A 42,776-nucleotide genomic window follows, 5' to 3' on the forward strand; every position below is an offset into this window, starting at 1 on the left:
AACGAGCCATTCCAGGTGTCTGAAAAGAAATCGGCGCGAGTGATTCCTGAAAACTGACTAAACGTCTTGCTATATCCCACTTCGATAACGGGCCACTTTTTGTTTGAAGTGCGTATCGACAGACCGAGTATTTGATTGTTTCTTTGATTTTCGGTTTCAATAGCGTTGAGTTCTTGCAAATAATCAAACCAAGAGAACGCCGCATTGGCTTTTACCGTGAATTTGTATATTTTTTTGGAAATCGAGCCCGATAATCGGTAGTTTGTTTCAGGGTTATCGGTGAGAACAGGTGTTGTAAACTGATTGATTCCTTGCAGTTGTACTTCGTTTCGGAGCGTTCGAACTTTTTTATTAAAAGACGCAACTGCATTTAGAAACAAACCGCGATACATACTCATTTTGGTATAGATAACCGTTGCGTTATGAAAGCGCTCGTTATTAAGAAGTGCGTTACCTTTAAATACTGCGTTGTAATTTTGGAGCACAAATCTATCGGCAAATTGCGTTACATCGGCAAACGTATTTCGTAGGCTATAATTACCACTAAGCGATTCGGCTGTATTGAAATCGTAGGTTAGGTTTAGTTGTGGCTGCGGCAGCGCTTTGGTTAGCTGTTGTTTCCCGCTTTCTTGTTCGGTTTGCAGCGTAAAATGATGCCAAAACAAGGCAGGCCTTCCTGTTAGTTTCCCGATTTTGAATTTGTATTCGAGTCCAACTTTTGCCTCGTTAAGTTGGTAGGTAATGTTATTTCCAAAATTAGCGGTCGAGAAATCGTTTATACTTCCGTTGGGTAACAGTTGTTTTTCGGCTGTGGTAAATGAAGCGTTTGTATAGGTGTTTCCGAAAATGGTATATAAATGATTGAAGTTATTGAAAATGTGATATTGCTTGAACAACACATCGACGGTGTTGTTGGTTTGTTGTTTTATTTGATTGATCTGGTAAGCAGTGTCGGTTTGCAGCGGAATGAGTCCTTGTAGAAATTGGTTGTTCGTAAACCAGGTGGTTTGGGGTGTTGTTTTTTCGTAGGTATGGTTGATAACGAGCGTACTGGTATTTTTATCGCTGTGGTTTTTGTGCCATTCAACAAATTGTTTGACAGAGGCGTTATCGGCATCGGCCAATGTCAAAAAGTTCGTGTTTGCTAAATTGGTTTGCGAATTGAGGGTATTTTGGTTGTTGTTTTGCGAGGCATCAGCGTGGATGTTATAGTACCATTTTTCTTTTTTGGAAGGCGAATAATCCAATTTTGCATTAAGTAAACCTAAGGTGTTGGTTGTACTATTTTTTTGCAGCAGATTTTCAAAAGTTAAAGAGTCGTTTTTTAGATATTGGTTGTTTGTTGTTGATTGTGCGGCTAAAAATGTTTTAGAGAATATTCCGAAACCAATGATATCCAATTTGTCGGTTGCTTGAAGACTATAATTTAGAGCAGCGAATTGCGATTTATTTTCAATGACATCGGTGTTTTCGTTTGTGAAGTCGTATAGATTTGTGAGTGTTGGTTTGTTACTGAGAAAGGTACTTACGCCGCCTTGAAATCGCATTAAATCTTCGAAACTGAATGTGCTTTTGCCGATGTTGTTATTATCGCCAATAAAGCTAAGGTTCATTTTCGGGCTGTAATAAAAGAGTCCGGCGTGAAGCAAGTTGTAGTTGGTTTTACTGCCAACGGAAGAAGCAGCTTCGAGGTCGCCAAAAACGAATTTTTTCTTGTCTTCTTTGAGTTTTACGTTCATAGCGAGTTCGTCGCTGTCGGAAACTTGTTTGAGTGCACCAACTTGGTTGAAGTGATCGATAACTTCAATTTTATCGAGTGCGTCGGCGGGTATGTTTTCCACGGCGAGTTTGCTTCCGCCACCGAAGAAAGATTTGTTTTCAACGAGCATTTGCGTCACGCGTTTTCCTTGCACGGTTACGTTTCCGTTTTTATCGACTTCAACGCCGGGTAGTTTTTCGAGAACTTCGCGCATTTTACGTTCGTTACCATTGGCAAAGGCTTTAACGTCGTAGATAAGTGTATCTTTCTTAACAACTATGGGCTTGTAGTCGTAGTTTATGACTACTTCTTTGAGAGTTTCGCCAGTTCCTTGGAGTTTAAAATTCAGGCTTTCAGGATAGGAAATGCCATCGAGTTTTATGATTTGTTCTTTGTAACCCATGTAGGAAACGGAGACATCGTAAGGAACGCCGGTTTCTAATTCGATTTTAAAACGTCCTTTATTATCGGCAATGGCGAATTTAATGGCAGGTTTCTCGGTTAGCGATTTAGCTAAGACGTTGGCGTTTTCGAGGGGTGTATTTAGGGTATCGGAAACTATGCCTGAAATAATCTTGGTTTGGGCGAAGGATAGTTGGATTGATAAAAGAAAAAGGAAGAAGACAACTTTTGACATTAAATAATATTTTCGAGCATAGAAATGAAAACTCACATCTGACTTCTTCCCTTTTTTGTGAATCAACTCTTACCGACCTTCCTCTAAAGATTTCGAAGTACTTTTTGAAGCTGATTTCATTAGTGTTTATAGAAGACTCCAGTTTTTCTGTTGTAACAATAACGTCTTTTGAAATTATTTATTTTAGAAAGACACTAATTAAATGCGGTACAAAAGTATCGATAAAAAATTCGGCTAATAAAGGAAAAGTTAGATCTTTTTGTTGTTTGGGTAGTGAAAGAGAAACGGTTTAATATTGTAGTTTGTTGGTAGTACATTTCTAAACATCTGGCAGTGTTTAATTCGTTAGCTCAAATCAGTGCGGTAGGCAATAACTAATTTTAAGTCTTTTTTTATTTTAAATAAGCATGAGGCTATTAAGTTCCAAATAAATAATCTGTAGTATTATTTACCTTCCATTTCCTCTCGGATGGATTTTATAAATTCCTCGTAAGTCATGAAAGTTGCCTTATCGAAATTCTTTGGTTTCACACTTTTATGTTCTTTCGCAATTATTGATGTTGCACCGAAAACCGCATTTCGAACATGAAGTTCAAGAATAAGACCAGGTAACTTGCCATATCCATTTGGTCCGTGTTGAAAGGGCAGGTCAGGACAAAACCATGCAATAATTGGGAAATCGTATTTCTGGCTCCCATTATCTAAGCTCAAAGTGCTAGTTGCTTTGTAGCAAAGGTAGTTTTCAATCTTTTTTGTCTCTGTCGTTACAGTCCAATTTGTGTCCATTACCTTAGAAACGTAAACATTGTTCCCTGCAAGCGGTGAAGAGCGATAAACTTTTTCGTTAATGCAATAAACAGGACCGCTGTAACGTAAAAAAGGGTAAATACTTTGTCTCTCGGAGTCGGCCATTCCCTTTTGATCTGTTGGATTTATATAAAAATATGATTCATTGTTTACGATCTCCAAAGTGAAAGTCAAAAATTTTGCATTTTCGAGCGCATTATCATACATGCGAGCTAGTTCTGTGTGAGAAGTAGACATAGTTTTGTCGGAAAATATATTTGCGCTATAGATAACGCTTACATTACCGCTTTGCGAGAAAACTGCGAAACTAAAAAATATACTAAGGATAATTGCTTTGAACATAGTAAAAACCCGCCATATGATAGGCGGGAGTGTTTTGAGTTCTTTTATAATTTTCTAATCGGCTGTATTGTCTTCGACCCTAAGCAGTTAAAGTATACTGAATAGCTTGCCTGTCTTGCAAACTCAGGGTCGCCAAACATCGAAAGAGCTGCGCTGTAAGCTAAAAAACGTTCTAATTCGCAATCTCGTTCTGGGGGAGTTAGTTTCACAATTTTTTTATCGGATTTAACTTCTTCAATTCTTTTATCATCGGAAGCAAATCCAAAAACACCAGAGAGTAGCAATAAAATGCTTAAAAATAGTTTTTTCATAATTATCAGTTAAAAATATTAAATAAAATAAAAAGTTGGTTAACCGATAGCAAATAAAATAAAAAAAATAAGCGAGGCAAATAAAAAAAGTAACTTTAACAAAAATAACAGTAACTTTATTGAAAGTTAGTCTATGAACTCTTTGTTGGGCTGGAAGCGTTTTAACAGAAAATTCACTCACGGTTAAGTAGGAAATTGCAATTTAAATTCACCTAAAAACACACTAAAAATGTCTAATGAGTTTCATACAAGATTTTTCAAAAGGCAAAGTAATTCATTTATTGCTATTTTATTATAACTTTTTTGACCGTTTCGCATGTTCCGTGCTGCTATAGATCCAAGCTATCAGTTTAAGAAATGCCATCCAGTTTAATAATTTGTTCTTTATAACCAATGTAAGAAACGGAGATTTCATAAGGTACGCCTTTTTGGAGTTCGATTTTAAAACGCCCATTATTATCGGCAATAGCGAATTTAATCTCCGGTTTTTCGGTTAGCGATTTTGCAAGTACGTTGGCGTTTTCGAGAGGTGTATTTAGGGAATCCGAAATAGTGCCAGAAAGCGCTTTTGTTTTGGCACAGAGTCTTTTGTGAAAGACAAAAAAACACGAGAACAAAAAGATTCGCCCCAGTTAAAAAGGAAAACAATTTTATCTTCTGACTATTTAATTGTTCAAATTTCAAAACACTTCAGAATTTTCTGTTGGGATAAGCGTTGTATAACTTCCAATTTAACAAAAAGTAATACTAAAATTCGGAGCTAATACCTGTCGCAGAGGGAAGCTATCTTTTTTATTTACTGTTTGCTCAATTCTTTGAGTGTTTCAAACCGCTTCTTAACTACTTCTAAATATTGATTACGCGATAATACAGATTTACCTTTAGGAATAATGAATTCTGTTTCGGCGACTTCTTGAAAACGGATTTCTTCGAGGACAAAGGCGGCGTTTTTTTCTTGTAACTCAATAATAAGGCCAGGTAAGCCACCGTATAAGCTGGGTCCGTAGGGAACAGGTATTTCTGGGCAAAAATAAGCGGTTACCTTTTCAGTTACTGTTCGATCACCCATATTAACTTCTTGGGTAGTGGTGGCTTTATAGCATTTGTAATTTCCAATTTGTTTAAACTCGTCTGAAATACTCCAGTTGTAAGCAAGCGCTTCCTCAATGACAAATTCATTTTTATCAAAGAGTAGTTTGTTTTCTTTAACTTCAATGAGCACCCTTTTCTTGTGAGCATCAATGGCAATCAACTTATCCGCTCCCGCGAGGCTTCGAATGGTATTCAAAGTTACTTGGTCAATACCAGGATTTGGGATTTCATTAAAATTGGCAATATCGTTTCTGTATTTGAGCTCAAAGCGAACGTCTTTAGCAGCGTCAACAGCATTTCTTAAAAGAAGAAATTTTTTGTCTGCTTCCAAAGCTTCAGGTGGCAAGTTTAAATAAATTTTATACACGGCCACTCCCGAACTTTGTGCGTTTGCGACAGCAGCAAAGAATGCAAATAACAGTGAATATACAGTTTTTGGTATTTTCATTAGTAAGTGTGAACTTATTAAATGCGTTTTTTCTTTAAGAGCTTAATTTATTTGTAATTTATGGTTGCTGAAAAAAGCAGCTGTCAAAAACGTGATTTTATTCAACTAATCTTTAAAGCAGGATATTTTTAAGCTTAATCCGCGCTCAAAATCATAAAAATCAGCGGATATAACGTTTTATTTGTAACGATAATCTACTAAGTATTTTTCTTTTTTCCGTCCTTTTTTAATTCATCCGAGTAATTACTCATATTACGCCAAAAGAAGGTTCGTACTTGAAAGAATTTTTTCAACCGAAATTATATTAATTAACGTTTGATAGAAATTTTTTTTGCGTTTTAATTTATCCTTAAAACGGATAATTAATCCCTATGTTTATAACCATATTGGCAAGATTATAGTCGCGGAACCAGCGATTGTTGTACGCTTCTGCGGGATTGTATGTTTTGAAACCAAAGTCGGTTCGAAAAACAAAAAAACTAAAGTCGTAACGCAAGCCGAAACCAGAGCCTACAGCAATGTCTTTTAGCGATTGTAATCCTTCGAATTTGCTTTCGGCTAACGTAGCGTCGTCCAAAACATTCCATATATTTCCTGCATCTACGAAAACGGCGCCTTTAAATTTATTCACAATTTTAAAACGCAATTCGGCATTAGCCAGTATTTTCATATTTGCTTCGTTGAAGTCGTTGCGAGCGCCGCTGCTCCCCGGACCTAAACGGTAGGGTTGCCAAGCTCGTATGTCGTTTGAACCTCCGGCAAAGTAGCTTCGCGAAAACGGAATATTAGTTGAATTTCCGTACGGAACGGCCATCCCGAAAAAGGTGCGAATGGCAAATACTTTTTCGCGTCTTAAATCCCAATGCTTAATAAATTCAAATTCACCTTTTGCGTACTGCGAAAATTCGACACCAAAAATTTGCCTTCCTGTAGATTGTGCATTGAGCTGATTTGCCGTTCCCGCAAATAGCGAAAGTACATTTCCAGCAGATTCAGCTTTAAAGCGTATCGTAAAAAAGTTGTTGTCAACTAAATTGGATTGTGTAGTGCGACTGTAACTGTAGCTTGATGCAAGGATAAGGTTGTTTTCTGTTAATCGACGCCGACGCTCTTCAATACTTCTTACCTCTCTGTAATCGCGATCCGTAGGCAGTAAGCTGGTTTGGTTATTGAGTACGTCGTTTGTAAACCCTGTGGTACCGATCGGAATGAGTAAATCGCCACTCGACGGAGAGAAATAACTGTCGTTTGTACTCGTGTTTTGCGCAATTCTGTTAAGCGCTGCATAGCTCGAACGATATACGTTGAAATAATTACCAATGTTTACATTGTTTACATACTGAACGTTGAAAAGGTCGAATCGCGCTGTTTTGTTTCGATTCGGAATCCAATTATAGGTCATAGATCCAGTAAAGTTTTCTTTGTCTAGACCAATATTTCTCTGTTTGGCAAAACCCAAATTAATGCTCGTAGTTGGCAGCATGCTTTTGGGGATAATTTTTTCTGTTTTGAAAGGAAATAAGATGCGTGGAAATGAAAGTCGGCTATCGATACCGTATTCCGAAATATTAAAAAAGGTGTTATCTGGATTTGCTAAATCCGTAGAAGAGCCAATGTTTCCGCGCATGGCAATCAACAAAGTTTCTGCGCCATTAAACACATTTCGAATGGTAACTGAAGTTGAGGCGGCGATACCAAAATCTTGTACGTTAGAGTGTGTTACGTCAAGCGACGCAAGAAAGTGGAACTTATCTTCAGGTGTAAGGAAAACATTCGCAATCAATTTGTTTTCTGATTTTGGATCAGCTTTAAATTGAAGGGTAGGTTGTTTGAAAATTTTGAGATTGGTTAATGATCGTGTCGTTAAATTTGCTCTGAAATCGGCATATTCAGATCCTGGATTTAAGAATATGGCATCAGTGATTGCTTTCGGGCGGTATTTCAATTTATTAAAACTGAAAATCGTAAAACCTTTGTATTTGATGCTGTCTTTTATTTTGGAAGATTCTTTGTCTTTCGGACGATCTGTATAAACATTCACCTCACTAATGGTATACAGTTTAAACGGACGCGTACTCGTTGAGTCGCCTTCCCGAATAGATTGGTCGTTAATAATCAGTTTTACGTAGGTTTTGCCTCCGGTGTTTATCGTATCAATATCGTAAATGATATTGCTTTGTTGAAATTCGAGTGCTCCATGATTTCTGAAGTAGGTAGTGATGCGGTTTCGTTCGGCATCAAAAATCTCGGCGTCGAACGGCTCACCGACTTTTAATAATGCTTGATTGGATATTTGACGATACAGCGAATCGAGTGCAGGAGTTGAAATTTTGTGCGTTAAACTATCAATGGTCGCTCGTTTTCCTCGATTTATCGTATAGGTTACGCTACCTTTTTTCTTGCCAACTGTATCGATTTTGGTAGTAATCTTATTTCTGAAATAGCCTTTGTTACTCAAGTAAATTTGCAATCGCTGAACGGATTTTTCGGTTCGTTCCTTTTTAATGATAACGGGAGCTTCGCCGGTTCTTTTCAAAAATTTATCTAAGCCGCTATATAAAAACGATTTTCCGCGTCGGGTCACCTGTTTTGCAGAGAAAATTTTTGCTTGTCGCTTAAATTTCGCTGGATTGTTGAGATATTTTGCACGATACGAGGAATCAGGATTTTTTTTAGCGACGTTATACATCTGTAAACGAAGTTTGTAGCCAAGGAAATTGCTGTTTGGTTTTTGGTAAAGCAATTCTTCCAGTAACTCGTCTTTGGATTTTTTACCATCCACGATTATGGTGTTTTTTGTGAGCAACAAATCGCCTTCTTTTACGCGTTTCGTGCTGTTGCAACCGCTAAAGATTGCAAGCGCTAAGAGAAATACCGTTATTTTTGCGATGCCTGCTTTCAAAAGTGCCAATTAACTAACCAAAAGTACATTATTTCAATGTTAAGCAAAACAATAACCAAGCGAATCACGTCTTTACATCTTAAAAAATTTAGACAGCAGGAGCAATTATTTATTGCTGAGGGAATTAAGGTAGTTTCTGAATTACTTGCCGCTGGTTATTTTGCAGAATACTTGTTCACCACAGCCGGTACCAAGCAGCAGTTTTCGGTAGCAACGCTTATCGACGAAGCGGAAATGAAGCGTATTAGTGCCTTGGCCGATGCATCGCCTGTTTTAGCGGTTTTTCGTATTCCAAAAGCAACTAATTTCAAATTAGATGAAATTACGGTTGTTGCCGACGGCATTCGGGATCCGGGAAATTTTGGTGCTTTGATTCGTTTGTGCGATTGGTTTGGCGTTTCTCAATTACTTTGTGCGCCCGACACCGTCGACTTATACAATCCGAAAGTTGTTCAAGCATCAATGGGCTCTATGGCGCGTGTTCGCGTTACGTATCAAGATATTTCAAACACAATTCGCACACAACCCGCTCCGGTTTACGGCGCGTTCATGGAAGGCGAGTCTGTTTACAACCAAGTTTTGGAAACGCCCTGCTATCTCATTTTAGGGAATGAGGCAAACGGCATTCGTTCGGAAACGGAAGAAAGTATTACAAAAAAAATATCGATTCCGCGCTACGGCAAATTGCAACAAACCGAGAGTTTAAATGTTACAACGGCAGCAGCGATTATTTTAGCTGAAATGCGAAGAACTACTAGTGGAAGGTGAAGTTGATAAAAATGGCTCGCGTTGACATCGATTGGATGTTTGAGGTCCACGGACTATTCGGGTCGTTATCGCGAATTAACTCATCGTTAAAGCTAAAGACGCCTCGAATCGAAGGAGAGAATTTAAAATATTGAAGGTATAAATCGATTCCAAAACCCAATTCATAAAAATTGGTGTTTTTTATCATTCGAAAACGATTGTTGGCATTGTCGTCTTTAGCATCTGCGTTCGAAGCTAAATTCAGTGCAGTTCCCACGCCGGCCACAACGTATGGTTTGATGTTTCCGGTTCGAACCGACGATAACTTCACCAACAATGGAAAGTGAAGATAAGTCGATTTTACTTCGCGTAAAGCATCGACAGGATTGGCAATCCCCGGGAAAGTCAGATTTCGTTGGTTGAAATACAAACCGGGTTCAAAACGCAAATCTATATGTTTGTGCAGGCGCAAATTTCCGACCAGACCAACGTTAAATCCGATTGTTGAATTTACCAAGACATCCGGACCTACATTCTTGTATTCGAATTTAAAATCGTATGAATTAAATCCAAGAAAATAACCCCAATGTACACGTTGATTGTCAAAGTTCTCCAAATTGATAATTGGATCTTTACTAAACATGTGGAATTGCGCTTTCGCGAGAAGCGGCATAAATAAGACGATAATGAGAAGGCTTTTTCGCATGTTAAGATTTCCCTGCTGTATAAATAGTGGCTACTCCAAACGTCTGCGGATGTGCAACCACATTAGTAAACCCAACTTTTCGCAAAATATTGTTTAGAGCTTCTCCGTAAGGAAAAACCGCAGCCGAATCGGATAAATATTGATACGCTACTTTGTCTTTTGAAAAGATACGTCCGATGGTAGGGAGGAGGGTTTGTGTGTAAATCTTGTAGCCTTGTTTGTATGGAAACTTTGTCGGTACCGATGTTTCTAAGATGACGAAAATGCCGCCCGGTCTTAATACCCGGCGAATCTCGCTAAGTCCGAGTTCCAAATCTTCGAAGTTTCGAATTCCGAAAGAAACGGTTATCGCGTCAAAAGTGCTGTCTTCAAACGGAAGTTGCTCCGAATCGCCCACAACCATATCAATCAAACTAGTAAGTCCTTCCGAAATAACTTTTTTTCGACCAATTTCTAGCATGCCTGGCGAAAGATCGAGACCAACGATTTTCTCTGCGCCCGAATTTTTGAACATCAGCGCCAGATCGCCTGTTCCGGTTGCCACATCGAGAATGGATTTCGGATTTGTTCTACTGACCCATTCAATTACTTTTTTTCTCCACGCGTTGTCGATACCGAAAGAAATCACTCGATTCAATTGATCGTAATCGCAAGAGATGTTGTCAAACATTCTTCTGATTTGGTCTTTCTTAGACTGTTCAGAATTCTTGTAAGGCTTAATTGATGCTGCCATTTATAAAATTTGCGTCAAAGTTACAAAACCAAAGGCTTTTTGTAGGTTGGTTTAACGGGAAGTTCTGATATATGTTTCGTAAGTGAAGGAATAGGCATGCTTATCATCTTTGGGATGAAACTCACTTTTTACGAGTTCGAATTCATTTTTTGGAATTTCGGGAAAGAACACCTCTGCATCAAAACTACCGTGAACGCGCGTCAGCTCTAGTTTATCGGCTATAGCAAGACTTAAACTGTAAATCTGTCCGCCGCCAATTACAAAAGTCGGATTCGTTTTTGAATAGTTCAAAGCTTCTTCCAAACTGCCGCAATAAACCAATTGATCTGTATCAGATGTTAATTTTTTACTGCTAATCACAATATGTTTTCGATTGGGAAGTAATTTAGGCAAACTTCGAAAAGTTCTGTAACCCATAATCATGTCGTGTTCTTGGGTTAAAGTTTTAAAACGCTTGAAATCGTCTGGTAAGTGCCAAAGCAAATCATTATTTTTTCCGAGTTCTCTGTTTTCGCCAATTGCTGCAATGAGTATGATTTGCTTCATTATTGTTTATCTAAATCGATTTTGTTTTTTAATTGTTCAATTCGCTGTTCTTGTTTTTTTACGAGTCGCTCAATTTGTTGGCGTTCCCAGTTTTTGTTGAGAAATCGCTTCGTGATATACACATCCACAAAGTGGAGAACAAACAGAAACACCCAAGCGGCTAAAACCCAGGTCCACCATTTTGTAGGTGCACCTACTTCGAAAAACGAATTGGCAACAAAGGAAAAAAGATTTCCGATACAGAAAAAAACAAAATGATAGTACAGAAACCGCTTTTGCCGAAGTCGCTTTCGGGCATTTTCATACAATTCTTGTTGTTCAGTGTTCATTTTCAGCAGATTTTCAGTCAGAAATATAGAATTTTTTAAAATATCCAACAAATACAATTTGCCAAAACGATAATTTGAAAACGTTTTCTACAGAAAGTCGGAATAGGAAAACGTTTGAGAAATACGACATTCGTTTTTTTATAACAGTTTTTGTAGCAGAGTCTCAAAAATGCAAGTTCGTGTTTTTTTATGCTTTGTATTTATTTTCTTTGCTCTATAATATTAACTATTAATAAGTTATGGCAATCAAGAAACAATTTATAAAGAGTAAACCAGTTTGTAAAGTAACCTTTACTGTCGATGCAAAAGAGGCGCAAACTGTTGCAGTAGTAGGCGATTTCAACAGCTGGAATCCTGAAGCAGGCGCTCTTGCAAAACAAAAAAACGGTACGTTTAAAGCAACTTTTGAAGTAGCAAAAGACGCTAACTACGAATTCAAATACTTCGTAGACGGTACGTATCAAAACGAACCAGAAGCAGATGCTTTTCAATGGAATGCGTTTGCTAACGCTGAGAACAGCGTTTTAGCAGTATAAAAAAAGCCTCCAATTGGAGGCTTAATTACTTTATCTTTCTCTTAATGCCAAAAAGTACCTGCTAAACCAGCGACCATTCCTACCCACAGGAGACCGAAAAATGTTGCCAAGCCAATTAGTTTTCCTAAAATGCTCCATAACATAGTGCGGTATGGATACGACATAAGAATGTAAAGTATTGTGCCAGCTACAAATCCAGAAAGAGCACACGAGAGCACTGGCCGTAAAGTCCAATACGAACCCCAAAGTGGATTCGGATTACGAACCGTATACAAAAACGCGCCGATAATACTTAAACCAATCGCCGCACCCACTACACCGTAAGTAAATAGCAAACTCCCGCGCAATTTTGTTTCAGATTCCATTCGTACAATGCTTTTCTTTCTGAACGCAAAGTAGCAGCAAAAATTGTTTGCTCTAGCAGGTTTCGGTAAAATTTTAACAAAAAAATTATCGCATCAATAATTTTGTAGAATAAAAACTACAAAATGTAGTTAAAATTTTACTTTGTAAGATTTTCCTCCACAAACCAGGACATAAATTCCCGCTGCAACCGATTTGCGATGTAAACCATTCTCTAATGTAAATGTCGCCACTTTTCGGCCCGCCAAATCATACAAAACCGCTTCTTGAGGCGAAGGCAAGTTACTAACTAGTAAGGCGCCATCAGCAGAAGATTGAATCCGTACTTGCTTGTTGTCTAAATCGGTCACGCCTAAATTTTCATTAGCAAACAACCAAGTGTATAAAGCGCCAAATTCGCCACGCCAATAGCTTTCCGTATGTGTTCCATAACTATCGAATTTAAGCAGCGTGTTGCTTTGCGCTGTTCCCGATTCCACAATCTTATTTCGAACCGTTGTAACGTGTGTGACCATATTGCCATATTCGTTATTTCCCGCCACGAAATACAATTTTAAATCGTTTGTATCATTTGCTAAATCATCGATATACGAAGTAAAATTGCTGTACGAAAACCAATACGCCGGACTCAAAGCACCTACTTTTCCGAACGATTCCGGATGCGCCAATGCACCGTACGTCGAAATTAGCGCACCCATCGAACTGCCAATAATCGCGGTGGTTTCTGGACTCTCAAGCGTACGGTAATTCGCATCGATATACGGTTTCAGTGTTTCTGCAATAAAATCGATATACAAAGCACCCTGACCTCCGCCGTACTGCGGATTGTTCCAAGGTGAATATTCGTTCAATCGTTCTCCACCGCCGTTGTCAATTCCCACAACTATAGCTCCGTAATCGCCGCCGGCAAAAAGCGAATTCAAGGTTTCATCTACTTGCCATTCGCCAGAAAACGACGTTGCCGCGTCAAACAAATTTTGCCCGTCTTGCATGTACAATACCGGGTATTCTTTCGTTGAAGTTTGGTAATCGGGCGGCAAATACAACCAAATGCGTCGGTTGCGATTGAGTTGCGGCATGAAAAAGTTCGTACTCAAAATACTCACATTCGCAGCTGCCGTACTGTTGTTGCCGCCAGCACCTAAATCTTCCCAAGACAGTATCGTTAAATTAAGTGTACTGCCCACCGTAGCCCAAGAAAAGGTGCGGTCGGGTAAAAAATTGCCCGTTGCATTGCCTTCAACCGTTGCCCACGAACCGCGCGTAAACTTAAAAGCCGCAGTTCCGGTGCCTTGCGGAATTGTTATTTGTAGATTCCCCAAATTATCGGGTGTTAGTATGTAATTCGGATCAGCCGGATTCCATCCGTTAAAATTTCCTGCCACATAAATTGTGGCGCCCGCAGGTGTGTTTGCGGGCGTTGCCGTTACTTTAAGCGTGACTTGCGCCCAGAGTGGAAGAGCAACGAAAAGCAAAAAAAGGGTCGTGTAATTTTTTATCATAGATAATCCTAAAGGTTAGCTTTTACCAGCAATGCGCTTTATCATGCCGTCAAAAATAAAGAAATGAAAGGGCAACATCGCATACCAATACAATCTTCCCCACAATCCGCGCGGGCGAAATGTGGCTATTTGATGCAAAACCCGATTTTCGTCGATCGAAAACTCCAGCCAAGCCTCGCCCGGAAGCTTCATTTCTGCGAAAAGCAACAAGCGTTTTTGCTCTTTATCGGCTAAAAGTACGCGCCAAAAATCGAGCGCATCACCGTTGTCTAAATGTGTAAGATGGGTGCGCCCTCGACGCAAACCAACGCCGCCAACTAACTTATCGATGTGTCCGCGCGTTTTCCACAACCAATTGCCGTAGTACCAACCGCGCATGCCGCCAATCGACCAAATATTTTTCAATACCGCTTCCTCATCGGAAATTTCTATTTTCTGGTGATCTTTCAAACAACCGTACCGCGGAACTTGAACAAATTCCTTCAAACTCCCTTGCAATCGGCCACTCACGCGACTGTCTTTCCAGCTCGAAATCACCAAATTTTGTTCAATTTTCACGAAGGCTAATTTTATGGCATCGGTGTACGAAATGGGTTTTATTCCCAGTAAACGCTGCAATTTGGTGTCTTTTGCTACCACTTCCACGGTCATACTATCCACCAAATTAGCCGCCAATTTATAAGTAGTTGAGGTTACAAAATGCAGCCAATAACTCGACAGTTTCGGCGTCATTACCGGGACGGTGAAAATCCACACTCTAAAACCACGCGTCTTGGCGTACAGCTGCAACATTTGTTTGTAGGTGAGGATGTTAGGACCGCCTATGTCGAACGATTGTCCCATGCAATCTTCGCGCAGCAATACTCCGAGTAGGTACTTTATCACGTCGCGGATGGCAATGGGTTGCGTTTTGGTTAAAACCCATTTTGGCGTAATCATCACGGGCAATTTCTCGCACAAGTCGCGAATTATTTCAAACGACGAGCTGCCCGAACCCACAATAATTCCAGCGCGCAGAACGGTAACAGCTGCTGGTCCGCGATAAAGTTCGTCTTCCACACTTTTGCGCGATTGCAGGTGCTTCGATAAAACGCTGTCGTTTACAATGCCGCTCAAATACACCATTTGTTTAATACCGCTAAAACGCATGTATTGGTTGAAGTTTTGCGCCGATTTCAATTCCAACGCATCAAAATCGTTGGTAGAATTCGACATGGAATGTATCAGATAATACGCGACATCGGCCTCCGGAACTTGCGGGCTTTCGGGAACGTTTTCTAGAAAATCGACTTCCCAAATGCTCACTTTATCAAGCGTTTCGAGGTCTAAACCAATCCTACTTCGGTCGCGAACGCAACAAATAACTTCGTGTCCGGCCGCCAGCAATTCCGGCAATAGCCGCCGACCCACATATCCATTCGCCCCTGTTAAAAGAATTCTCACTTTTTAGTTTTTCGTACACAAACGCCTGATGCTAAGGAGTTTTGTGTAAATTCTTCTAAAGGTAACAGATTCTCAAAAAACGATTGTTAATGTCGGACTAATTTTTTGGGCAATCCGCTGCGGCAGTACTGGAAATTCCTTGCACCGCAGCGTCGCGCTTTTTGCTGAAAGGGTTCGCAAACAGCTGCGGCGCACCGTCGGTTTTGCGTGCTTCCGCTGGTCGCCCTTAAAATTCGCGGTGCGCACGCGCTGTTTTTTGTCCCCTTTTCGCGTCAATCGCTATTGCAACGTGTCGTTTCCAGAGAAAAGTATGCACTGAAAAAGGCCTGCAAAAAACTAAACTACTACCACTTCCCGTAATTAATATGAGTTGCTAAAGCGATAAAACGAATAGGTTTGAGCCTCGTTATCGTAGCCACCAAAGAACAACTCCTTGTTGATTTGAAAAATGCTTCGAGCCGTGAGTTTCTCATTTTCGAAAGCAAATTTGCGTAACCTGTCGAACGGAAGTCTTATAATATCTCCTTCAATGTGGTTGAAATTTTTGTCGAATACACAATTGATGTACATGATTTTTCGGTTCGCGTACGAATCAAGGTTATCTAGCGAATAATTACTCGAAAGAGCAGCTGCAATTAAACCGCCCGCTATGCCGCCAATTAAAACGCCTGTTCCGATACCATTGTTCGCCGTATTCATTGAAACACCTCCTAAAGTCAGGTATATTTTGTCATTAAAACTATAGCAACTTATCGATGGGTTGGTGTTGTATATTTTGCGAAGCAGTTGGTTTGAAGTTTCTAAAACTCGCGAATTTTTGATACTGCCATTTTCTTGAATTATAGGCGAGTTTTTGAAGCTAATTTCTTGCTCGTCGGTTAGTTCAATAAGTTTTAGTTCTGTCTTATCCATATTTTTAACCGAAATCATCATTTTTTCCGAGTTAATTTTCATTTGAATGAGTTTATCGTCGACCAAAAATGAATTGGAATCGTTGTAGCCATATTCGGTTTCAAGCAAAAACGGCTGCTGAAAAGCAGTTTGCGAAGCAGAGAAATTGGTTAAATCGATACGCAGCATTTGCGAAAAACTCTGGTTGGTGTCGAAAACAAAAATCAGCGTGTTATCTTTCACATATACTTTTCTTTTACTTGCGCTAAATGCCAGCGATGGCGGTGTTTCATTTAAAATATTCTGCACGGCAAAGGGGAAATCAATGTCTGTTTGCGCACTTAAAATGTTCCACAAAGTGGTTCGTTTCATTTCCTCGTTTATAAAGGCTATGTTCGACAAGTCGATGCTTTTTTTGGTCACGTTACCTTCTGCAAAAGCGTAGAGATTTAAAATGCTCTCGTTTTTCGTTGCAGTAATGAGATAAAAGATATTATTGACGGTTATTTTCTTAAATAGACGTTCTTCTGAAAAACTAAACTTGTGCGCTTTTTCGCTGGTCTGTTTGGTTTCGAAATCAAAGCATTGAGCAACGATTTCTTTGTTGTTAGGTGTCGACCAGTAAACATAGTATCGGTTGTCAGAAACGCTAGATCCAATTATGGCATCGTATTTTTTATCGATTCGCGCGGCGTTAATCGAATCGATGAACTGAAAATTATCATCTATTCGGAGCGCACGAACCGATTTTTTATCGGTAAAGAACAAAGCGATTTGTTTTTTCTGTTCTTCAATTACGTGAAATACTCCGGTTTTCTTTTCCAGCTTTACATTAAACGTTTTAACTGTTTGTTGCGACCACACGGCAGTTGTAAGGAAAAGTGCCCACAATATTTTTTTCATAATCCTACTGTACTACAAGTTAGTTTTTCTGCTCGAATATACAAGAGTTTCAGACTGTGATAATTCAAGCGAGTTCAATTTCTTTAAAATTTAACTTTGCAGATCGTGATGCATGAATGTAAAAGACGGGTATTGCAGGAAAATAGGGTAGGGGCGTGTTTGTATTGCAACTCGGCTTACAACCCTAATCTAAATAAAGTGCGCAGTAGGTAAATCGTTCTAAGGAGTTGTTCTTAAAATCAAGATAAATTAAAGTTGTATTTTCAAAATACTGCTTTTTTTGGTTGTTGAGCTTTTGTATGGATACTGCAATTCATTTCAAAATTGTTTTGAGCTAGCGCTACAAAAACTATTCTTTTTTAAAACTGGAATATCGCACCCATAAGGTAATTACTGCGCTTAGCGCGATGAAGAATGCTGAGCTTATCTTTGTGCCTGTAGCAATAGCGATTACAAGTAAAATTCCGAAACTCAAAGTTAAAATCACAAGGAATGCACGGAACCATTTTTTCTCAAAAAATTTCGTTGGATTTTCTTTTTTTATCGGCTCTTCAGAGAAGCGTTTTAATATTTCACATTCAAATTCTCTGCAGAACAATTCGAATTTGGAGGTTTCGCAAAAGGATGAACTTGAGACTATACTTACGCTATTTTCATTTTTGAATTCTAAAACTAGAGCGATATTTTGGTTAAAACTCAAAGTGTAGTTCTTAATATCATGATAACTAAATACTACGCTTTCATCTTCGAGAATAATTTCAATCGTATCATTGTTCATTGTTGCAAATCCGTTTCTTTTAATTTTTTTCATTTTATGAAGGAAAATAAAAATCGGAATTCCGAAAGAAATGATGGACGCAAGAACTAAATGAATGTTCAGCCATAGATTGCAGAAAAATAGAATTAAGCATAAAATCAAATTCACTCCAAATAGTTTCAGCGCGAAAGAATTATCGATGTATTCAAAATTGTATTTTTTCATTATTTATGAGCTAAACAAGACCGCTTGAAAATTAGTTTAATTATTGGCATTGTAAACATCAATTCCAAAAGAAACAACTCCGTAAATTGCTGCACCTACAGCTATTCCGCGTAAAACATTAATTCCAATAGGATTTGATAGTAAATCCATTGTAAGCTTAAAGAGAAGCTAGGTGGATTAGATTCATTTGCTATATTATCTTCTGTTACGGCTCGGAAGTGATATCGCGTCCGGGTAATTCGGTACATTCCGAGAGTTTGCTCTCTAAGTGTTCTATTTCAGATGCTTTGGTAACTGAAGTTTCCGTAAGATAGTCGTTTTTTACCGATAGAATAAAGATACTTTTTTTCCACAGTTGGGCTTTGGTACGTTGTTTTTGTACCCAAATACACGATTCGTTACCGAGACAAGTGCCGAAGTACATGGCACTTTCGAAAACCAATTGGTTGCTTTCGTAATCTGTATCCTTGCCGGGATAACTGAATTTCCACGGGTGACTGGTTGGCTCAAACGCTGCGTCGGAAGGCGACCAAACGTAAATCGAAATATTCTCATCACATTCGATACAGCTTCTGCCTGAAAAAATGAAATAGGGGAGCTTGTTTTTTGTTTTTAAGGTGCCAATACAACTTAAGTCGTACAATTTGGTTTCAAAAGAAGTTTTGCTGTTTAGTACAAGTTTACTGCCTTTTACGGTCACCTTTTTAAAATCAATGTTCCCAAAGCTTTGCATGCTAACCTTGGCTGTAACAGTTTCTTTTGATTTCTTTCCTTCATTTTTCGAACAGCTAAATAGGGTTAAGAAGGCTATTAAAAATGTAATAAGTTTTGATTTCATGATCTATAAAATTATCTAAATGAGACACTTTTGATGCAAAGAAATAGCTCTTATTTAAAACAGCTCGAATTTTGTCATAGCAATCAGATTCTAAGTTCAAGTAATTGTCGAAACACGTTTTATATCAAACCTTACTTTTTCGGCGGCGGTAAAAAGCGGTTACTAGAATATTTATGAGCAATAGGACAGAGAAAATCCAGATTAAGTTAATTTTTTTCTTTTGCTGTTGGATTATTTCTTTTTCCCGCATGCGCGTTTCTTCAAGCCATTTCGATTTTGTCTCTTCAGAAAGATTTTTTTCACTAGATATCAGTACATAGTCTGCTTCATATTTTAGTGATACCATTAGATTATAATGTGCAAAAACTTGCAGCAATATAAGTACAATTAATGCCAAAGAGATGTTATTCAGAAAGCGTATCATTTTAGTAGCCAGTTATTGTTGGTGTTTTAGAAAGAAGAGTTTTCATAAAAGTGTTAAATCGAGATGGCGAGGTTATGAGCGGTGTAATCATTATTCCTCCAATTCATAAAGCTTCGGAAGTTAAAGATGGAAATTTTTTGCCAACTATTTCGTCTAAAGTTAAATTTCTCAATAGTAAAACTCATCAATGATCAAATGCTGATGCATACCAATAGAAAAAGCCAGTAACACATGCTAGTATTAACAAGACATCAAGTATTAAGACACACTGTTTTAATCTTTGATTTTTTGTCATCAGGCACAAGCCGTTTAAGCATGAATACAGGAAAGCCAAAGTTCCAGCTATTAAATTCCATTTTTGAAAGTTGGCAATGCTTTGAAACTTCCATGAAGAACTGCCGCTTGATATCTGGTAAACATTAATGTAATCTGTTGGATTTTCAGTTATGGCAGTATATTCAGAAAAAAAGCTAATCGATAAAACCAAGCCAATGACTGATGCTATTATCAATTTGATTTTAAAAATGTTTTTCATTTATCACTTTTTACAAGTCGCGAAATTTTGCCGAGACATTTGGGTTTCCGTAGTAGTCATTTAAAAATAAGTAAAGTAAAAAAAAACTTGCGGGCTTTTACTGTTATAGTTGATAATATAAATAGAAGGATAACAGGAAATTAGAGACAATTATCAAAACAACACTAAATACTACCCAGCTACCAATTCTATTTTTTCTTTTTGGGAGATGATCAAAATCACGAACGATATCTTTCCATTTATCTTCATGATGAAAAATGAAATAATTCCAAACACTTATTATAGCAATGGTCACAAACATTAAGCTGCCTTCACCTATATGTGATGTCGGATTTAAGAATATTTTATAATAATTTATTATTGAAGAAAACACAAAAAGTATTAACAAATCAGTAGCTAATGAAGCCTTCCAATCACTTAACCATCTTGACGGTGCTGCCTCAGAAAATTTATATAATTTATAAAACAAATAATAATATGCTTTTTTCATAATCCTAATTAGTCTTTTGGGTAAAAACCTAAAATTGCTCTGTCTCTATTCTGAACTTCGGCACTTCTTTCCAGAGCGGCGGGCCATCCTCCGGGATAAAATGCATCAACTCCAAAATACAAAGCGCCAGCAAAAGGATTCACCCAAAGCCCATAAACTCCCATTCCAGTATTTAAAACTGCTTTACTAGGGTGTACGGCATTAGGTGAATTGGGGTTATTTTGATGAATCATCATCCCCCTTATATCCGCAGCCACTCCAAAACCTAGAGATAACTTACCAAATAAATTACCTACTTTACTGATGTTGTATGTTGTAGCGAATTGATTTCCTTTCCAAGCATTTCCATAATATTTTGGGCTAAAACCTCGACTGGTTGTGGCTAATCTAAATGAACCTTCTCCGGCTTCAAGAGCAGACGCCGTAGTGCCAAAAACTGCATTAGCCCGACCCGCAAACGTATACCAATTACCACTTCCATTACCCTGACCGCTCGACACACCAACAAATCCTCCGCCACCGCCGCCACTTGCTCCGCCAGCGCCACCATTGCCTCCGCCACCAAGACCAATTTCTGGTAATTCTACAAAAGTGTCGCCATCATCGTTATAGTGCCAAGTTTCTCCTCCACTTGTCATTACTGCACTGAACGAACCGTCGGCATTTTTTACAATTGAATACTCCCAACGTCTATATCCTAGTTTGCGCATGTATTCTCTCACATCTTTTCTTTTTGCAAACAACCCGCTCGGGTCTGCAAAAACATTTGGGTTTCCGTAGCCAAAATGGTAAGGCGTGTGTTCGTATTGCAATTCGGCCAATAAATCAACGCCGGTGAAGCGGCCTAAGGCTGGGTCGTACGCTCGGAAGGTCATGGCGTAGTTGTTTTCGCTGATGTCCTCCTGAAATTCTTGACCGTTGAAAAGGTACTTATAATTTCCGGGAGCTTCGTCGTTGATAGAGGCGTTTAGGGGGTTAATCCGACAGTTCCACAAATTCTAAATCAATATTTTTTTCCTTCTTTTTCTTATTAAATTCTTTTAAGGATAAGGGTTCAGAAATCGTATTGTTCACTTTGTCTATGATGTAATAATTGTACTTGTTAGCAAAAACTTTTTTATAGGACTCTTCACTGGAAAAAATACTATCTGTAATTCGAGTAATTTGTTCGCTATTCTTACCTCCAATCATTTTATTGATGTCTGATAAAGAAACTTTTTCGTATTCCAAATTTATCAAGCTATCTCTCTTAATTTCGTTGTAATAATTATTCCATAAAATTAACATATTACTAATTTCTTTTAGTGCCAATTTTTTGTTAGGTTCTTGATAGACGATTATGAATTGATCGTTGTAATTGACATTTTTAATATCCGAGCGGATAAGAATTATATCAAAGTAGTTTTTGTTGTTGGATTTATAAATTAAGTTACCATATGGATAGCCAACATCAATTGCTTCGTAATTTGGCAAAAAATAATATCCGCTTCCTAAGTTTTGATCGTCTTTGTTTGTGGCGATTTTTAGGAAAAAAAGCATTAAAACTATTCCAATAATGATGACGCCTATTTTTAACTGTTTCATTTTAGTTTTATTGTTGGATTTAAATAATGAATAGTATAATCGCTACCTTCGATCAAATTCAAAAAATCTGGGCCGAACGGTTTACCAAGTTGTGTTAAAACATTTCTTTTGATATTTTCTATGCTGTTATATGATCTCATATTGTAATGATAAAGTTGATCTACAACTTTGACCGTATTTGAGTCGATTATTTCAAACGAAGTACCTCCATATGTAGCGGCAGTTTCAAATGGTAAATAGATAAACGCTGCGGTTGTGTTAATTTTGAACCTACCTGTTTTTTTATTGCCCGGTACTTTCAACCCTGTCCAATCTATCTTGTTGTTATCAACGTAAATTGTCCTGCCGCGTCCAAACAACCACCAAAAATCAGCTTCTGTCTTTTGTAGTTTTCCATCTTTGTTTAGGTCCCAAAGTCTATCGCCTACACCGCCAGTGGCATTGCCTCCACCGCCACTAACTCCACTGCTGCCAATGCCTCCGCCGAAACCACTATCGCCACCGCCGAAGAAAAAGAAGATATTATCGGATTCACTTCCAGCATCGTCACCTGAACTACCACTTTCATCAGAATCGTTACCAACAATGTAACTTCCGTCGGCTCTCACTATAACAAAGGTTCCGTTGTCGAGCTTTTGAATTCGCCCAGTAACACCATTTTCTCGGCGATATCTTCGAGCAGCGCGTCTACTACCAAACAACCCGCTCGGGTCTGCAAACACATTTGGGTTTCCGTAGCCAAAGTGGTAAGGCGTGTGTTCGTATTGCAATTCGGCCAATAAATCAACGCCGGTGAAGCGGCCTAAGGCTGGGTCGTAAGCGCGGAAGGTCATGGCGTAGTTGTTTTCGCTTATGTCCTCCTGAAATTCTTGACCGTTGAAAAGGTACTTGTAATTTCCGGGAGCTTCGTCGTTGATAGAGGCGTTTAAGGGGTTTATGACAATACTTGCTTGTAAAGCTTCCCATGCCCGTCTAGTTGCGCCATAATTTTTGTGTGTGAGTCCGTATGGGTACAAACCGTCGTAGGCTAGAATCTGTAAGTTTGGCGCACCTGATGCAGCTGCATTGGTGTAAGACAATCTTACATTGCCCAAATGGTCTTTATAGTGATAAACGTATTTGAAAACACTTTGGTTGTTGCTAACCAAATGAGTTACATATCCTTCAGGTGTGGGGAAAAATTGCAAAATGCCATTTTGGTACTGTAAACCATTCCAGTACTCATGTAGCGTAGTTACGCCTTGAGCGGAGGTAGTTCTTTTTTCTACTTTATTGCCTTGTCCATCGTATATGTATGAAATATTTTCTCCGGTAGAAAATACGATACGCAAAGGTTGATCAAGATGATTGTATGCTATTGATGAAATATTTTTGTTATCATCTCGAGTTAAACTACCTGTAATTGGATCATAAGCATAATCGTCTGCGGTATCCGCTTGCGGCGCATCGTCAATAAAGCCAAATGAATCTTGTGCTTGATCACTTACTTTCATAAGTCTATTAGAATTTGGAGCATAAGTGTATTGTAAGTCATCGATAGGGTGTACCAATGATGGGTCGTCGAATTCTCCGGTTCTATAAACAGAAGTTATGTTTCCGACTTTATCATATGTAACACTTTCGTTATACGAATTTCTTATCGGATTTGTTGCATTTGGCTGCTGATAAATGGCATTAGTAATTCGATCTTTATCATCGTAAACAAAGCTGTACTTGCGAAGTACATTGTCGGTACCTCCTCTCCAATAGATTTCAGATACATTACCGTTGTATTGTTTTTCAACAACGCCAGCGGCTGGATATCCTAATGCAGAAGCATTATCTTGATAGCGTATTGAAAATGCAAAGAGGTCGCGAGGTTCGCTGGAATTATTCGGATGCAGATTATTTATTTGATTGATTTCACTTAACCAACCTCTCTGGTTGTAACGGTAGTCAATTTTTTGATAGTATGCTTGCCCCAATTGACCACCAACGAGTTTGCTTTCAACGGCTCCTAAATCGTTGTATATCGGAGCGCTCATAAGCTCTTCGGGTAAGTCGTTAATCTGATGTGTTACTCTAGTTATTCGTGATTGGTTGTTATAGGTTATCCGGTCAGTTACAGTGAGTGTTGTTGCTGATGCATCTTTAGTAAAACTACTTCTAATAGCATTAATTTGGCCAGTAAACGCATTTAAAGTCACATCTTGACTTGCCGAGCGCCCGCTAATTGCACCGACAGAACGTTTAGCGAGAATAAATCCTTTTTTAGTGTAGTATTGATAGGTTAAGACGCCACTATTTCCGGATTGGCTATCACAAATTCTCGTCCAGTTAGCAGTAGGTAGTCCTTTTGGTTGTCTGGTCGTGTTATTATAAAAATTTGAAACACCTTCAACAGTTATTGTTTCGGCAACTGTAAAATTAGGCTGTATCGTGTAATCATCGTAGTAGTTTATGCTAATAATATGGTGACCAGTTGTTGGCCAAGTGTTATTTGTGTAGTAGCTGCCTACATTATTAATTGTAGTAAAAGTTGTTGTTTTTCGTTCAGATGCGCTTGCCGCCGTATTGTAAAATGCGCCTTGTCGTGAAGTGCGCGTTGTTGAATTTATGGTAGCAGTTGAAAATGCTGTTAATGCGACTCTGTTCATCGGATCGTATTTGGTGTGTAGCCAACCTTTCGAGTCTCCCGAAAAAGGGTTGCTAACAGGACCTATGGCAGCAATTCGATTCAAACGATCATAAAGCATATATTCCCAGTCTTTTCCCGGTATTCTTTTTTCAACTAAATTATTTCTGTAGTCGTACCGATATTGATAGCACAAATTGTTGAGAACTTCTGGAGTTATTGTTAAATTTACATCTACATTCGGCGGAATTACAAAGCTCAGATTTCCAAAATCGTCGTAGACATAATAAGTATCTACCTTTTGGCATACAGTAGTTCCTGGTAATGGTGGTAAAAAAGTTCTCGAAACAAGCAGTTTGCCAGCTTGGTTATAAAAGGACACACTGGTGTTTAACTCCCCATCATTGGTAACCCAGTTCTCATTTCTGGTAACAATTTTAATCAAAGAGTTTTCAGGAAATAGCCCTTGTTGATTTAAACTAGCAGTAAAAGCTGCACCGATTGTAGTTGTATTTGTAACGTTAACTGTGATTTTTCTGACTTGATCGCTGGTTATGTTCGTAGATAATGTAGTTCGTACTGTGTGTTTTATATTTGATTGCAACGACCAATCTAAGCCCGGAGCACTTTGTTCAAGTACTGTTGATTCGAGATTGGCATCAAATACAGTTTCGTAAAAAGGGAACGAATTACTTGGTAAACTCCCCGACAGTGAGCTATAAAAAGTAGATTGCTGACTTTCGCTATTAGGATTGAATGACAAACTGGTACTTTCAACATGCGGTAGAAAAGTTTTTGGAGTACGGCCATAGTTATCAAATTTTACTATTTGAACGAGATCTTTAGAGTCTGTACTTCCTTTAATCATTCGTGTTTGATCTAATCGAGACCATGAGTCGTAATGTCTAACTACAACATCTGCTTGGGTTTGTGTTGGATTTGTGAGTACAACAGTTGTTGGTTGTTTATATATCGTTTCGGTTACAGTGACGCCTTCTGACGATGTATGAAACACATATGAATACGATTTAAGGATATTTCCGTCTTGATCTGTTACTTGGCTTAAACGGTTACTGTCATTGTTAAAGTAAGAAAAGTTAAAGAAGTCTCCTTTGGAATCGATCATGGTTCTTATGCCAACAAGTGGTTCATAAACGTATCCAGTAACAAATGCGGCAGCAAGTGCGGGATCGTTTATTAATGCGTTTATTGCTGTAAGTACAGCGGCATTATTGTTTGCAATATTCGTGGCATTTTGAAGCGTTGTTATCCTACTATTTGGAATAGCGGAGTAGGTAAAGTTTTCTATTTTGGCTACAACAACGGTTTTATTGTACCCATAAATGTAGCAAGTTGTAATCCCTCCTGGTTGTCTGGTTTCTATTGGATGTCCGAATTCGTCGTATCGGAGAACTTCAGATTCTGTGTATAATGGCGCTGTTGCCTTTGATTTTTGAACAAGTGATGGAAGAAAGGATACGTTGCTTGAAAATGTATTTGCGTATGTAATTTTTTCTGTAGCGGTTAAATTCCCATTTACTGTTGTTCTCTTTTCTTCAAGAAAGGTCACCCGATTTTGCTGATGGATTGAATTGCCAGTGTGATAGAAGTACTGTTCAAGCGTTGTTTCATTACTTCCAAGATCTGTAATTGTTACTGATTCAGGTTGTCGATTGTTTGCATTATAGGTAAAGGTTTGATTTTCGACAACGGGATTAGTAATACCTTGGAAATACCTTTTTGTGTTTTGTGTCGCAATACTAGTCCAACCAGATAAAATGTTAAATGCGCTAACTGATGACGTTAAAGAAGTATCCTCATTGTAATTGTATGTCATGTTTTGTTCTACCTCAAGGAAACCAGCTTCATTAAATGTCCTAATTTTTGAAATTAGCCCTCTTCTAAAATCGTATGCGTCTCCAGTTGCAAAGTTTGAAATATTACTAAGATAAGTAGTAAGCACCTGCATTGTATATTCTTTTTTGCCTAAACCTGGAGTAATTACCGTTACTTCACGGTAATCGACTAAGTTTCTATCATAAAATGCTTCAACATTATCGACATTATTTAAATCGCCTAACATAAAAACTCCGGAACTCATTCCTGCAAATTCTCCAGATGAAAAATTGTAATCGTAAAGAGTTACATTTTCCGCTCCGCTAAAATTCCGTAATAATTGTCCTGATGAAAGGAAGCTATTGAGTTCCGTGGTGTTTTTAAATGAAGCGGTTTCTTTTATACGAACACCGCCTCCAAACATTCGGTTAGGTTGCTGCGGATTAGCTACTTTTTTATGAATTGTAACTTCGCCGTTACATGGATGTCCGACGGCATGTGCAACGATTTCGATTCTATATTGTCCCGCACTTAACTGAAATTCTTGTCCGTAACAATATCCTAGATTTTTAGCATTCCGGTCTATACCTTGTAGCAATTGCCAAGCGGTGGAACTGTTTGGCCGATAGTATAACTTGAATTCAGGCGTATGCGTAATATTATAAAAGTCTCCATTCGCGTCGGTTAATGGCGCAGAAGAAACGGTATAGCTAGTAGATTGCGCCAATATCGCTAGAGTTTCATTTGTAGTTAAAGTAAAATTCAGACTGTGTAAAGAGCTTAAAAAAAGTTGATTTGCAAAGAATTCATAATTGTAACTATGGTCGTATTCTTCATCTCTGTAAGATTCAGGGTTCACATCCGGTATTAATTCAAAGAAAGTGTGACCTTCAGGCGTCTGCGGAGGTATAGTGCGTGTGGTGTATTTCGAAAATTGATTGGTTTCAAAAGCATAGTATTTGACTCCTCCGGTATAATTTTCTATGCTTTGGAGAAGGCCGTTTTGAGCAAAGTCTCTGACGTTTGGTGCGAGGTCAAGTGGGCAATCCACACCAACTGGATATCCGAATACGTCGTAGTCTATGCTTTCTAGGGGATATAAATTGTTGTATGTAAACTTATATGAATCTATAATTTGATTTTGGGGAGATTTAATAATTAATTGACTAGTGTTAAATTCCGCAATCTGCTTATTCTGTGAATAAGTGTCTTTCATTATCACAGATGACAGCTTCAAATTTGTATAGACGAACTCCAAAATTCCATGTCCGGTACTTGTGATTGATGAAATCCTATTTTCATTTGTTGGTCTAGTAATTGTGCCACCAGTAGTATTTGTATACTGAATGTTTAAGAGCAAATTATTGTTAGCATCGAAAACAGTACTCAAATGATACGCACTTTTATAAATAAAATTAGTTGCCGAAGTTGTTACAGATTGATCTGTAATATTGAAGATATACTTAATTCCTTTATTGTCGAAGATAGTAAAGCCGGTAAAAAAAGGCGCTGTACTAGAAGGGTTTATTAGTTCTATTTTAAAAGTTTCATCGGAATTACTAACAACGACAGGAGTGAGGTTTCCATTTACATTCTTAATTAAAAATTTGCCTAGCTTTCCTCCAAAACTGAATTGATAAATGTCGTCGAAAGTACTTGAGCTGTTGTACTGATCTACTGTTCCTATAATTTTTCGTGTAACCACACCTCCACCTGTAAATACATTCCATCCATTGCCAACATTACCCCCAGAGTTGCCAAATCTAACATCAGACGGGTGATATGCCATTATAACATTTGCATTTACAAAGCTAGAGTAAGTGGGCAGTGAAAATATAGGTAGCGAAATGTCGGGAATTCCGGTTTGTAAAGACACTCTATTGTCTTCAAATAACATTAAACTACGCAACTCAGGGCTTGGTAATGCAACATCATTACTTTGTGCGAATGTAAAACTACCTAAGAATAGGCTTGTTGCTATGCTAAAAAATAATTTGAGGCTATTTTTCATTTTTAATGATTTTAGTAGATGCTTTTCCTTTTTCAGTTTCAACTGTCACGATATATATACCAGCAGGTGCTTCCGATAAGTCTATCGGTTCAATAGCGTTCGATATCTCTTTACGAAGTATATCCCGACCAGACATATCGGTAACTAATAGCTTTCCCGACTCATATTCGACGTCAATCACAATATTTGTATATGCCGCCGTAGGATTTGGAAATGCCTCCAGCTTCAGCCGATCAGGTGATTTTTTGTTTTTGGAAGCAAGTTTTAGCAATACAAAATCTTGGGATATTTTTTCATCTTTCAAGCCTTTTTTAGTTGTAATTTCTCTTGTGCCACCAATGTAAACACCGTCTTTCCTGCTTTTAATTACGCCTGCTAAACCAGTATTAGGCTCTCCAGAAAAAAAATCTTTATCTTCGATTTCAAAGTCTTTATCGAGGGTTAAAAGTGCAAAATCACGGCATTTACTACCTCTACTGTCTAGTGTCTTACTTTCGGTAGTTGCTGATAGAATTAAATTACGATCCTCGTCAAAGAACAAAGAAATAGCGGTGTCGGTTGAGGTAAAATCATATGTATGTTCGCTGAGAATAGTGCCTTCCAAATCTGTTCGGATTAGCCACAAATCATCGCCATTTTTTGCACCTTTCGTTTTGTTACCTGAAGATCCGCTATTCGACGTCCCATAAAGTAGAAGTTCATTCTTTTCTGAAATTAGAGCTTCTACTAATTGATCATCACCATCACCTCCGTACTGCTTTTCCCATAGAACTTCAAAATTTGAGTTGATGGATAAAATCCAAAAATCAAAAGTAGTGTCAAAGGCGTTATTTCGTTTAATTCGATTAGCATTCGAATTTGAAACTCCTGCTAAAAAGTAATTATTTCCGTTGACAATGATTTTACGAAGCTGGTCAGTAGAGTCGCCTCCATAGATTTTCTCTCTAACTATATCTCCTTTGGGGCTTATTTTGAGAATCCAGTAATTTTCTGTGTTTTCTGTTTCGCTATTATTAGATTCGGGAGTTCCTATGGTCGTGTTTGCTCCGATCAAGAAATCACCTGAACGTAGCTCAATCAGGTCGGAAAGTGTTTCGTTACCATTATATCCAAATGTTTTTTCCCATTCTACTGCTCCAAATGCGTTTAATTTAATTAGTAAAATTTGCGTACCTAAAGCATTAATTCGCCTGTCAGCTTTACTTTTTGTAAAGTCTTCATTGCTGGTTATTCCTCCTAGAAGATAACCTCCATCTCTGGTGAGAATACAGCTTTTAAGTCTTTCAATACCATTTGTCCCAAAAGTTTTTTGCCATTCAATTTCGCCGCTTCTGTCTAATTTCCACAGGCAGAAGTCCAAATTCCCTTTCGAATCATCGGTCTTATTGCCGGAAGCTTGCGAAATAGATGAGCCAGCTAGTAAAATTCCGTCGTCTGCTGTCGCAAGAATTTTAGCTTGATAGTCAGCTTGTTTTCCACCATAGGTCTTTTCCCAAACCAATTCTTGGCTGTACGCATCAATTAAAATAAAACTAGCTAGTACACTAACCCAAATTGAACTTTTCATGACAAAAAAATTAAAGTTACAAACATAACTTTTTTGGTAATTACTTTTTACATGTAAGTTTAAAAAAATGTGAATTTATAGTTGTTGATAGGTTATGTGTGCCAGCGCCTTTAACTAAATTAATGTTTTATAATTAATTGATTTTTATGTTTTTAGGCAGAAAAAATGTTGCTAAAAGTATCTTGATGGAAGTACCTAGTTAAATTTTAAATGATTTAGTTGCTTTGCTTTCAAAAAAATACTTTTTAATTTTTGTCATTTTACTTAATATAAACTTTTGTTTTTTATTGATTTTTCGTACGGTATTCCCGCGTGACGGATTGAGGCGGTATCCTTTTCGCAGAGCAACGCGGCGCGAAAAGATATAGCCGAAAGCCGGACGGCGCGTGCACTATGTTCCTTTGGGTAACTGCTTTTTTGCGCCGGCACGCCCCAATTAAATCCAAAAAAAAGACCGCCAATGCAGCGGTCTTCTTTATTATTCGAATTTTGTATTTATTCGGATTTTTCTTCGCGGTTTTCGCGCGGTCCTCTGTTGTCGGGTCTTGGGCCTTTGAAATCTTTTCTCGGTCCGCGATCGTCGTTTCGTGGCCCGCGGTTTTCATCGCGCGGCGGACGATTCTCGTCTCTCGGAGGTCGTGGCAACAAAGCCTTTTTCGAAACGCGTTCTTTCTTCGTTTTCGGATCGATACCCATGTATTTCACCTCAAAAACATCGCCCATATTTACCACATCGGTAACGTTTTCTGTACGCTCCCAAGAAAGTTCCGAAACGTGTAGTAAAATCTCGTTTCCTGGAGCTGCCGTATATTCTACAACTGCACCGAAATCTAAGAGCTTAATCACTTTCACTTCGTAGGTTTCGCCCACTTCTGGTTTGAAGATAATGCTATCAATTTTGGCCAACACCGCTGCAATTCCGTCTGGATCGGTACCTAAAATTTCAACAACGCCTTGTTCGTCAACTTCATTGATAACAATAGTTGTTTTGGTAGCTTTTTGCAATTCTTGAATCACTTTTCCACCCGGTCCGATAAGGGCTCCGATGTATGCTCCTGGAATGGTACGCATAATGATTTTAGGTGCAAATGTTTTCACATCGGCACGTGGTTGCGCCATCGTTTCGGTAAGCTTGCCCAAGATGTGAAGTCGACCTTCACGTGCTTGATCCAAAGCTTTTTCCATGATGTCGTACGCCAAACCGTCGATTTTAATATCCATTTGACAAGCCGTTATACCGTCGGCAGTACCGGTAACTTTAAAGTCCATATCCCCTAAATGATCTTCATCACCTAAGATGTCCGATAATACCGCCCAACGTCCGGTTTTACTGTCGCTAATCAATCCCATGGCAATACCTGAAACGGGCTTAATCATTTGCACACCAGCGTCCATCAGTGCTAAAGTTCCCGCACAAACCGTTGCCATTGACGACGATCCGTTGGATTCTAAAACTTCTGAAACGATACGTACAGTGTACGGGCAATCGGCAGGAATCATGTTTTTCAAGGCACGTTGCGCCAAGTTTCCGTGTCCGACCTCACGACGCGACGTTCCGCGTAATGGTTTTGCTTCTCCGGTTGAAAACGGTGGGAAGTTATAGTGTAGGTAGAATTTTTCTTCTCCTTGTTCTGAAGGCGAATCGATGATATTTGCTTCGCGCGAAGTACCCAAAGTAGCTGTTGCTAATGCCTGAGTTTCACCTCGTGTAAACAAAGCCGATCCGTGAACACGTGGCAAATAATCCACCTCGCACCAAATAGGTCTGATTTCGGTAGTTTTTCTGCCGTCGAGGCGAATTCCTAAATCAAGAATTACGTTTCTAACGGCTTCTTTTTGCGTTTTGTAAATGTACTTGCTGATTAAGTCGCCGTTTTCTGCCAATTCTTCTTCGGTAAAAGTAGCTTTAGCCGCTTCTTTAATTTCAGAAAAACGCTCGCCACGTTCTTGTTTTCCTGTTCCCGATTGCGCCACTTCGTAGTATTGGTTGTACACCAACTCGTGAATTTTCGCTTCTAATTCGGCATCGTGACGTTCTTCTTCGTAGGTACGAACCTCTTTTTTGCCAAAAGCATCGCGTAAACGCTCTTGTGCATCGATTTGAATTTTGATGGCTTCGTGTGCAAATTTGATGGCTTCCACCATTTCTTTTTCTGAAATTTCTTTCATTTCACCTTCCACCATGGCAATGGTATCGCGTGAAGCACCGATGATCATATCGATGTCGGAATTTTCGAGTTGTTCTTTACTCGGATTGATTACGAATTGGCCGTTGATACGACCTACGCGCACTTCTGAAATAAGCGTAGGAAACGGGATGTCTGATAGGGCAAGGGCAGCAGAAGCCGCAAGACCTGCGAGTGCATCGGGCATTACGGATTCGTCGTGCGACATCAGTTGAATCATCACTTGCGTTTCGGCGTGATAATCGTCAGGGAAAAGAGGTCTGAGAACGCGATCTACTAGTCGCATGGTAAGCACCTCAGCGTCGCTTGGTCGGGCTTCTCTTTTGAAGAATCCGCCTGGGAATCGTCCAGCGGCGGCGAATTTTTCGCGATAATCTACGGTTAATGGTAGAAAATCAACGCCAGGGCTGGCTTTTCTTGCGGAAACAACCGTTCCGAGCAACATGGTGTCGCCCATTCTAATTACAACAGAGCCGTCTGCCTGTTTGGCAAGTTTTCCGGTTTCGATTGAGATGGTTCTTCCGTCTCCTAAATCGATAACCTCTTTAAATACGTTTGGAATCATAAAAATTTAATTCACTTGATTAAACAATGGGTAGCTGTGTTGTTGTTGTAGTTGTGTGCGCCCAATGAAAAACCGTACTTTTTTTCTGCTTTTGGCAATTTGACTATCAGTTGTTTAGGGCTGAAAGTCGTGTAAAAAAAAGAGGCGCGTAAGCACCTCTTTTCCCTTTTGATTATTTTCTAATATTCAATTCCTTGATGATTTCGCGGTATCTGTTGATATCTTTGTTTTTCAGATAATCAAGCAAGCTTCTGCGCTTTCCTACCAACTTCACAAGAGAGCGCTCCGTGTTGTAGTCGTGGCGATTCTTTTTCAAGTGACCTGTTAGGTGGTTGATACGGAATGTGAACAAAGCGATTTGACCTTCAGCCGAACCTGTGTTTCCAGCTGAACCGCCGTGCTTTGTGAAAATTTCTTCTTTTACTTCTTTAGTTAAGTACATGCTAATATTGTTAAAATGATTATTATGTATGAATTGTTGTTTTTGCAATTCGGCTGCAAAGGTATGGTTTAATTTGCGTTGAGCAAAATAAAATTTGAGAAACCGTTTTCTTTAGGACAGTTTCCAGTTTGTATTTGGGAGCATTCTGGTGTTTTACACATGTAAATATGAAGTAATTGCGCTCTTTTATCTAATTGCTGGCTTGTATGTTAATAGGAAAGGAAATCGTATAGCTAATTTTCTTGCCCAGTTTTGTTGCTGGTTTTACATCCTTTAATCGAAGTAATGCGATTTTGATGTTCTTTTCCAGCGTGGCGTCGAGTTTATCTGGGAAAGTAACATTAGAGATACCTCCCTGCAGACCAATTGTTAAGTTTGTAATGACTTTAATATTAGAAGTTAGATTCTCTGGTATGATTAAATTTTTTACCAAGTGCTTCATTATTTTTTCCTTACCACCATTGTCTATTGGAGACGTAAATAATTCTGTAAAATTTTCAGAATTGCCGGTTTCATCGATATAAATACCGTCGGTAAAGGCATTATTGGCGTAATTTAATGTCCATTTTTCTTTGTTATTTGCACTTGTCAAAATCCAGCTGCCGTCGCGATATCCGTCTTTGATTGTTCCTTTTTCCAAAATTTCGTAACCAAAAATCTCCGTAGTCGTGCCCTCGTAAGTGCCATTTCCGTTCGATACTTGGTGATTTCCATTTGCGTCCCAGAAATTATCGATTTTTAAATTTTGGATTTTATTGTTTTCAGGGATGTGGTACGATCCTTCAAGTTGTTTTTTTCCATTCGGATACCATAATTCAGCGGCACCACTAGGCATATCTTTTTCATAAGAGATTTTACTTTTTATTGTCCCATCGGGAAAATATGCGGTAACAATTCCTGTTTTTACCCAAGTATTTGGTTCTGCACTTTTGCCTTTGGCAATTAAAATCCCGTCTTTTGAAAACTGACTCACTTCAAAACTTCCCGATGAATCTTGGCTGCCAATACTTGCGTATGATTGGTGTTTGCCGTAAGCCGTTTTTTGATCGAGTGAATCTAGATAGATGATTTGTGCCGATTCTTGGCAGTATGAATTAAGTGCGAATAGAAGTAGTAACGTTGGTAGGTATTTCATGAGTTTTTGAAAATCAATTTTTAATCAAATTGGTAATTTTCTGATTCCTCTGCGAGCATAAGCAAAAGTTTGCCGTTAGTAATGCTCCAAAACAAAGTTAAACCTCGCAGCTTTTATCGATTTAGTTAATACAATTTCGCAACTTCCACATTCACCTGCTCCAAAAAGCGCTCGTCGGCAACACCGAAAGCATCGAGGGTTTCAGAGTCGATGTCGATCTGACCGATATTCGCGCCATTTACGAATAAGGGCACAACTATTTCCGATTTTACCGTCATGCTGCATGCAATGTAATTGTCCTGCGCACTCACATCCGGAACCACAAAATTTTGATTCGAAACCGCTACTTGTCCGCAGATTCCTTTTCCGAACGGAATAACTGTATGATCGGTTTCTGCACCAGCGTACGGACCCAAGATAAGTTCTTCTTTATCGCCGTTTCTAAAATAGAAGCCAACCCAGTCGTAATAACTTATGTTTTCTTTTAATAAATCGCAGATTGCTTGTAACTTTTCTGTTTTGGTCGTAGCTGCATTGGCGCCAATTTGCTGCACTTGATCGAGTAATGCCGTAAATTCCATTCGTATTTTTTTTGCAAAGGTATTACAGGAACTCGCATCGATTTACATACTTTTGTTAAAAAAAGGAATTGAATTATTATCAACAATATAAGCCGTTTATACACTTTCTTGGACGCTTTTTCTTGTCGTATATTGTAGCAACTGTTGTATATCAAACCTATTTAAGATCATTAGATTTAGCGATTTTCGAACCCGATTTTTTTACTAAAATCGTTACCGAACAAAGCGTGTGGCTTTTAAACGCCTTAGGTTACGTAGCATCGATGGGGCCGAGCATCAACGAACCCGCTTTTCGCATTTACCTAGGCGCCGAGTCTGTGGTACGCATCGTCGAAGGCTGCAACGCGGTTAGCATCATGATTTTATTTACCGCGTTTGTGATTGCTTTTACCGGTAAATTGAAATCGACCGTTCTCTTTATATTAAGCGGAGTATTAATCATTCACTTTTTGAATATTGCCAGAATTGTTGCACTGATTTTGGGACTGAATGCATATCCCGAATACGGAAATTTAATGCACGATGTTGTCTTTCCGTTGCTGATTTACGGTGTAACGTTTGTGCTCTGGATTGTTTGGGTAACTAAATTTTCGAATTATGCTAAATAAACTGCTCCAACATAAATTACGTGTTTTGCTTTTTGCCGTGTTTGTGGTTTTATTAGCTGCAGTTCGTGCATTTGAAAACGATTTGTTCTACGATCCGTTTATTTACTTTTTTAAGAAAGATTTTTACGGAAAGCAATTGCCGCACGCCAATACGATGCTTTTATCGCTGAGCATGCTTTTTCGATATTCACTCAATACGCTCTTTTCCCTCGGAATAATCTACGCCTTGTTTAAAGACTGGAAATTAGTTCGATTTTCGGCAATTCTTTACGGAATTTTCTTTTTGGTTGCGATGTTTATCTTCCTAGCCATTTTAGTGTGGACGCGAAATGAAAACCTGATGCCCATGTTCTACGCTCGCCGTTTTATCATTCATCCGATTTTAGTTTTGCTGTTCGTGCCGGCTTTTTACTTTCAACGAAACACAATTGTCAAACAAAAGTAAATTATCCGATTTCTCTCTAATTTCTGGCGACGTTCTTCGTAGAACAGCTACATTAAGAAGATTTTAAGTAAGCATTTCAGTTTTTTAAGACAGACCTCCATATCTTTGTACTGTGAATTTTAAGAAGTACATAGCGATTTTCTTAGCACTGACGGTAATGAGTACCGCTCAGGGATTCGCATTTACCGCTCATTTTTGTGGCGATAAATTAGCTTCGCTCGATTTCTTTAGTCAAGAAGACAATTGCGAACCGGTTGCCAAAAAAGATCAAGGATGTTGCGCTATCAAAGCAAAACAAGACAAACCTTGCTGTACCGACAAAAAAGTAGAGCTAAAAGCCAAAAAAGATTTTCTGGTTGAAAAGTATCCCGACTTTTCTGCGGTGGTCGCAACAGCTTTCCAATCGCAAGCCCCAAAATCTGTACTTGTAACAAAGTGCGCGGAAGAACAAATCTTAGAACTACTTCCCGATGCGCACGCACCACCATTTTATATTCTGTTTTGTGCGCTAAAAATTCATTTGGGTTAAATTATTGGTTTTTGAATCAGTAATTAACTTTTAATGAATTTTTATAATGAATAAAATAAAGGTTTTGTGCCTTTTTGCACTTGTGTTTAGTGCTACTACTTTCGCGCAAGACACCTTACAGGAAGTAAATCTAAAAGCGAACGAACGCTCGCTGAAACAACTGAAAAAGCCCGCAGCCAACACCTATGTGATGACAAAAAAGGAGTTGCTGAAAGCTGCATGTTGTAATTTAGCAGAAAGTTTCGATACCAATCCGGTTATCGATGTTGCTTTCGCAGATGCACTAACCGGCGCAAGGCAAATAAAAATGCTCGGCTTAACATCGCCGTATCTTACAATCACTGAAGAGAATATTCCGTCGGTTCGAGGTGCCAGTCAGGCTTTTGGTTTGTCGTTTACACCAGGCACGTGGATTCAGAGTATTCAAATTACAAAAGGTGCCGGTTCGGTAGTCAACGGTTTTGAAAGTATTTCCGGACAAATTAATACCGAATTACTTAAGCCGTTCGAGGCCGAACGATTTTTCGTCAATTTCTACGGCTCTTCCGATGCGCGATTTGAACTCAATACGCATATTTCCCAAACCCTATCGCAGCGATGGAAATCACTTTTGCTGGTGCACGGAAATGCACGTGTTGTTCAAAACGACATGAATCACGATGGTTTTCTCGACAATCCAACCGGACAACAAGTCAATATTCTCAATCGGTATCAATACACCAACAACGAAAAAGGAGTCGTCGGATTTTTTACGTTCCGATACTTAAACGACCAGAAAATAGCCGGCCAAAAAGATTTTCGCGACCATGCCGGATTTCTGCACGACGGGGCTTGGGGTTCCGAAATCAATACGCAGAGATTCGATGCGTCAACTAAAGTTGGCTACGTGTTTCCAGACATGCCGTTCCAATCCATCGGATTTCAAAACGCATTTTCTTACCACAATCAAGAAGGATTTTACGGACTGAATCAATACGGAATTAGCCAAACAAATTTCTATTCAAATTTGATTTTTAATTCTATCATATCCAATACGTTAAACAAATTTGCAACGGGTTTGTCGTTTAATTTCGATCAGTATCGCGAAACGGTTCGTGTGCCCAATTTCGTGGCAAACCCGCATCGCATCGATACTTCGGTTGGTGCTTTCTTTGAATATAGTTACGACAATACCGACGATTTTAGTGTAGTAGCCGGTGCTCGTGTGGATTATCACAACCGTTTGGGTGTTTTTGCTACACCGCGTTTGCATGCACGCTACAACCCTTGGGAAGGCGGTACACTTCGCGTTAGCGCCGGACGCGGAAAACGCATTTCCAATATCTTTGCCGAAAACCAACAGTTTCTTGCCAGCAATCGAATTTGGAATGTAGCAAGTGGCAACGGCGAAATTTATGGACTAGATCCAGAAATTGCTTGGAATTACGGTTTTAGCTATGCACAATCATTTAAACTCTTTAAACGTAGTGCCAATATTGGTGCCGATATTTACCGCACCGATTTTCAACAGCAAGTGGTTATTGATCCGTACCGAGCCAATGAATTATCGGTTCGTATGCTTCAAGGCGATTCGTTTGTTAATGCCGTACAGCTCGATTTTAGCATCAACATCTTAACGCATCTGAACTTGCGAACTTCGTATAAATATTACGACATGAAAACCGATTTTGCGTCGGGTGCAAATCAACGACCGCTCCAAGCAAAACACCGTTTTTTTGTAAACGGCGAGTTTTCGACACACGAACACGAAAATGGTTCACGCTGGAAGTTCGATGCAACGTATAATTGGCTCGGATCGCAAGTATTACCTACCACAACCGATTTGCCGCAGAGGTCGGCTGCATTCGGTACGCTAAACACCCAAGTAACCCGCGTTTTCTCCAAAGTTTTCGAAGTGTACGGCGGCATTGAAAACGCAACAAATTTTAGACAACCTCAAGTAATTAGTGGTGCTAACGATCCGTTTGGCAACAATTTCGACGCCTCGGTAGTTTATGGCCCTGTTTTTGGAAGAATGTATTACGCAGGATTGCGTTTTAAAATCAATTAACTTTATATCATGAAAAATTTAGTATACCTCGTTTTATTGTTTGTAGCCTTTTCCGCACAAGCACAACAAAAAAATAAAAATGCAAAAGTAAGTGTCGAAGTAAACGGCAATTGCGAGCAATGCAAGAAACGCATCGAAAAGGCTGCATACAGCGTACCTGGTGTTAAATCGGCCGAATGGCATATCGACGACAAGGTTTTACACCTCATCATAAACGAAACCAAATGTTCGGTAACCGATGTTGAGAAAGCGGTCGCGAAAATAGGGCACGACACCAAAAATGTAAAAGCCGACGACGAAACCTACAACAACCTACACCATTGTTGTAAATACGATCGCAAGGAGTGATATGCGTACCATATACCATATAAACGGACTGACGTGCAAGAGTTGTAAAGCAACCGTCGAAAATACATTGTCGGTTTTGCCCGATATACAACACGTTTTGGTCGACATGGCCGAAGGAAAGCTCGTAGTAGATGCTGCTGTTCGCTATTCGGCAGAAGCACTAAACGAAGCCTTGCCCGGAAAATATACCGTTACAGCCTACCACGAAGTAGAGGAACCCACGCCTGTAAAGCAGAAAGTAATCGAAACCGAAGCTGAGGTTTCTAAATTAAAACAACTGTTTCCGCTTTTTTTAATCTTCGGATTTCTTTTGCTCGGAACCGTTCTCGGCACCGTTCCCGAGTTTGAACCCAAACGAATGATGCTGCTTTTTATGGGTTTGTTTTATCTCGTTTTCTCGTTTTTCAAACTCCTAGATGTAAGCGGTTTTGCACAAAGTTTTGCCATGTACGATCCGATTGCCGCCAAGAGCCAGGGCTACGCGCGCGCTTACCCGTTTCTGGAACTGCTTTTAGGCATTTTGTTTTTGCTTGAAATTGCAGTTGTTCCGGCGATTATAGTGAGTTTAATAACGTTAATTCCCACCACTTTAGGCGTAACGCGAACCTTATTGCACAAGCAAAAAATCCGCTGTGCCTGTTTGGGAACCGTGCTTAAATTGCCGATGACCGAAGCAACTTTTATCGAGAACAGCATCATGATCGTTTTGGGAGTGGCTATGTTGTTCGGCTAGTTTGTAGTTGATTGACCTTTAACGTTCTGAAAAGGGAGCGGCTTTCAAATCGCTTAAAAACGCGTTAATAAATTGGTAAACACAGTGGCTGCGCTAGGCAGTAGCCGCATTAATTAGTATTTTCGCCCATACAATCACAAAACAAACACAGATGGAAAATTTTGAATGGAAAAACTTACTAGACCCGTTGTTCTATATTCATTTCGATATAAACGGTCTAAAAGTTGGCTTATTCATCGTGTTGTTTATCGTTTTTGCCGAAACCGGTTTGTTCGCGGGTTTCTTTCTTCCCGGTGATAGCTTGCTTTTTCTAGCAGGTATCTACAACCGAGAACTGGTGGAAAACGTGGTTTTTATCGAAAGTGCTTTTTTAAACGTTACCCTTTTATCTACACTCGTAGCAGTTGCCGGAATTTTGGGCAACATTGTAGGTTATTGGTTTGGTGCCAAGAGCGGTTATTATCTGTATAGTAAAGAAGACAGTTTTTGGTGGAAGAAAAAGTACTTGGTTCAGTCGAAAGATTTTTTCGAAAAGCACGGAGGTCGCGCCATCATTTTTGCGCGTTTCGTTCCCATTTTCCGAACCTTTGCACCCATTGTGGCAGGTATTGTAAACATGGATCGCAAAAAGTTTATGTTTTACAATATTCTAAGCTCTTTCGTTTGGTCGTTTTCGCTCATTTTCGCCGGGCATTATTTGTACGGTTTCTTGTTGGAGAATTATCAAATCGACTTAAAAGAACACATCGAAGTTATTGTTATTGGCTTAGTTGCTGTTACTATGATTCCGGTGATTTACAAGTTCGGCAAAAAATCGGTAGCGCCAACAAACGAAACCGATCCGGAATAGTTGTTAACGGTAATTATTTTTAGGGCCTAATCCGGCTATACACTGCAAGCTTTGTCAAAAAGCCGAGCCTCACAAACAAAAAAAGCGCTTCCGTTGGTCGCGCTTTTTTTGTTGTTCGACTTTTCGGCTTTTTTTTCAAAGGCTTTCCGTTGCTATCCGGGGCAGGGTAGGAGATTTCGAGATTTCGAGATTGAAAGAATAAAAAGAATTTAAAAAATGGAAAGATTTCTTCTTTGTGAACTTTGCGTAAATCTTTGCGTCCTTTGCGGTTAGCCTTCGACAAGCTCAGGCACCAACCTTCGACGGGCTTAGGCATTGAGGGAGCAGAATGTTCCACAAAGTGGTTCACAATGTTCACAGTGTCCGACCTTCGTCGAGCGCAGGCACCAACGATAGGTAGGTTCGGTAGGGCATAAGGATACGTTCAGTGGCAAATTCATCAAAGTCTTAATACTTAGTATTCAAATCTTGATACTTAATACTCCAATCTTAATACAGAAAACCGATTTGCGCTTTTTTTCAAAGACTTTCCGTTGCTTTCCGTTGCAGGGCATAGATGCTGTTTTTTAAGTTGATTCCAAGCGTGCGTGCGATTTAAGAATTGTAGTCAGCGATCATTTAAAAAGTTGGTGAACATCAATTTGATCTTTAGAATATACGTACGAACGAATGTTGTTTTTAAGGCAGAACAAGTCAAAAAAATATTGCAAATCAGCGCCACAGAGTTTTGTTTTAGAGCTGTTTTGGCTTAATAACGTTTTATTAGGTCTATTTTATAGGCCGTATTGGTATAACAGGCCTGAACTTTTTTATTTGAGTTATCGAGATAGCTTAAGGAAATACAACGACGAAAGCGACGGTTTTAAGGATTAGCTTTAATTTTTTTGAACGAGGATTTTTCCAACGATATTATAAAATATTCATTTTAAGCGTTCTAACATGAATTTTTATGTTAAACTCATGTTAATTGGTTATTATAATGTATAAAGCAACCAACTAAATTGTTTCTTTTGTATCTGTTAGTAAAATAGAAATCCACAAACCGATGCTGAAATTCCTTAATAGAGTAAATCGTAAAGTACGCACTTGCACATTGTTACTATTTGTTTTAGCTTTTGTGGTGAGTTGCGGCCCACCTTATGATGGCGATGTGATTGTAGAAATAGAAAATGAGTTTTTTAATAGCAGTAATGAGCCTATAGCTGGTTTGGCTGTGGAATATCAAGTCTCACGATCCTACGGTACAGATGATTCGTTCAGTTTTGTGACCGATGAAAATGGCGCAATTAGATTTTCGATTTTTAATCCTAGGGGTGATTTTCGGATTTACACAACTTCATTTCTCGAAAATTCTCGCACTTTTACCATGGCCAAACTGAAGCCCGATCGGTTGAACTCACAGAGATTTTATGTTTTAGCGTTCGATGAGGTTGTCTATTTCGAGTTGCGATTTAGTTCAAGTAATTTTCAGCGCTCCATTTCAAATATTGAGTTGTCGGGTATAGGAAATTATGCAATAAATCGCGATGATCCCGAAGTATTTAATTTAGAATTGAAGAAGAATCAAACAATAACCATTTCATATACTGTTTTTGATTCGTATGACAATAGCTCAGAGACCTTTTCGATTGTTCGAGAGATTGGTACAAATGACATTTCTGAAACCCTTCAATTCTAATCTCATGAAATACATTTGGGTAGTAATTTTTAGTGCAGTTGTCGGAAGTACGGCAGCACAAAAGGCTGTTAAGCAAACTTCAACGTTCAATCCAAAATTAAGGATGTCGATGTTTACACCGGTAGAATTTGGGGAGACCGCCTTCAATAAATACTATAATAACGGCTTCGGATTTGATGGCAACGCTACTTTTTACAGAAATCATAATTTTGAATTTGCTATCGGAATATCGATTATAGGTAGAGAATTTAACGGTGCCCAAAATTTTTTGCCGCACTCTCGGATCACACAACACATTTACTATTTTCAGGTTGCACATCAATTTTATTTGCGTTCTAAGCTTGCGCTCACGCCAAGTATTGGTGTAGGGCATGAGCGGGTTGTTTACCGGGAAGACGGCAATAAACTAGCCATTTCTAATATGCCCAATCTGAAGGCGGGTGTGTATTTAGACTACAACCTCACCGATTCTTTAGGTTTTTTTACAGCTTTGCATTTTTCTTACTCTGAAAATGATATTTCAAAGGGTACCTCGCCATTTATTAGAGAATATGAGAAAGCATACGGACTAGTTTTGTCGTTAGGCGTCGAGTTTGATTAATTTGCTGCCTATCATCAATCAGAACAGTTATCTTTATGATTTGAAGATTGTTAAGAACTGCGGGTGTTGATGCGAATAGCATCGCCGTTTGCATTGTGCTTTTATTTTCTGTGACGGAATTTGCGTTAGCGGTTGGAGCGACATCCT

At 39.0% G+C, this 42,776-nt stretch carries 38 protein-coding genes (1 of these 38 only partly in view); 11 read left to right on the plus strand and 27 right to left on the minus strand.

Annotated elements, in window-relative coordinates; translation table 11 throughout:
* From ACOVQQ_RS05190 to ACOVQQ_RS05215, 6 genes are all read right to left on the minus strand, one after another.
* Positions 1-2,396 carry the 5' portion of a carboxypeptidase-like regulatory domain-containing protein gene (locus ACOVQQ_RS05190; RefSeq protein ID WP_421817247.1) on the minus strand. It extends 274 nt beyond the left edge of the window, so 2,396 of the gene's 2,670 nt are visible here — the first part of the coding sequence; its start codon is at positions 2,394-2,396; the stop codon falls past the left edge of the window.
* Positions 2,397-2,840: 444 nt separating this feature from the next.
* The gene (locus ACOVQQ_RS05195) at positions 2,841-3,545 is read right to left on the minus strand and encodes a GLPGLI family protein (protein WP_421817248.1); all 705 of its coding nucleotides are present in this window, start codon (positions 3,543-3,545) and stop codon (positions 2,841-2,843) included.
* A 44-nt stretch (positions 3,546-3,589) separates the two neighbouring features.
* Positions 3,590-3,856, minus strand: a complete 267-nt coding sequence (locus tag ACOVQQ_RS05200; protein ID WP_421817249.1) for a hypothetical protein — start codon at positions 3,854-3,856, stop codon at positions 3,590-3,592.
* Positions 3,857-4,206: 350 nt separating this feature from the next.
* Positions 4,207-4,473 (minus strand): carboxypeptidase regulatory-like domain-containing protein, encoded by a 267-nt coding sequence (locus ACOVQQ_RS05205; protein WP_421817250.1) that lies wholly within the window; start codon positions 4,471-4,473, stop codon positions 4,207-4,209.
* A gap of 179 nt (positions 4,474-4,652) precedes the next feature.
* The gene (locus tag ACOVQQ_RS05210; RefSeq protein WP_421817251.1) at positions 4,653-5,396 is read right to left on the minus strand and encodes a GLPGLI family protein; all 744 of its coding nucleotides are present in this window, start codon (positions 5,394-5,396) and stop codon (positions 4,653-4,655) included.
* A gap of 349 nt (positions 5,397-5,745) precedes the next feature.
* Positions 5,746-8,298, minus strand: coding sequence for a BamA/TamA family outer membrane protein (locus ACOVQQ_RS05215; RefSeq protein WP_421817252.1), 2,553 nt, complete (start codon positions 8,296-8,298; stop codon positions 5,746-5,748).
* Positions 8,299-8,334: 36 nt separating this feature from the next.
* Here ACOVQQ_RS05215 and ACOVQQ_RS05220 point away from each other — a divergent pair, with 36 nt between their 5' ends.
* On the plus strand, positions 8,335-9,066 hold the full coding sequence (locus ACOVQQ_RS05220) for a TrmH family RNA methyltransferase (protein WP_421817253.1): 732 nt from the start codon (positions 8,335-8,337) through the stop codon (positions 9,064-9,066).
* Here the strand turns inward: ACOVQQ_RS05220 and ACOVQQ_RS05225 are convergent.
* The 4 genes from ACOVQQ_RS05225 to ACOVQQ_RS05240 are packed head-to-tail and all read right to left on the minus strand — an operon-like array spanning position 9,053 to position 11,359.
* Positions 9,053-9,751, minus strand: a complete 699-nt coding sequence (locus ACOVQQ_RS05225) for a porin family protein (protein ID WP_094486437.1) — start codon at positions 9,749-9,751, stop codon at positions 9,053-9,055. The genes ACOVQQ_RS05220 and ACOVQQ_RS05225 overlap by 14 nt on opposite strands.
* 1 nt (position 9,752) lies before the next feature.
* Positions 9,753-10,484 carry a bifunctional demethylmenaquinone methyltransferase/2-methoxy-6-polyprenyl-1,4-benzoquinol methylase UbiE gene (gene ubiE / locus ACOVQQ_RS05230; protein WP_421817254.1) on the minus strand — a complete coding sequence of 244 codons (732 nt, stop codon included), beginning with the start codon at positions 10,482-10,484 and terminating at the stop codon, positions 9,753-9,755.
* A gap of 51 nt (positions 10,485-10,535) precedes the next feature.
* Positions 10,536-11,030, minus strand: coding sequence for a dihydrofolate reductase (locus ACOVQQ_RS05235; RefSeq protein ID WP_421817255.1), 495 nt, complete (start codon positions 11,028-11,030; stop codon positions 10,536-10,538).
* The gene (locus ACOVQQ_RS05240) at positions 11,030-11,359 is read right to left on the minus strand and encodes a 2TM domain-containing protein (protein WP_298142569.1); all 330 of its coding nucleotides are present in this window, start codon (positions 11,357-11,359) and stop codon (positions 11,030-11,032) included. The genes ACOVQQ_RS05235 and ACOVQQ_RS05240 overlap by 1 nt, the downstream gene beginning before the upstream one ends.
* A gap of 239 nt (positions 11,360-11,598) precedes the next feature.
* On the opposite strand from ACOVQQ_RS05240, the gene ACOVQQ_RS05245 reads away from it, so the two are divergent.
* Positions 11,599-11,895, plus strand: a complete 297-nt coding sequence (locus ACOVQQ_RS05245) for an isoamylase early set domain-containing protein (RefSeq protein ID WP_094486440.1) — start codon at positions 11,599-11,601, stop codon at positions 11,893-11,895.
* A 41-nt stretch (positions 11,896-11,936) separates the two neighbouring features.
* On the opposite strand, the gene ACOVQQ_RS05250 is transcribed toward ACOVQQ_RS05245, so the two are convergent.
* The 17 genes from ACOVQQ_RS05250 to ACOVQQ_RS05330 form a co-directional block, all read right to left on the minus strand.
* Positions 11,937-12,260, minus strand: a complete 324-nt coding sequence (locus ACOVQQ_RS05250) for a hypothetical protein (RefSeq protein WP_421817256.1) — start codon at positions 12,258-12,260, stop codon at positions 11,937-11,939.
* A gap of 129 nt (positions 12,261-12,389) precedes the next feature.
* Positions 12,390-13,760, minus strand: a complete 1,371-nt coding sequence (locus ACOVQQ_RS05255) for an alpha/beta hydrolase (protein ID WP_421817257.1) — start codon at positions 13,758-13,760, stop codon at positions 12,390-12,392.
* A gap of 15 nt (positions 13,761-13,775) precedes the next feature.
* Positions 13,776-15,203, minus strand: a complete 1,428-nt coding sequence (locus ACOVQQ_RS05260; protein ID WP_421817258.1) for an SDR family oxidoreductase — start codon at positions 15,201-15,203, stop codon at positions 13,776-13,778.
* A 360-nt stretch (positions 15,204-15,563) separates the two neighbouring features.
* Positions 15,564-16,997: a hypothetical protein gene (locus ACOVQQ_RS05265; protein ID WP_421817259.1), complete on the minus strand. Its 1,434-nt coding sequence runs from the start codon at positions 16,995-16,997 to the stop codon at positions 15,564-15,566.
* A 349-nt stretch (positions 16,998-17,346) separates the two neighbouring features.
* On the minus strand, positions 17,347-17,808 hold the full coding sequence (locus tag ACOVQQ_RS05270; protein ID WP_421817260.1) for a hypothetical protein: 462 nt from the start codon (positions 17,806-17,808) through the stop codon (positions 17,347-17,349).
* Between the two features lie 376 nt (positions 17,809-18,184).
* Positions 18,185-18,817: a hypothetical protein gene (locus tag ACOVQQ_RS05275; protein WP_421817261.1), complete on the minus strand. Its 633-nt coding sequence runs from the start codon at positions 18,815-18,817 to the stop codon at positions 18,185-18,187.
* A 124-nt stretch (positions 18,818-18,941) separates the two neighbouring features.
* Positions 18,942-19,214 (minus strand): hypothetical protein, encoded by a 273-nt coding sequence (locus ACOVQQ_RS05280; protein ID WP_421817262.1) that lies wholly within the window; start codon positions 19,212-19,214, stop codon positions 18,942-18,944.
* A 211-nt stretch (positions 19,215-19,425) separates the two neighbouring features.
* Positions 19,426-19,776 (minus strand): hypothetical protein, encoded by a 351-nt coding sequence (locus tag ACOVQQ_RS05285; RefSeq protein ID WP_421817263.1) that lies wholly within the window; start codon positions 19,774-19,776, stop codon positions 19,426-19,428.
* A 103-nt stretch (positions 19,777-19,879) separates the two neighbouring features.
* Positions 19,880-20,266, minus strand: coding sequence for a hypothetical protein (locus tag ACOVQQ_RS05290; protein WP_421817264.1), 387 nt, complete (start codon positions 20,264-20,266; stop codon positions 19,880-19,882).
* An 8-nt stretch (positions 20,267-20,274) separates the two neighbouring features.
* Positions 20,275-21,261: an RHS repeat-associated core domain-containing protein gene (locus ACOVQQ_RS05295; RefSeq protein ID WP_421817265.1), complete on the minus strand. Its 987-nt coding sequence runs from the start codon at positions 21,259-21,261 to the stop codon at positions 20,275-20,277.
* Positions 21,242-21,850 carry a hypothetical protein gene (locus ACOVQQ_RS05300; protein ID WP_421817266.1) on the minus strand — a complete coding sequence of 203 codons (609 nt, stop codon included), beginning with the start codon at positions 21,848-21,850 and terminating at the stop codon, positions 21,242-21,244. The genes ACOVQQ_RS05295 and ACOVQQ_RS05300 overlap by 20 nt, the downstream gene beginning before the upstream one ends.
* Complete coding sequence (locus ACOVQQ_RS05305; protein ID WP_421817267.1) at positions 21,847-28,311, minus strand: DUF6443 domain-containing protein; 6,465 nt, start codon at positions 28,309-28,311, stop codon at positions 21,847-21,849. The genes ACOVQQ_RS05300 and ACOVQQ_RS05305 overlap by 4 nt, the downstream gene beginning before the upstream one ends.
* Positions 28,301-29,878 carry a T9SS type A sorting domain-containing protein gene (locus ACOVQQ_RS05310; protein WP_421817268.1) on the minus strand — a complete coding sequence of 526 codons (1,578 nt, stop codon included), beginning with the start codon at positions 29,876-29,878 and terminating at the stop codon, positions 28,301-28,303. Before ACOVQQ_RS05310 ends, ACOVQQ_RS05305 begins: the two co-directional genes overlap by 11 nt.
* 495 nt (positions 29,879-30,373) lie before the next feature.
* Positions 30,374-32,629: a polyribonucleotide nucleotidyltransferase gene (locus ACOVQQ_RS05315; protein WP_421817269.1), complete on the minus strand. Its 2,256-nt coding sequence runs from the start codon at positions 32,627-32,629 to the stop codon at positions 30,374-30,376.
* 172 nt (positions 32,630-32,801) lie between these two features.
* A complete protein-coding gene (rpsO, locus tag ACOVQQ_RS05320; protein ID WP_094487111.1) occupies positions 32,802-33,071 on the minus strand; it encodes a 30S ribosomal protein S15 in 270 nt (89 codons plus the stop codon).
* 190 nt (positions 33,072-33,261) lie between these two features.
* Positions 33,262-34,206, minus strand: coding sequence for a toxin-antitoxin system YwqK family antitoxin (locus ACOVQQ_RS05325; RefSeq protein WP_421817270.1), 945 nt, complete (start codon positions 34,204-34,206; stop codon positions 33,262-33,264).
* Between the two features lie 125 nt (positions 34,207-34,331).
* Entirely contained in the window at positions 34,332-34,787 is a 456-nt protein-coding gene (locus ACOVQQ_RS05330) for a GAF domain-containing protein (protein ID WP_421817271.1), read from the minus strand.
* A gap of 68 nt (positions 34,788-34,855) precedes the next feature.
* Here ACOVQQ_RS05330 and xrtF point away from each other — a divergent pair, with 68 nt between their 5' ends.
* From xrtF to ACOVQQ_RS05375, 9 genes are all read left to right on the plus strand, one after another.
* Positions 34,856-35,395, plus strand: coding sequence for an exosortase family protein XrtF (xrtF, locus tag ACOVQQ_RS05335; RefSeq protein ID WP_421817272.1), 540 nt, complete (start codon positions 34,856-34,858; stop codon positions 35,393-35,395).
* Positions 35,385-35,840, plus strand: a complete 456-nt coding sequence (locus ACOVQQ_RS05340; protein WP_421817273.1) for an exosortase F system-associated membrane protein — start codon at positions 35,385-35,387, stop codon at positions 35,838-35,840. Before xrtF ends, ACOVQQ_RS05340 begins: the two co-directional genes overlap by 11 nt.
* A gap of 112 nt (positions 35,841-35,952) precedes the next feature.
* On the plus strand, positions 35,953-36,369 hold the full coding sequence (locus ACOVQQ_RS05345) for an HYC_CC_PP family protein (RefSeq protein ID WP_421817274.1): 417 nt from the start codon (positions 35,953-35,955) through the stop codon (positions 36,367-36,369).
* Between the two features lie 46 nt (positions 36,370-36,415).
* On the plus strand, positions 36,416-38,419 hold the full coding sequence (locus ACOVQQ_RS05350) for a TonB-dependent receptor plug domain-containing protein (RefSeq protein ID WP_421817275.1): 2,004 nt from the start codon (positions 36,416-36,418) through the stop codon (positions 38,417-38,419).
* A gap of 9 nt (positions 38,420-38,428) precedes the next feature.
* The gene (locus tag ACOVQQ_RS05355; RefSeq protein ID WP_421817276.1) at positions 38,429-38,767 is read left to right on the plus strand and encodes a heavy-metal-associated domain-containing protein; all 339 of its coding nucleotides are present in this window, start codon (positions 38,429-38,431) and stop codon (positions 38,765-38,767) included.
* Between the two features lies 1 nt (position 38,768).
* The gene (locus ACOVQQ_RS05360) at positions 38,769-39,500 is read left to right on the plus strand and encodes a heavy-metal-associated domain-containing protein (protein WP_421817277.1); all 732 of its coding nucleotides are present in this window, start codon (positions 38,769-38,771) and stop codon (positions 39,498-39,500) included.
* 151 nt (positions 39,501-39,651) lie between these two features.
* Positions 39,652-40,350 (plus strand): DedA family protein, encoded by a 699-nt coding sequence (locus tag ACOVQQ_RS05365; protein WP_421817278.1) that lies wholly within the window; start codon positions 39,652-39,654, stop codon positions 40,348-40,350.
* 1,045 nt (positions 40,351-41,395) lie between these two features.
* Entirely contained in the window at positions 41,396-42,028 is a 633-nt protein-coding gene (locus ACOVQQ_RS05370) for a hypothetical protein (RefSeq protein ID WP_421817279.1), read from the plus strand.
* A 4-nt stretch (positions 42,029-42,032) separates the two neighbouring features.
* Complete coding sequence (locus ACOVQQ_RS05375; RefSeq protein WP_421817280.1) at positions 42,033-42,629, plus strand: hypothetical protein; 597 nt, start codon at positions 42,033-42,035, stop codon at positions 42,627-42,629.
* Positions 42,630-42,776: the final 147 nt, after the last annotated feature.

The sequence above is a fragment of the Flavobacterium sp. genome (assembly GCF_049240005.1).
In the GTDB taxonomy this organism is placed as follows: Bacteria; Bacteroidota; Bacteroidia; order Flavobacteriales; family Flavobacteriaceae; genus Flavobacterium.

What these genes read in the sequence shown, in the direction of transcription:
- ACOVQQ_RS05195 (WP_421817248.1), bottom strand. Translation starts at nt 3,545, where the DNA reads ATGTTCAAAGCAATTATCCTTAGTATATTTTTTAGTTTCGCAGTTTTC.
- ACOVQQ_RS05200 (WP_421817249.1), bottom strand. Translation starts at nt 3,856, where the DNA reads ATGAAAAAACTATTTTTAAGCATTTTATTGCTACTCTCTGGTGTTTTT.
- ACOVQQ_RS05210 (WP_421817251.1), bottom strand. Translation starts at nt 5,396, where the DNA reads ATGAAAATACCAAAAACTGTATATTCACTGTTATTTGCATTCTTTGCT.
- ACOVQQ_RS05220 (WP_421817253.1), top strand. Translation starts at nt 8,335, where the DNA reads ATGTTAAGCAAAACAATAACCAAGCGAATCACGTCTTTACATCTTAAA.
- ACOVQQ_RS05225 (WP_094486437.1), bottom strand. Translation starts at nt 9,751, where the DNA reads ATGCGAAAAAGCCTTCTCATTATCGTCTTATTTATGCCGCTTCTCGCG.
- ubiE (WP_421817254.1), bottom strand. Translation starts at nt 10,484, where the DNA reads ATGGCAGCATCAATTAAGCCTTACAAGAATTCTGAACAGTCTAAGAAA.
- ACOVQQ_RS05235 (WP_421817255.1), bottom strand. Translation starts at nt 11,030, where the DNA reads ATGAAGCAAATCATACTCATTGCAGCAATTGGCGAAAACAGAGAACTC.
- ACOVQQ_RS05240 (WP_298142569.1), bottom strand. Translation starts at nt 11,359, where the DNA reads ATGAACACTGAACAACAAGAATTGTATGAAAATGCCCGAAAGCGACTT.
- ACOVQQ_RS05245 (WP_094486440.1), top strand. Translation starts at nt 11,599, where the DNA reads ATGGCAATCAAGAAACAATTTATAAAGAGTAAACCAGTTTGTAAAGTA.
- ACOVQQ_RS05250 (WP_421817256.1), bottom strand. Translation starts at nt 12,260, where the DNA reads ATGGAATCTGAAACAAAATTGCGCGGGAGTTTGCTATTTACTTACGGT.
- ACOVQQ_RS05255 (WP_421817257.1), bottom strand. Translation starts at nt 13,760, where the DNA reads ATGATAAAAAATTACACGACCCTTTTTTTGCTTTTCGTTGCTCTTCCA.
- ACOVQQ_RS05265 (WP_421817259.1), bottom strand. Translation starts at nt 16,997, where the DNA reads ATGAAAAAAATATTGTGGGCACTTTTCCTTACAACTGCCGTGTGGTCG.
- ACOVQQ_RS05270 (WP_421817260.1), bottom strand. Translation starts at nt 17,808, where the DNA reads ATGAAAAAAATTAAAAGAAACGGATTTGCAACAATGAACAATGATACG.
- ACOVQQ_RS05275 (WP_421817261.1), bottom strand. Translation starts at nt 18,817, where the DNA reads ATGAAATCAAAACTTATTACATTTTTAATAGCCTTCTTAACCCTATTT.
- ACOVQQ_RS05285 (WP_421817263.1), bottom strand. Translation starts at nt 19,776, where the DNA reads ATGAAAAACATTTTTAAAATCAAATTGATAATAGCATCAGTCATTGGC.
- ACOVQQ_RS05290 (WP_421817264.1), bottom strand. Translation starts at nt 20,266, where the DNA reads ATGAAAAAAGCATATTATTATTTGTTTTATAAATTATATAAATTTTCT.
- ACOVQQ_RS05300 (WP_421817266.1), bottom strand. Translation starts at nt 21,850, where the DNA reads ATGAAACAGTTAAAAATAGGCGTCATCATTATTGGAATAGTTTTAATG.
- ACOVQQ_RS05305 (WP_421817267.1), bottom strand. Translation starts at nt 28,311, where the DNA reads ATGAAAAATAGCCTCAAATTATTTTTTAGCATAGCAACAAGCCTATTC.
- ACOVQQ_RS05310 (WP_421817268.1), bottom strand. Translation starts at nt 29,878, where the DNA reads ATGAAAAGTTCAATTTGGGTTAGTGTACTAGCTAGTTTTATTTTAATT.
- ACOVQQ_RS05315 (WP_421817269.1), bottom strand. Translation starts at nt 32,629, where the DNA reads ATGATTCCAAACGTATTTAAAGAGGTTATCGATTTAGGAGACGGAAGA.
- rpsO (WP_094487111.1), bottom strand. Translation starts at nt 33,071, where the DNA reads ATGTACTTAACTAAAGAAGTAAAAGAAGAAATTTTCACAAAGCACGGC.
- ACOVQQ_RS05325 (WP_421817270.1), bottom strand. Translation starts at nt 34,206, where the DNA reads ATGAAATACCTACCAACGTTACTACTTCTATTCGCACTTAATTCATAC.
- ACOVQQ_RS05330 (WP_421817271.1), bottom strand. Translation starts at nt 34,787, where the DNA reads ATGGAATTTACGGCATTACTCGATCAAGTGCAGCAAATTGGCGCCAAT.
- ACOVQQ_RS05340 (WP_421817273.1), top strand. Translation starts at nt 35,385, where the DNA reads ATGCTAAATAAACTGCTCCAACATAAATTACGTGTTTTGCTTTTTGCC.
- ACOVQQ_RS05350 (WP_421817275.1), top strand. Translation starts at nt 36,416, where the DNA reads ATGAATAAAATAAAGGTTTTGTGCCTTTTTGCACTTGTGTTTAGTGCT.
- ACOVQQ_RS05355 (WP_421817276.1), top strand. Translation starts at nt 38,429, where the DNA reads ATGAAAAATTTAGTATACCTCGTTTTATTGTTTGTAGCCTTTTCCGCA.
- ACOVQQ_RS05360 (WP_421817277.1), top strand. Translation starts at nt 38,769, where the DNA reads ATGCGTACCATATACCATATAAACGGACTGACGTGCAAGAGTTGTAAA.
- ACOVQQ_RS05365 (WP_421817278.1), top strand. Translation starts at nt 39,652, where the DNA reads ATGGAAAATTTTGAATGGAAAAACTTACTAGACCCGTTGTTCTATATT.
- ACOVQQ_RS05370 (WP_421817279.1), top strand. Translation starts at nt 41,396, where the DNA reads ATGCTGAAATTCCTTAATAGAGTAAATCGTAAAGTACGCACTTGCACA.
- ACOVQQ_RS05375 (WP_421817280.1), top strand. Translation starts at nt 42,033, where the DNA reads ATGAAATACATTTGGGTAGTAATTTTTAGTGCAGTTGTCGGAAGTACG.